The sequence below is a fragment of the Bradyrhizobium sp. Pa8 genome, assembly GCF_052588265.1.
Window position 1 is genome coordinate 9,276,910 of sequence record NZ_CP176767.1, and the last position, 55,646, is coordinate 9,332,555.

The following is a 55,646-nucleotide window of genomic DNA, read 5'->3' on the forward strand; positions in this document are numbered from 1 at the left end:
TGCCGCGGCCGGCACCAGCCTCGCGCGTGTCAGGATTTCTGGCTTGCGCGGCTTCGGAATTGCGGCGCGACGCGACGCGACCGCGCTGTGATTGTGAGGTACGCTGGGCCGACTGGGCGCGCGGACGCGCCTGGCTCGGTGCCTCGACCGTGACAGGCGGCAATGTCGCCGCCGTCGAGCCCGAATTGGTCGTGGAGGTCTGTGCGGCCGACGGCGTCGCGTGCAGCACCACGCCAAGCCCGGCCACGCCAAGACCAGCGATGCCAAGTCCAGCCTTCACCACCCGTTCCCAGCCGAACCTCTGTCCGTCGTCGCGCCTCATCGTCATCCCCGAGTTCCGTCTTCAAAAGCAACACGGGAGTAATCAGATCGAGGGGCGCACCGCCTTTGCGACTGTGCAAATCGCCTTTGATTCCACGTGGAGGCTTTCAAGACTGCGGACGGAGACTTCATCGCGAACGACACAGACACATCGCGAAACATTTCGGCAGGCGCGCAATCCTCTCGCCGCTACTGACAGCGGCTCGGCGAGTAGCCGAAGTGCCTTCGGAACGCCGTCGCGAAATTGGCCGGATGGGCGTAGCCGACACGAAAGGCCGCCTCGGTGACCGACAATCGTTGATGAATCAGAAGGTCACGTGCGGCATCGAGCCGCCGGGCCCGCAAATAGTCGATCGCGCTCTCGCCATACGCCATCTGGAATTTCTGGTTGAAGGACCGGCGGCTCAGCCCCGCATTCCGCGCCAGTTCGTCGATGCTCCAGGGATAAGCGAGATCAGCATCCATTCGCGCCTTGACCGATTGCAACCGCACCCGCTGGAGGTCGGCTGCGGGATCGAGCGCGATCCGGCCGCGCTCGCCGAACAAGGCGTGGACCACGATCTCGGCGGCGTGTGCCGACAGCAGCAATTGCGCCGCGCTTCCGGCCACCGGTGGCGAGAACATTTCTGCTGCGAGGGCCTGCACACGCGGAGACGCCGTGAGAGAGACGATGGCCGTCCCCAACGCGTCGGTCTTGAACAGCGCCCGAACCTCGTCGCCGAGTCCAAGCCCGTCGATGGAGGCTTGGGGAAGCGCCAGGCCGATCGCAGGACATTCGCCGCAGCGAACCGAGCCTCCCACGGCTAGGGCCTCGCGCACGGCAATGGCCGTCATCTGCCTTTCACCGGTTGCGCGCGTCAGAATGCCGCGGCCAGCGCCTTCATCGAGTGCAACGGAGATGAACAAGCCAGGCGCTACGATCGCGGGCCGATCGGGATCGGCGCGAAACTCACCTCTGATGAACACACAGCCCGGGAAATCCAGCCATTGAGGCGCTGTCGAAGCGCCTCGCTGTTCGGGACCGATGATGTCGTCTTCAGGCCGTCCGGCAATTTGATTGTAAAAGTCCTGCATCGAATCCGCTTCGCCGCGACATTGGCGGCTGGCGGCGGCGCGCTCAAGACCTCTGCGCGCAGTTTGGAGAGCTTCGAAACTGACATCCTCGACGAGGTTCTGCGCGCGAGGCGATCTGCACGGACGATGCGGCAACCAGATCTAGCAGCGCGTCAGATGCCCAGATATTTGTGCTGGAGATCCGGCTCCGCCATCAGCGCGTCGGAGGTGCCGCTCCACACCGTCTTGCCGCGCTCGATGATGTAGTGGCGGTCGCAGATGCGGGCGAGGTGGTCGACATTCTTGTCGACGACCAGGATCGACTGGCCCCGGCTCTTCAGCAGCGACAGGCAGCTCCAGATTTCTTCGCGGATCAGCGGGGCGAGGCCTTCGGTCGCTTCATCCAGGATCAGCAGCTTTGGGTTGGTCATCAGCGCGCGGCCGATCGCGAGCATCTGCTGCTCGCCGCCGGAGAGCTGGTTGCCCATGTTGGAGGCACGCTCGGCGAGCCGCGGAAACATCACGTAGATGGCGGCGAGCGTCCACGGATTGCTGCTGCCGAACCGATCGGCCGCGGCCGCGACGAGATTTTCGCGCACCGTGAGGTTCGGGAAGATCTGGCGTCCCTCGGGAACGAGGCCGACGCCGAGTTTTGCAATTCTGTAGGATGGAAGCTGCCGCACTTCTGCGCCGGCGAAGCGGATCGTTCCGGCGCGCGCCGGTGTCAGGCCCATGATGGAGCGGATGGTGGTGGTCTTGCCCATGCCGTTGCGGCCCATCAGCGAGACCATCTCGCCCGGCTTGATCGACAGCGACAGGCCGAACAGCACCTGGGAGAGGCCGTAGCAGGTCTCGATGCCGTCGACGTCGAGCAGCGTGTCAGCCATCACCTTTTCAGACATGGTGCGTCACCACGTGCTGGTCGCCGAGATAGGCGCGCTTGACGTCCTCGTTGGCGCGAATCGCGGCCGGATCGCCCGAGGCGATGACGCGGCCATAGACCAGCACCGAGATGCGGTCGGCCAGCGCGAACACCGCCGGCATATCGTGCTCGACGAGCACGATCGAGACCTCCTTGCGCAGCTCCTGGAGCAGTTTCACCATGCGCTGGGACTCGGTGACGCCGAGGCCCGCCATCGGCTCGTCGAGCAGCAGCAATTTCGGCTTGCTGGCGAGCGCGACCGCAAGCTCGAGCTCGCGCCGCTCGCCATGGCTGAGCCTGGACACCACGACGTCGGCGCGGTGCAACAGGCCAACGCGGTCGAGGGCGGCATGCGCGGCATCGCGCAAGCCCTTTTCCTTGCGCGCATTGGCGAAGAAGCGGAACGAGTGGCCTGCATGCGCCTGCGCCGCCAGCGCGACATTGTCGGCGGCGGTGAAGTCGAGCAGCAGCGAGGTGATCTGGAACGAACGGGCGAGCCCCAGCGCGCAGCGGCGATAGGCCGGCAGATAGGTGATGTCGCGCCCCGCCAGCGAGACGCTGCCGGAATGCGGTTCGAGGTGTCCGGTGAGCTGGCTGATCAGCGTAGTCTTGCCGGCGCCGTTCGGGCCGATGATGGCGTGCAGCTCGCCGGCCGCGACGTCGAGCGAGACGTTGTCCGTCGCAACGATGCCGCCGAAGCGGCGCACCAGTTTCTCGACGCGGAGCAGCGGTTCAGCCACGATTGAGCCTCCCGAGCAGGCCCATGATGCCGCCGCGGCCGAACAGCACGATCAGCAGCAATAGCGGACCCATGATCAGCGCCCAGTATTCGGTGATCTGCGACAGGAATTCTTCCAGCAGCAAAAACACCACCGCGCCCATCACCGGGCCGAACAGCGTGCCCATGCCCCCCAGGATCACCATCACCATGAGGTCGCCGGAGCGGGTCCAGTACATCACGGCCGGGCTGACGAAATCGGTGTTGTTGGCAAGCAGCGCGCCGGCAAGGCCGCACATCGTGCCTGAGATGACGAAGCAGACGAGCTGATAGCGTTTTGCCGGAAAGCCGATCGCCTGCATCCGCTGCTCGTTGGAGCGCAGGCCCTGCAAGACGAGGCCGAAGCGCGAATTGGCGATGCGCCAGATCAGGACGATCACGGCGAACAGGCAGGCGAGGCAGAGATAATAGAACTGCGTACGGTTCGACAGGTTGATCAGGCCGGAGAAGTCGCTGCGCTTGTAGACAGTGAGACCGTCATCGCCGCCGTAACGTGCGAGGCCCGAGGCGACGTAATAGGCCATCTGCGCGAAGGCCAGCGTGATCATGATGAAGTAGACGCCACGCGTACGAAGCGAGAGCGCGCCGATCACCAGCGCATAGATTGCGGAAGCTGCGAGCGCGACCGGGAACTGGATGAAGCCGGAGCCGACGCCTTCCTGCGCGAGCATGCCGACCGCGTAGCCGCCGATGCCGAGATAGGCGGCGTGGCCGAAGCTCATCATGCCGCCAAAACCCATGATGAGGTTGAGGCTCGCGGCCGCCAGCGCCAGGATGACGATGCGGGTGAACAGCGTCAGGATGAAGATGTTGCCGGACAGCTGCGAATAGAGCGGCAGCAGCACGAGCCCCGCCAGCATCAGGGCCGTGACGGCCTTGCTCACAGTGAAAGCCTTCATCGACGGTTGGCCGGAAACAGCCCCTCCGGCCGCACCACCAGCACGATCGCCATCAGCAGATAGATCAGCATGGACGACAGCGCGGGCGCGGCGGTGGAGGCGGCGGCGCCGCTCAGAACCTGCCGCAACAGGTTGGGCAGGAAGGCGCGGCCGAGCGTGTCGATCATGCCGACGAAGATCGCGGCGAGGAACGCGCCGCGGATCGAGCCGATGCCGCCGATCACGATGATGACGAAGGCGAGGATCAGGATGTTCTCGCCCATGCCGATCTGCACGGTGAGGATCGGCGCCTGCATCAGGCCGGCGAGGCCGGCGAGCGCGGCGCCCAGGCCGAACACCAGTGTGTACAGCAGCTTGATGTTGATGCCGAGCGCGCCGATCATCTCGCGGTTGGAGGCACCGGCGCGGATCAGCATGCCGATGCGGGTGCGCATCACGCCGAGATAGAGCAGCAGTGCGACCAGCAGCGCCACCACGATGATGGCGAGACGATAAGCGGGATAGTGGATGCCGGGCAGGATCGGCACCGGCACCGTGAGCCAGGCCGGCAGCGGCAGCGCGAGCCCCGCCGGCCCCCAGATCAGCCGCACGGCTTCATTGAAGAACAGGATCAGGCCGAAGGTCGCGAGCACGTGGTCGAGATGGTCGCGACCGTAGAGATGCCGCAGCGCCGTCATCTCCAGCACGATGCCGAGCACCAAAGTCGCGCCGAGCGCCATCAGCGCACCGAGCAGGAAGCTCCCGGTCCAGGCCGCAAAGGTCGCGGCGAAATAGGCGCCCATCATGTAGAGCGAGCCGTGCGCGAGGTTGACGAGATCCATGATCCCGAACACCAGCGTCAGGCCGGCGGCGAGCAGGAACAGGAGCAGGCCGAACTGCAATCCGTTCAAGAATTGTTCGACGACGAGCAGCATCAAAACTCTTTCAGGCGCACGCGATGTCGCGCCGATGTTCGAACACGGTCGCCATCAGTGAAAGAGCTCCCCCTGCCTCTTCAAGGCGGAAAAATGGGTAATGGCAGTATCGTTCCGAGGCAAGAGCGATTCAACACCAGACATGCACTTTGTTGCATGCCGGTGCATGCGATCGAAATTGGCCTTGCAAGAAGGCTGCCGCGCAGGATGGGTCAACCTGCCGCACCCAAACGATCGCCCTCCCCCAGGCATGCCTGGGAGAGGGCGCGAAGGTCGACGGAAGTAGGAGAAGGCGTCTAGTGCGACGTCATCTGCCGTGGAAGATCATCCGGCTCGGCCAGCACGCTGTTGGCCGTCGAGGCTTCCAGCGCCGCCATCCGGAACAGATAGGCGAGCGTTGCCAATCCGGTGTCTTCCGCCATCTGCGCCAGTTCGAGCGCCATGTCGGACATGTAGCCGAGATTCTCGTCCTTGGTCTGCGCCATGATCTGGCTGTCCCGCATCATGTTCGACATTTCAGGCGCTCTTTCGTTGCGCGGCAGCAAGGCCGCAGAGGTTGGCACGGGCGACGGCGTCCAGACGCGGGCCGTCCTGTTGTACGATCGAATCCATGCCGATGCGATCATGCAGGGCATCGAGGGTCTCGCGGCGAATGTCGATGGTCGCCGCCATGGTCCAGGCGTTCTCCACCAGCGCGGGCAGACCAAGTGGCGTCACGACGAAGCCGGCCTCATGGAAGCGCGGCAGCCACCAAGTCTCCATGATCGCGCTGACCTGCGCGATTCCCTGATTGAGGCAGAACTCCTGCACCGCCGCCATCAGTTGCAGGTTGAGAGCGCCGTCGCGGCGATCGCGCACGACGAAATAGCGCGACCATTCCCAGACCAGCGGATTCGCAGGGCAACCGCGAACCGCAGCCAGATGCGGGAAGATCTCGCTCATCATCGAGGGCTTGGTGGTGGGGTAGAGCCGGTGACCGCCGACGACGCGCCGGCCTTCCAGCGCGAGCAGATAGACGGTGTCCTCGTCGTCATAGGAATCGACCTCGCGGCAATCAGGCCGGCGCAGCGTCTCCCAGTGCCGCTCCTCGACGAAGATGTCGTGGCGTAGTCGGAAGTGCTGTTCGAGTACGTCTTCGTAAAGGTGGCGATTGACCGAAGAAATTGCGTGAATCATGAAAACCCCCATTCAGCCAGAATGAGGGGCAGCCTCCGCGAAAAGAGGCAGGTTCGATATTGGGAAATTTCCCAGTACGTCGCTTAGGGATTGATGATCTTGTTGCGAATCGCCAGTGCAACCGCATGCGTACGGTTGACGGCACCGAGCTTGCGCGCGGCGGTTGCAAGATGCTCTTCGGCGGTACGCTGCGTGATGTGCAGGATCTCGCCGATTTCCCAGGCCGACTTGCCCTGCGAGGCCCAGGCGATCACCTCGCGTTCGCGCGGGGTGAGACGCGTCGAGAGATGCGGCGCCGGATCGAGCAGGCGGCGAATATGGTCGAAGCCATACATTGCCATCAGGTGCAGTGCTGGCTTGCTGCGGGGATTGAGGTCGAGATGGACGCCGCCGAGCGACACCGCCGCCTCGTAGCCGGTGAGCCCGTGGATCGGCACGATGAAGCCGCGCGACATGCGAAAATCGGTGGCACGGTTCATCACCTCGGCCGCGTCCGGCTCGAGCTCGGCATCATAAGGCGCTTCCGCCCATTCGAACGGATTGACCGATTGCCGGCACAGCCGCACCACGGGGTCGACGCGGTCGTAATTGTTCTGGGTGTAGAGATTGAACCATCCTGCCGGCCAGCGCTTGGCCAGCACCATCTGCGCGAACCGCTGATCGGGATTCGGCAACCCCGTCACGATGATGGTCTCGAAGCCGAAGCGACCGAACGCCGCCTCAAGCGCATTCATGGCGTCCGGTACCTTGCGATAGGTCCCCAGGCCTTCGATGAAGTCGAGCGCTTCCCGGCCATAATCTACGGCGTCTACGGCGGACATCGGTGCGTTTCCTGAGCCTCGCCGTCCGTATAGCACGTATTTGGGAGCTGCCTCAATTCGCTGCTTCCGTAGTTTACCGGCCCTCGTCTGCACCGGAGATTTAATCTACTTGTGGAGGAAGTGACGTCAAGTTACACCTATGGTGTCTGAAGCGGGAAAATCACGATGGAAGACGAGGACATCGCCCTCAACAGCGTGCTCGGCCTGGAACTGAACCGCGTGTTTTTCGCCGTCCGCGAAACGGCAAACAAGCAGAAGATCATCGAGTACGCGCGCGAAGTGCTGCAGCGCGAACGCGCGGAGCGGCCTGGCAGCGCGTCGCCCGAGAGCCCGGCGAGCTAGAACGCAGTACAGGTGAGGCGTACGTTCTGGGCGAGCGACGCCCTTCCGTTCGAACGTGCCGATTTTGGCCGAAACATTCTGACCGCGAAGTTAATCAGCAATTGTTGCCGGTGAGCGCGCTGCGCTCTTACCCTCCCCTGGAGGGGGAGGGTCGCTAGGCATTGAGCGAAGCGAAATGCGTAGCGGGGTGGGGTGACAGTCTATCCATTGAAGCAGTGCCCGAGTGGAGAGATCACCCTACCCCCGCTCGCGCTTCGCGCGATCGACCCCCGAGCGAGCTCCGCTCGTCTGGGACCTCCGGGGGAGGGTGAAGCGCCGCCCGCTCCGTCGCACACTTGCCGCTGGATGACATCACGGCTCTCGTGAGATGATCGCCACCACGATCCTCCTTGGGATGCCCACGACATGATGACGCTGCGCCAGGTTGAAGTGATCCGTGCCGTGATGGTGACGGGTACCATCGGCGGCGCGGCGAAGCTGCTCAACGTGTCGGCGCCGGGGATCAGCCGCCTGGTCAAATACACCGAGCGCACGCTCGGCATCCGCTTCTTCCAGCGCCAGAACGGGCGCTATTTCCCGACGCCGGAAGCCGAGAACATCTTTGAGCAGATCAACGGCGTCTACAAGAAGGTCGACGACCTCTCCGAGCTCATCTCCAAGATCGGCCGCGGCGGTTTGTCGGAATTGCGCATCGGCTCGGTTCCGAGCATCTCCCAGGTGATGGTGCCGCGCGCGATCGAGCGCGTCCGGCGCCGCTATCCCGATCTCGGCATCGACATCAACATCCTCAAGCTCGAGGAAGCCATCGACTACCTCCTGCTCGGCCGCGGCGAGTGCGTGGCGATGAGCTATCGGCTCGAGCATTCCGGGCTCGACTTCATGCCGCTCGCCTCGGGTGAGCTCTATTGCATCGTGCCGCCGGGTCACGAGCTTGCCGGCCGCAAGCAGGTCTCGGCGGCCGAGATCACCCGCTATCCGCTGATCGGCATCGATCCCAACGATCCCTACGGCCGGATCATGGCCGGGATCTTTGCGCGCCACCGGCTTGACTACAACATCACGATCCGCGCGCGGTTCGGCACCACGGTGTGTGCGCTGGTGAAGGCAGGGCTCGGCATCGCCATCATCGACCAGTTCACGGTGGCTCATGGCGGTTATCCGGGAATCGAGCTGTTGAAGATCACCGAGCCGACGCGGTTCGAGACCTATATCGCGGTGAAGCGCGGCGCGCCGTTGTCGCTCCATGTCGAGTATTTCATCGAGTCCCTGCGCGCCGAGATGCGCACGGTGGAGCCGTCCCGCAGCGAGGGCAAGGCCGCCCCGGCACGCGGGCGGAAGAAATAACATTATGTTAGGTTTGCCCAATAAATGGGTAATTGTGTTAGGCCCGGGAAAGGCTATCGTCGCAACTGGAAGCCCCCTTGGAATTGTGCGGATTTCCCCGCTAATGGCCAGGACCCAACGCTCCCAACGAGACGATAGCCAACCATGTCCAAGCGCGGATACGCCGCCTGCAAGAAGCTTCTCACCGGCCTGATCGGGGCGCCGATCGCCCATTCCGCCTCCCCCGCCATGCACGAACGGGCCGCCGAGGCGCTCGGCCTGCGCGGTCACTACCAGCTCATCGAGGTCGCCGGCGCCGATGCGGCCGGGCTCCGCATGATGCTCGAGGGCGTGCGGCGGCTCGGCTTTGCCGGCGTTAACGTGACTTACCCTTACAAGGAAGCGGTGGTCCCGCTGCTCGATGAGTTGGCGCCGGGCGCGGCCGCCATGGGCGCGGTCAACACCGTCGTCGCCAAGGACGGCCGGCTGATCGGCCACAACACCGACACGACCGGGTTTGCGCGCGCGGTCGCGCCGCTGCTGGCACCGTCCGGAAATGCAGTCGCCGTGATCGGAACGGGCGGAGTCGGCAAGGCGATCGCCTTTGCGCTGGCGAGCCTGAGGGTCTCCGACCTCCGCATCTTCGACAGCGAGACGGCGCGCGCCGAAAAGCTCGCTTCATTGCTTGCCAGGCACGGCGGTGCCACGGTGGCGAAAAGCGTCGAGGACGCGCTCGATGGCGCAACCGGCCTCGTCAACGGTACGCCGGTCGGCATGCTGCCGAACCGGGGCATGCCGGTGCCGGCGGCCTTGCTGCACGAGAAAATGTGGGTCGCGGACGCCGTCTATTCGCCGCTGATCACGCCGCTGCTGGCAGCGGCACAGGCCAAGGGCGCGCGGATCATGACCGGGCGGGAGCTTGCGATCTATCAGGCCGCCGACGCTTTCGAATTGTTCACGGGCCTTGCCCCATCGACCGAGGTCATGGGAGAGGCATTCGACGAGGTGATGGCGGCACGAAGCGCAGCCTATCACGCCGCATAACCGAAGCGGCCGGACACAAGGCCGCGGACAACATCAACGAAAATGGGAGGAGTGACCATGAAATCGACCCTAGTGGCAGGCGCCTTGCTTGCCTTCGCGACTGCAACCAGCGTCCACGCGCAGGCGATCAAGCTCGCCGACGTCGCCGAACTCTCGGGCGGCGGCGCCACCGTCGGCACCAACTGGAAGAACGGCATCGACCTCGCCATCGAGGAGATCAATGCCAAGGGCGGCGTGCTCGGCCGCAAGCTGGAGGTCACCCACGCCGATTCGCAGTCCAACCCCGGCGTTGCCCGCGCCCAGGTGCAGAAGGCGCTCGACGCCGAGCCCTATGTGCTGCTCGGGCCCGGCTATTCCGGCTCGGTCAAGGTGACGGCGCCGCTCGCGGCCGAAGCCGGCATCGCGCAAATCATGGGCGGCGAAGCCGCCGAGCTGACGCAGGCCGGCAACAAGTTCCTGTTCCGCACCTCGTTCGGCCAGCAATCGTCGATGCCGAAGGTCGCAAAGTACATCCACGACGACATGAAGGCGAAGACGGTCGCGGTGGTCTGGGTCAACAACGACTTCGGCCGCGGCGGTCGCGACGTCGTCGTGAAGGAACTCGACCGGCTTGGCTCCAAGGTGGTCGCCGATCTCTCGACTGAAGCGGGACAAGCCGACTTCGCCGCCGACGTCGGCAAGATCAAGGCCGCCAACCCCGATGCGGTGTTCGTCTACCTGAATGAAGAAGAGAGTGCGCGCATCCTGAAAGAGCTGAAGCGCCAGGGCGTCACCGCGCCGCTGATGGGCGAGACCACGCTGATCGGCCAGAAGGTGATCGAACTCGCCGGCGATGCCGCCAACGGCGCGCGCGGCCATGTCGGCCTCACCACGGACGCACCGGTCGACCTGATCAAGGCGTTCCGCGACAAGTTCGCCAAGAAGTACAATTACGTGCCCGACCATAACGGCCTGAAGGGCTATCTCGCCGTCTACATGGTGAAAGCCACGACCGAGAAGATGGGCAAGGTCGACAGCAAGGCGTTCGCCGACACGCTGCACGGCCTGACCATCAAGGCCGCGGACGAGCCGGGCATCCTGATGGACGTCACCTTCAGCGAGACCGGCGACATCGACCGGCAGAGCTTTCTGGTCGAGGTGGTCGAAGGCAAGCAGGTGGTAAAGCAGGTGCTGCCGAAGGTGAAGTGACGATCTTCACCTCTCCCGCGCCCGTCCCGCCGAAGCTTCAGCGAAGGCGGATGCGGGGGTCTCTCTTCTCCCTCGCCCCGCTCTTCGCGGGGAGAGGGTTGGGGTGAGGGGTGCTTCCGCAATCACAGTGAAAGTTGAGTTCGCGGAGAGAGCCCCTCACCCCAACCCTCTCCCCGTAAGAACGGGGAGAGGGAGAAGAAAGAAGGCGGGGAGAGGGGGAAGACAGGGCGAGGGACACGAGAGGGGAAAATGTCCAATCTGTTCGATCTTCTGGTCGCGGGACTAGCCACCGGCGCGATCTATGCGCTGGTCGCCGTCGGCTTCACGCTGCTGTGGCAGACCTCGCAGACCATCAACTTCGCGCAAGGCGAGTTCGTGATGCTGCCGGCGTTCCTGATGCTGGCGGCGATGCATGCCGGCGCGCCGTTCTGGCTCGCGATCATCCTCGGCATCCTGCTCTCGATGATCCTGCTGGGCCTCGCTTTCAAGATGCTGCTGGTCGATCCGATGATGCGCCATGGCGTGCTGCCGCTGGCGATCGCGACGATGGCGCTCGCGATCGGCATCAAGGAGGCCGTGAAGCAGTTCTTCAGCGCGGAGGCCTCGCCCTTCCCGTCGATCGTGCCGACCGGTGATATCTCCATTCTCGGACATGCCGTATCGCTGCAAAGCATCGGCGTCCTCGTCCTCGCCATTCTTGCCGTCTTCGGCCTGACGAGCCTTCTCAACCGCACGTCGCTCGGTCACCAGATGCAGGCGGCGGCGCAGAATCCGACGGTGGCGCGCATCATCGGTGTCCCGGTCGAGCGCATGATCCTGCTGACGTTCCTGATCAACGCCTTCCTGGTCGCGCTGGCGTCGCTTTTGATCACGCCGATCTATCTGGCGAAATTCTCCTCCGGCGAAGTGCTGGGCCAGGCCGCCTTCATCGCCGCGATCGTCGGCGGCTTCAACCAGGTGCGCGGCGCCATCGCCGGTGGCCTCCTGATCGGCGTGCTCGACAATCTCGCGGCCGCCTATGTCTCGACGCAGTACCGCGCCGCCGTTCCGATGATCTTCCTGATCGCCGTCATCCTGTTCCGGCCGCAGGGCTTGCTCGGCCGCGCCGAGGAGCGCACCGTATGAGCGGCTTCGCCAAACCGTTGAAGATCGCGCTCGGCCTCATCGTCATTGCCGGCTTGATCGTCGTCCCCATGAACTTCAACCGCTACGGCCTGTTCATCCTGAGCCAGTGGGCGGTGATGAGCATCGCCGCCATGGGGCTCAATTTGACGCTCGGCTATGCCGGCCAGGTCTCGCTGGCGCAGGGCGCTTTCGTCGGCATCGGGGCCTATGCGGCGGCGATCATGACCACGCATGGCTGGCCGCTGCCGGCGGCGATCGTGGTCGCGATCGTCTTGAGCTTCGCGGTCGGCTGGGTGCTCGGCTATCCCGCGCTGCGCGTGCAGCACCATTACCTTGCTTTCGTCACGCTCGCCTTCTCCACCCTCGCCTTCCTGGTGTTCCGCAACGAAAGCTGGCTCACCGGCGGCATCTACGGCATCTCCAACATTCCGCGGCCGCACATCTTCGGCATCGCGACCAACAAGCCGCTTCCGTTCTACTATGTCTGCCTTGGCTCGCTTGCGATCGTGTCGCTGGCGGTGTGGTGGCTGATCCGTTCGCCCTGGGGCCGCGCCTTCATGGCATTGCGCGAAAATCCGCTGCGCGCGCAGTCACTCGGCGTCGACACAAGGCGCTATACGCTGATGGCGTTCGCGATCGGCTCGGCGCTCGGCGGCGTCGCCGGCGCGCTCTATGCGCCGCTGACGCAATACATCGATCCTGTGCCGTTCAACCTGTCGCTCTCGCTCGACCTCTTGATGATGGTGATCGTCGGTGGTGCCGGCTTCTATTTCGGACCGTTCCTCGGCGCGATGATCGCGGTGCTGTTGCCGGAATGGCTGCGCTTCACGGAAGGGTATTATCTGATGCTCTACGCGGTCGCTGTGATGCTGCTCTTGATCTGGTCGCCGACCGGCATTCTGGGAATCCTCGACCGCTACCTCGCCGAGCGCCGCACCAAGGCGGCCTCCGCGCTGCGGGCCGTGGCCAAGTCCCGACTGGAGACGGTGCAATGAGCGCGGTCCTGGAAGTCACCGGCATCAAGAAGAATTTCGGCGGCATCAGCGCCGTCGACGGCGTCTCATTCGACGTCCGCGAGGGCGAAATCCTCGGCCTGATCGGCCCGAACGGCTGCGGCAAGTCGACCCTGTTCAACTGCATCCTCGGCCAGCTCACACCATCAGGCGGCGAGGTCAAGCTCGACGGCAAGGTGGTCACGGGCCTGCGTCCCGCCGAGCTCAACAAGCTCGGCGTCAGCCGCACCTTCCAGCTCTTGCAGGTGTTCCCAAAGCTCTCGGTGCGCGAGAATTTGATCCTCGCGGGACAGGAGCACCAGGGCAATATGGCCTCGCGCCTGGTCGGCCGCCCCGATGCCGGGTTGACTGAGACCGCCAACCAGATGATCGGCTTCTTCAAGCTCGACCATCTCGCCGACGAGCCGGCCGGCGGGCTCTCCTATGGCCAGCAAAAACTGCTCGATGCCGCGATGGCCTTCATGGGCGGGCCACGCCTCGTCCTGCTCGACGAGCCCGCCGGCGGCGTCAACCCGTCGATGCTGTCGGACCTGAAGGATCGCCTGGTCGCGATCAACCGCGAGAAGAACGCGACCTTCGTCGTGATCGAGCACAACATGGAATTCGTGATGTCGCTGTGCTCGCGTGTGATGGTGATGGCGGAAGGCAAGGTGCTGGCGATGGGACGGCCGGACGAAGTGCGGAAAAATCCCGCCGTGATCGAAGCCTATCTCGGACATTAGGAAGCCATCATGAGCGACCCGATCCTCTCGGTTCACAATCTCGTCGGCGGCTACGGCAAGATGACGATCCTGAACGGCACCACCTTCGCCGTACCGCAGGCGACCATCACCACCATCATCGGCCCCAACGGGGCCGGCAAGTCGACGGTGTTCAAGGCGATCTTCGGCCTGTTGAAGCTGCGCGAAGGCAAGATCAGCTTTGCGGGCCGTGACGTCACCAATCTGAGCCAGCGCGCGCTGCTCAATGCCGGCATCTGCTACGTGCCGCAGGGCCGCAACATCTTTCCCGAGCTGTCGGTGCGCCACAATATCGAGCTTGGCGGGGTCTCGGCTGGGAAAGGCATCGACCTGCCCGTGCGGATCGAAGCCGCGCTCGACCTGTTTCCCGCGCTGCGCCGCAAGTCGGCGCAGCAGGCCTCCACACTCTCCGGCGGCGAGCAGAAGCAGCTCGAGATCGCGCGCTCGCTGCTGCTCGAGCCAAAGCTCGTGCTGATCGACGAGCCCTCGATCGGCCTGTCGCCGCTGATGGTGCAGCAGACCTTCGACATCCTGAAAGGCTTGCGCGACCGCGGCGTCACTATCCTGATGATCGAGCAGAACGCGCGCTCGGCGCTGGAGATTTCCGACATCGGCATCGTGCTCGAGCTCGGCCAGACCCGCATGGTCGATGGCGCGAAGCGAATTCTGAACGATCCGCGCATCGGCCAGCTCTTTCTCGGCGGCGCCATGGAGGACAACGCAGCATGAACAAGCGTTCGATCGCGACCGTCTCGCTCTCAGGCAGCCTGGACGAGAAGCTCCGCGCCATCGCATCAGCCGGGTTCGACTCGGTCGAGATCTTCGAGAACGATCTGCTGTCGTTCGGCGCAAGTCCGCGCGAGGTGGCGCAGCTGTGCAAGGACCTCAATCTCGAGATTTGCGCATTCCAGCCGTTCCGCGATTTCGAGGGCATGCCGGAGCCGCAGCGGACACGCAACTTTGCTCGCGCCGAGCGCAAGTTCGATCTGATGCAGGAGCTCGGCACCGACCTGCTGCTGATCTGCTCCAACGTCTCGCCCGCCTCGCTCGGCGGCATCGATCGCGCCGCGGACGATTTTCGCGAGCTCGGCGAGCGCGCCGCCAAGCGCGGCTTGCGCGTCGGCTATGAGGCGCTGGCCTGGGGCCGCCATGTCAACGACTACCGCGACGCCTGGGAGATCGTGCGCCGCGCCGATCATTCCGCGATCGGCGTCATCCTCGACAGCTTTCACGCACTCGCGCCCGGCTTTCCGGTTCGCGCAATGGCCTCGATCCCCGGCGACAAGATCTTTCTGGTTCAGCTTGCGGACGCGCCGAAGCTCGAGCTCGACATCCTCTCGTGGAGCCGGCACTTCCGCTCCTTCCCCGGCCAGGGCGACCTCCCGGTCGGTGAATTCATGCAGGCCATCGCGGCGACCGGCTATGCCGGGCCGCTGTCGCTCGAAATCTTCAACGACCAGTTCCGCGCCGGCTCGTCCGCGCAGACCGCGGTCGACGGCCTGCGTTCGCTGATCCTGCTGGAGGACCAGCTTGCATCGGATTGGCCGAAGCTTGTCAGCGAGCCGCTGGCGCCGAAGGCCAAGAGCCACGGCACCGGCTTCATCGAGTTTGCTGTCAACGAAACCAAGGCGGTCGACCTCGCGCGCCTGCTCGCGCAACTCGGCTTCCGCAAGACCGGCAAGCATCGCAGCAAGGCCGTGGAGCGCTGGTCGCAGGGCAAGGTCGAGCTCGTGATCAATTGCGAGACCGACGGCTTTGCGCATTCGCATTACGTCACGCACGGCCCTGGCGTCTGCGCGATTGCGCTCGACGTCGACAATGCCGGTCTTGCCATGCAGCGCGCCGAAGCGCTGAAGACGCGCACCTTCTACCAGCCGGTCGGGCCGGGCGAGCTGGAGATTCCCGCGATCCATGGTGTCGGCGGCAGCCTGCTCTACTTCCTCGATCAGGCCGGCAAGAACTGGGATACCGATTTCGAGCCGGTCGCAAGTGACGCGAACGCCAACGCCCTGCTCGCCGTCGATCACATCGCGCAGTCGATGCCCTACGACGAGATGCTGTCCTGGCTGCTGTTCTACACCGGCATCCTCGACCTGAAGCGGCTGCCGCAAATGGAAATCGCCGACCCGCGTGGCCTCGTACAGAGTCAGGCGGTCATCAACGCCGACCAGAGCCTGCGCTTCGTGCTCAACGGCTCCTCAGCCAACCGCACCCTGCCGGCGCGCTTCATCTCGGAGTTCTTCGGCTCGGGCGTGCAGCACGTCGCGTTCTCCTGCCGCGACATTTTTGCGACGGTCGCCGCGATGCGCAAGCGTGGCGCCGATTTCCTGGATATCCCTGATAACTACTACGACGACATCGAAGCCAAATATGACCTCGCGCCCGACCTGATGGCGCAGCTGCGCGCCAACCACATCCTCTACGACCGCGAAGGCGACGGCGAGTTCTTCCAGGTCTACACCCACATCTTCGACGAGCGCTTCTTCTTCGAGATCGTCGAGCGGCGGGATTATCAGGGCTTTGGCGCGGCCAACGCCGGCATCAGGCTCGCAGCACAGGCCCGCGAGGTACGCCCCGCGAGCATGCCACGGGTGTGAAGCGGGTGCGGCGGCGGTCGCGCCGCCTCTCGCTGCAACGGCTATGTCGCAATCTTTCGGCGAATAGAACGGATCGCGTCTGGAGACGTCAACGCAGCACCCCACTCGCCGCTCGGCAGATTGCCGAGCAGGTTCGAGAGCTCGACCGCGAGCGATCGAAGCTGCGCATTCTCCTCGAGCAATCGCATCACTTCGTTCGACGGCGATTCATCGTCGTTGAATTCTTCCAGAAGCTGTGGCGACAGACGTTCGGGCGCATCGTCGGACATAACGTCGTCCGCAGTTGAATTGATTTTCCGCGTCTTGCTGTGCGGCGGCAAATATTTGTCACTCATCGGCAAGTCCCCCAAAGGACATGCCCCCGGCCTTATCCAGCTAGGTTCGAATGAGTCGTGGGCGGATTTGAGTCTAAAATCAGACCGGCGCGCGACCTTGCGCGGACGCAGGCCGAATGAATGCCGTCATGAATCGGTCGCAGCACATCGGCGCATGCGACACGAGAGAGCTTCCCCTCTCCCCGCGAGCGGGGAGAGGGGAAGAAGGGACCTCACTTCATCGCGCACTTGTCGTGGAAGCGATCCTGGTCGTTCTCCACGATCGTCGCCACCGTCTTCAGCGAGAGCTGGCCTTCGCCGTCCTTGACCACGTCCTGGAGATAGAAACTCTGCACCGGGATGTGGTTCTTGCCGTATTTGAACGGGCCGCGCAGCGACTTGAAGTTGGCCTTCTCCATCTCGGCCTTCATCGCGTCCTTCTTGCTGGTGTCGCCCTTCACCGCGACCACCGCGCTGTTGATGAGCTGGGCCGCGTCATAGGCCTGGGCGCCGTAATAGGTCGGGCGCAGATTGGGGTACTTCTTGCGGTAGTCGGCGACGAAGCGCTTGTTCTGCTCGTTCGGCAGGTCGTTGACCCATTCCTGCGCGCCGGGAACGCCAAGCGCGTTCTCCTTCTGGAGCGGCAGCGAGAGCTCGTCGACCGTGAAGGCGGTGTAGAGCGGCATCGTGCTCTTCAGGCCGGCCTGCGCATATTGATTGAGGAACTGCACGCCGGCCGCACCGGGATAGAACACGAAGATCGACTCGGCGCCCGAGGCGCGCGCCTTGGAGAGCTCGGCGGAGAAGTCGAGCTGGCTCGGCCAGACCGTGTATTCCTCACCCTTGATCTCTCCCTTGAAGGTGCTCTTCAGGCCCGCGAGCATGTCCTTGCCGGCCGCGTAGTTCGGCCCGATCAGGAACACGCTCTTGACGCCCTTCTGGTTCATGTAGAGGCCCATGGCGGCGGGCGTCTGGTCGTTCTGCCAGGAGGTCGAGAACACGTAAGGCGAGCATAATTCGCCCGCGAGCTGCGACGGGCCGGCATTGGCCGAAATCAGGAAGGTCTTCGAATCCACCGCGGTCTTGAGCGAGGCCAAGAGCACGTTCGACCAGATGTAGCCGACGATGAAATCGACCTTGTCGGACTGCACCAGCTTCTCGGTCTTCTGCTTGCCGACATCGGGCTTCTGCCCGTCGTCCTCGTAGATCACCTCGACCGGCTTGCCGTCCATCTTGCGGCCGATGTGGTCCAGCGCGAGCTCGAAGGAGTTGCGCATGTCGTTGCCGATCACGGCGGTCGGGCCGCTGAAGGTCGAAACGAAGCCGATCCTGATGGTGTCGCCGGCGAAAGCCTGATTTGCCAGCACCAGCGCCGCTGCGCCCGCCAGCCAGAATGCCGTCCTCATAACCACTCCCCTCCTTATTATTGATCCCGGAAACGGGGTGATCGCCGCCCGGGGTCTGTTTCTATTGAACGCAAAATCTGTCGCGCCGCCAATGGCTCAGCGCCCGCCCCTGCACCATATTTCGCCCCAATCGGGGATGGCAAGAAATATAATTCTACTCACTTCGGCCAAGACCGGTCCAAGCCTGCGGCGCTTTTTCGCGGCATGTCGATACGCCGGGCCTATTCGACGATTGATGACGGCTATTGGACCGCGGCGCCCAATCAGCACTTAAATGAGGGGAGTAGAGCAGCGAGATTCGAGGGTGTTATCATGGCCGCAAATCCCCACCGCGTCGTCATCGTCGGAGCCGGCTTCGGCGGGCTGGAGGCGACCTACCGGCTTGCGGGCGCGCCGGTCGAGATCACGCTGATCGACCGCCGCAACCATCATCTGTTCCAGCCGCTGCTCTACCAGGTCGCGACCGCCTCGCTCGCGACCAGCGAAATCGCCTGGCCTGTCCGGCACCTGATGCGCGACCGGCGCGAGGTGACGACCCTGTTTGCGACCGTGAGCGGCGTCGATGCCGACCGGCGCTGCGTGCTGATCGACGACGGCAGCGAGGTGCCCTACGACACGCTGGTGCTCGCCACCGGCGCGCGCCATGCTTATTTCGGCCATGACGAGTGGGAGCAGTTCGCCCCCGGCCTGAAGACGCTGGAAGACGCGACCACGCTACGTCGTCACATCCTGGTGGCGTTCGAGCGCGCCGAGCGCGAGACCGATCCGGCCAAACGCGCGGCGCGGCTGACCTTCGTCATCGTCGGCGCCGGCCCCACCGGCGTCGAGCTCGCCGGCACCATCGCCGAGATGGCGCACCACACGCTCCCCGCCGACTTCCGCAACATCGATACCCACAAGGCACGCGTGGTGCTGATCGAGGCCGGACCGCGTGTGCTCGCGGGCTTCCCCGACGATCTCTCGGCCTATGCGCAGGCCTCGCTGGAAAAGATCGGCGTCGAGGTCGTGCTGGGCCAGGCCGTCACCGAGATCAACCGTGAGGGCGTCGTGTTCGGCGGCAAGCTGCTCGAAGCAAAGACGCGGATCTGGGCCGCCGGCGTGCGCGCCTCGCCCGCCGCCGAATGGCTGGGCGCACCAAGCGATCGCGCCGGGCGCGTGGAGGTCGAAGACGACCTGACGATACCTGGTCATCCCGAGATCTTTGCGATCGGCGACACCGTTGTGATCAACGCCTGGGACGGCAAGCCGGTGCCCGGCATCGCGCCGGCCGCCAAGCAGCAGGGCCGGCACGTCGCCGAAACCATCAAGGCGCGCTTGCGTGGCGAGAACAAAGGTGCATTCCGTTACAAGCACTCCGGTAGCCTCGCACAGATCGGCAAGCGCCTCGCCGTGATCGATTTCGGCAAGGTCAAGCTGCGCGGCACCATCGCATGGTGGATCTGGGGCATCGCCCACATCTACTTCCTGATCGGCCTGCGCCACCGCCTCAGCGTCGCCCTGAGCTGGCTCTGGATCTACGCCCGCGACCAGCGCGCGGCGCGGTTGATCACGCAGGGGAGTAGCAAGGTGGCGTAGGGACGCTGCCGCGGCGCGCTTCTCTTACCCTCCCCTGGAGGGGGAGGGTCGGCTCGCATTGAGCGCAGCGAAATGTGAGACGGGGTGGGGTGAAGGTCTCTCCACCTCCACACTGCCCGAGTGGAGAGATCACCCCACCCCGCTCGCGCTACGCGCGATCGACCCTCCCCCTCCAGGGGAGGTGACGGGAGACCGCGCTCGCAGCTACGCTGTTGCCTACTTCACCAGCTCACATCCGCCCTCGGCCAGCGGCCTAAACGCCTGGTCTGCGGGGATCGTCGAGACCAGCCTGTAATAGTCGTATGGATATTTCGACTCCTCCGGCTTCTTCACCTCGAACAGATACATGGGATGCACGACGCGGCCGTCCTGGCGGATCGTGGTGTCGCCGAACAGTTTGTCCTTGCCCTTGAACTTCTTCATCTCGGGCACGGCGTTCTTCGCATTGTCGCTGCCGGTCGCGGCGACCGCGTTCAGATAAGCGAGCGTCGAGGCATAGACGCCGGCCTGGTTGCCGCTCGGCATCTTGCCGTTCATGCCGGGCCGCGCCGCAAATCGCTTGGCGAAGGCGCGGGTGTCGTCGTTCATGTCCCAGTAAAACGCTTCCATGAGCTGGAGGCCCTGGGCGACCTTGATGCCCATGCCATGGACGTCGTTGATGAAGAGCAGGAAGGCGACGAGCTTCTGCCCGCCTTGCTGGATGCCGAACTCGGCAGCCTGCTTCACCGCGTTGATGGTGTCGCCACCGGCATTGGCGAGGCCGATCACCTGCGCTTTCGAGCCCTGCGCCTGCAACAGGAAGGAGGCGAAGTCGGAGGTGCCAAGCGGATGTTTCGAGGAGCCGAGCACCTTGCCGCCGTGCGCCTCGATGTATTTCTGCGCCTCCGCCTCGATGCCCTTGCCGAGCGCATAGTCGACCGTGAGGAAATACCAGTCCTTGCCGCCGCGCGACATCATCGCGGCCGCGGTGGTGTTGCCGGTCGCCCAGGCATCGTTGACCCATTGGATCGTATTGGGCGAGCAGGCCTTGCCGGTGAGATCCGAGCTTGCGGTCGACGATGCCAGGAACGTCATGCGGCTGTCGCGCAGCAGCGTGTTGATGGAGAGGCCGACGGCGGAATTCGGCACGTCGACAATGGCATCGACGCCCTCGACATCGAGCCATTTGCGCGCGATCGCGTTGCCGACATCGGCCTTGTTCTGGTGGTCGGCGTAGACGATCTCGACCTTGATGTTCTTGCCGCCGCCGTTGAAATCCTCCGCGGCCATGCGCGCGGCCTCGACCGAGCCCATGCCGTTGGTGTCCTGGAAGATGCCCGAGATGTCATTGAGCACGCCGACGCGCACGACATTGTCGGAGATCTCGGCGCTTGCCGCGCCGCTCATCAGGCTCGCCGCCAGCGCAAGCGTCCATTTCAGGTGTTTCATCATTCCCTCCCCTTTGTGTGTCGCGCCGGTCGCCGCCGGCACGTTCTGGAATCAGACCTGCCGTTCCGGCAATCTCAGCACCAGCCCGTCGAGCGCGGGCGTGATCATGATCTGGCAGGCCAGCCGGCTGTTCGGCAGCCGCTCGGCGGCGGTGCCGTCGAGCAGCGCGTCTTCGTCATCAGCCACCGCGGGCAAGCGCGCGAGCCAGCCTGCGTCGACATAGACGTGGCAGGTCGCACACATGGCATTGCCACCGCATTCGGCCAGGATGCCGTCGAGACCATGGCGGGTCGCGGCCTGCATGGCGCTTTCGTCGCCTGAAGTTTCGACACGATCGGATTTGCCGTCGGCATGGATGAAAGTGATGGCGGGCATCAAGGCTCCTCGTCAGGCCGGGGTGATGGTGACTGGCAGGCTATCGAGCCCGCGCAGCGTGTTATTGAAGCGGCGTTTCGGCTCGCCTGTGATCTCGATCTTCGCGATACGCCGCGCCAGCGCCGTCAGCATCACTTCGCCTTCGAGGCGCGCGACGAGCTGGCCGACGCACATGTGGATCCCGGAGCCGAAACCGACATGGCCGGACGAGCGGCGCGTGATGTCGTAGCTGTCGGGCTTGTCCCAGCGGCGCGGATCGCGATTGGCGGCGGCAAGGAACATCAGCACCTTCTCACCTTCGCCGATCGTCGCGCCTGACAGCTCGACCTCACGTGTGGTGGTGCGGAAGAAGGTCTGCACCGGACTTTCGAAACGAACCGCTTCCTCGAAGGCGCTACGCGCGAGCGTGAGATCGCCGCGCAGGCGGTGCCATTGCTCGGGGAAGCGCGCGAGGCAATAGACGGCCGCGCCGATGCCGTTGACAGTGGTGTCGAGACCAGCCGACAGCAGCGAGCGCACCAGCAGCGGCGCTTCGGTCGTCGTGATCGCGCCCTCGTCGACCTGGGCATGAATGCAGGCGCCAAAGCCGCCGGGCGCAAGGTTCTCGCGCTGGCACTGCTCTGCAACATAGGCTTGATGGGGCGTCGACCGCGCAATCGCCTCCCGGCGCAGCTCATTGGGTGGCCCGAATGCGTTGAACACGACGCTCGCGTAGGGAATCAGATGCTCGCGCCCCTCGGATTTCAGCCCGAGCGCATCCGGGAAGATCGAGAGCGGATAGGCCTCGGCGAGGTCGGCGATCGCGTCGAAGCTGCGCCTTTCGATCAGCGCGTCCACCCGCTCCTCCGCCGCCGCGGCAAAGCGGTCGCGCACCTGCTTCATCACGGTCGGCGACAGCACCTTTGAGAGCACGGCACGCGTCCGTGTATGCGCGGGCGGATCGGCTTCGAGGATCAGGCTCGGTGGCCGCCACGGCGTCTCCTTCTTGAAATCGGAGAGGCCGACGCCGCGGCTGGAGCAGAACGTCGCGGGATCGTTCAGCACGGCGTGAACCTCGGCATAGCGCGCCACGCCATAGACGTTCCACTTGTCGAGATAGACGACCGGCCCCGCCTCCCGCAGCAGCTCGTGCGTGGGATAGGGGTCGGCGAAAAAATTCATGTCGAAGGGATCGACGTCGAGATGCGGGACGCCCGATACGGCGGAGCCAGGTGCGCTCATTGAAGTCCTCCCTCATTTTGATCTTGTGAAAGGGCCGCGCTTGCCCTTAGGTCTTCGGACACGCCGCGAGACAAAAGACCGATATGCCGCCGTCTTCGACCAGAGCCCGCCAAAGGCCCGCACCCGCCGAAACCGGGCCGACGCTCGATCTCGACCGTTACGTCCCGGCTTTCATCACCTTCATCGCCAACAAGCTCTCGAACAGCGCCACCGCGTTCTACCAGCGCGAGTTTGGCGTCAACGTCACGGAATGGCGGATCATGTCGCTGCTGGCGATCGAGCCCGGTATTCCCGCCTCGCGGATCTGCCACGTCATCGGTTTTGACAAGGGGCCGGTGAGCCGGACGCTTGCCGGCCTCGAGAAGCGCGGGCTGGTATCGATCCGCACCGACCCGAATGACGGGCGCACCCATTCCATCGCGCTCACGGCCAGAGGCCGCACCACCCACGACAAGGTGATCATCGCGGCGTTCGAGCGCGAGCGGCGGCTGTTGTCCTGCCTGAGCAAGGACGAGCGCGAGGTGCTGATCGATCTGCTGCGCCGGCTGCACGAAAATCTCGGCGCGGTGACCGGCAGCAGCACCACCTGACGCGCGCGTGAAGCGCGCGGCATCGCCGCCTTCAGGCATACGCCCGCATTTACCGGCGGCACCCTCTCTGCCGAGCATCGTTTCCTCCAGGATCAGGCGCAGCGGTTCCCCCGCTGTCATCCTTATCTGGAACGGTTCGCACAAATTAGTTGCTTAAGCAACAAAAGAATCATGCAAGATATTGCGGCAGAATGACTGGCGTATTTTGCGGGCTGCTCGACCCATCCCCGTCATTGCGAGCGCAGCGAAGCAATCCAGAGTCTTTCCGCGGAGGGATTCTGGATTGCTTCGCCGCGCTCGCAATGACGATGTGGAGAGAGCGTGGCCTCACTCCGACTTGATCTGCCCGTGGCTACAGACCGATCCACTCACCCGACGCATCATCATTCACCCGCGCCACCGCGTCGGCACGCCGCGTCAGCACGGCGCGCTGGTTGATGTACCCCTTGTCGGTGATCTCGCCGCCGTCCACTGACGGCGGCTCGGCGAGCAGCAGCGCGCGCGTGGCGTGGCCGGAGGAGTTGGCGCCCTGCCCCTTCAGCTTCGCCAGGCCCTGCGCGATCGCGGTCCTGACCTTCTCATCGCCAAGCACATCGTTCACGCCTGCCGTCTCGGGCAAGCCCGCATGGGCGCGGCAAGCAGCCATGTTCGGGAACACCAGAAAGCGCACCTCGTCGCCGCCATGGCCGGTGACGACGATGTCCTGCGCCAGCGGCGCCAGCGCGGCGATTCCGGCGACGCGCAGCGTGCCGACGCTGACCCAGGTGCCGGAGTTGAGCTTGAAGTCTTCCGCAACACGACCATCGAAGAACAGACCCCGCTCCGGCCTGTTCGCATCGGCAAGCTTCACGGCATCGCCAATGAGATAAAAGCCCTCGTCGTCGAACGCCTGCCTGGTCAGCTCCGGCGCCTTCCAGTAACCCGGCGTGACATTGGGGCCGCGCACGCGCACCTCCAGCTTGTCGCCGGACGTGACGAGCTTCAGTTCCGTCCCGGGAATGGGCACGCCGATATTGCCCGAGCGCTCCGCGAGGAAATGACAGTCGGTCGCCAGCGGTGACGTCTCGGTCGAGCCCCAGGCCGACACCATCGGCAGCGGACGACCAACAGTCTCCACCGAAAGCTGTTCGAGCGCGTCCCAGAGGTTCTGCGGCAGCGCAGCGCCGGCATAGAAGGCGAATTTCACTTCGCCGAAGAAGCGGCGGCGCAGCTCCTCGTCGCCGCGCAGCGCTGCAATCAGCATGTCGAAACCGCGCGGCACGTTGAAATAGACCGTCGGCATTACGCTTTTCAGATTGGCGAGTGACGTTGCGAAGAGACCGGGCGCGGGCTTGCCGCCGTCGATATAGAGCGACCCGCCGTTGCGCAGCACGAGATTGAAATTGTGGTTGGCGCCGAAGGTATGGCTCCAGGGCAGCCAGTCGAGGATCACGAGATCGCCGCGGCCCGGTTCGAGAAAGGTCCAGGTCTGCGCCTTGGCCTGCTGGCTCGAGGTCAGCATGCGCTGGGTGTTGATGACGGCTTTCGGCGTGCCGGTCGAGCCAGAGGTGAACAGGAATTTTGCGATCGTATCCGGTGTCACCGCGGCGAAGGCTTTTGCGACGTCGCCCGTTTCGGGCGTCGCCGCGATGTCACGGAAGGCCAGCGCATCGGCATCGCCGGCATTGCCACTGATGATCTGCGCCTTGTGCAGCGGCTTGATCGCCGCGAGTGCAGCAGCGAATGGCTTGGTCGCGGAGACGTAGATCGCGCCGGGCTTCAGCAGCGAGATCATGCTCTTGAGCTTGTCGAAATCTTTCGACATCAGCGAATAGGCCGGCGAGATCGCGGCCGAGGGCACACCGACATGCTGGGCCGCAAGCGCGAGCAGCGCATGGTCGATACTGTTGTCGGAGAGGATGACGACGGGACGCTCGGCGCTGAGCTGTTGCGCCAAAATCCAGCTCGCCGCTGCGCGTGCCCGCCGCAGGGCGCCCGCATAGGTTATGGTGGCCCAGGGCGTGTCGGGGCTGTCACGCTCGGCGAGGAAGATCGTGTCAGGCGTCTGCCGCGCAAAATGCTCCAGCCAGTCGCCGATGCAGCGGGCGCTGTCGCGCAAGGGTTCTGGCGAGCGCAGCACGATGCTGCCGTCGGCGCGATGCTCCGCGACGGTCTTGGGTGTGGCGAACAGGCTCGAAGTGTCACCGCGTGCGGCGGTTGTCATGGTTTCCTCCTCGCCCGGACGCCCGGATCGGCTACAGCCTCGTTCCGGGCCGCTTTGGCCATATTGTTGGGCGCGACAATTGTTGTCGTCAACAACAATATTCCGCGGGGGCCTTCGGGGCGCTAAGGTTGCACGGCAGGAGAGATCACGTGACAGCCAGCGCAGCCCGAACTGAGCCCCGCCCCTCCCCACGCAAACGTGCCGGCAACGGCGCGGCGCGGCCGAACGACGCGGACGAGATCGGCCTCGACGCACTGGTCGGGCACGCCGGTTATGCGGTGCGTCGTTTCCAGATCTGGATCTTTCAGGACTTCATCAAGACGCTCGGCGCGGTCGACATCAAGCCGACGCAGTATTCCGTGCTGACGGTCATCGGCGCCAATCCGGGCCTGTCCCAGATGGCGGTGGCGAAGCGTCTCGGCATCGAGCGCGCCCGGCTGGTGCATCTGCTCGACAGCCTCGAACAGCGCAAGCTGGTGAAGCGGATCAAGTCGAAGGCGGACCGCCGCTCCCACGCGCTGCACCTCACCGCACCGGGGGAGACGGCGCTGGCAAAGTTCAAGCGCCTCGCCGCCGAGCACGAGCGGCATGTCGTGGAGAAGATCGGCAAGGAGAACCGGGAGCGGCTGCTCCAGATCCTGGCCGGCTTCACCTGATCGGGACTGCCCGAAATTTACGCAAATGCCCGTATCAGGGCGCTGGCACGACGGCCCATCAGTCCTCGAAATATCCGACAAGCCACTGATCCCTCGATAATATCCGAGACATTGCGCCTGCCCGGATTGTGTACACAATGGCACATCGCTTGCTTCAATCCGGGTAAGACCTGTTGCCGGAGTTTTTATCGCCATGGGGGCTGAGCAGCCTGAAACGATCGCCGCGATTGTGGCCGCGCATCGCGCGGGCACGGTCACGCCTGCGCAGACCGTCGCGCGAACCTATCAGCGCATCCGCGATCGCAACGATCCCGCAATCTTCATCAGCCTACGCGACGAGAAGGACGCGATCGCGGAAGCCGAGAAGCTTGCCACAAGGGATGCCGCCAGCCTGCCGCTCTACGGCGTGCCGGTTGCGGTGAAGGACAATATCGACGCGCTGGGATTTCCGACCACCGCGGCCTGCCCGGCCTTCTCGTATACGCCGACGCATGATTCGACCGCGGTGGAACGCCTGCGCGCGGCCGGTGCGATCATCGTCGGCAAGACCAATCTCGACCAGTTCGCAACCGGCCTCGTCGGCGTGCGCTCGCCTTATGGCATCCCCAAAAATTCGATCCGCGAGGATCTCATTCCCGGCGGATCGAGCTCGGGCTCGGCGGTCGCGGTCGGTGCCGGACTCGTGCCGCTGTCGCTGGGCACGGACACCGCCGGCAGCGGCCGGGTGCCGGCGATGCTCAACAACATCGTCGGCCTGAAGCCGAGCCTCGGCATGATCTCGACTGCCGGCCTGGTGCCGGCCTGCCGTACGCTCGATTGCATCTCGGTATTCGCGTTGACCGTGGACGATGCCGCGCTGGCGCTCTCCGTGATGGCCGGCCCCGACCAGGCCGACCCGTTCTCGCGTGACCGGCCGCTCGGCGCGATCACGCCGTTCCCCGTGAATTTGCGCCTCGGCGTGCCGCGCAACGGACAGCTGATCTTCTTCGGCGACAAGAAGGCGGAAGCTGCTTACGGCGATGCGCTGAAGCGCTGGACCGCGCTCGGCGCTGAGCTGGTCGAGTTCGACCTCGAGCCGTTCTACGAGACGGCACGGCTGCTCTATGAGGGGCCGTGGGTCGCCGAGCGTTATCTCGTGATCAAGGATCTGCTGGCATCCGCGCCTGACTCGATTCATCCGGTGACGCGCGAGATCACCGTCGCCGGCGCGCGGCTGACCGCTGCGGACACCTTCTCTGCGCTCTACCGCTTGCAGGGCCTGCGCAAGATCGCCGAGCGCACCTTCGCCAATATCGACGCGCTGGTGCTGCCGACTGCGCCGACGGCGTATACGACAGCCCAGGTTCTGGCCAATCCGATCGAGCTGAACAGCCGGCTCGGCACCTACACCAATTTCGTCAATCTGCTCGATCTCTGTGGCCTCGCGGTACCGGCGTCGATGCGCACCGACGGCATTCCGTTCGGCATCACGCTGCTCGCGCCTGCGGGGCGCGATGCGCTGCTTGCGAGCATCGGCCGCGTTTTCCATGCAGATACGAAACTGACCGTTGGAGCGAAGGGCGTTGCGCAGGCACCGATGGCGCCGCTCGCAGCAAACGGCAGCGACGAGATTCCGATCGCAGTGGTCGGCGCGCATCTCTCCGGCATGGCGCTGAACGGCGAATTGCAGGTGCTGAACGGAAGGCTGATCGAGGCAACGAAGACCGCGCCGGACTACAAGCTCTACGCGCTGCGGACCACGCCCCCGAAGCCGGGCATGCTGCGCGTCGAGGCTGGCACGGGCGCGTCGATCGAGCTGGAGATCTGGTCGTTGTCGTCGTCCGCTTTCGGCAAGTTCGTCAATGCGATTCCAGCGCCGATGGCGATCGGCACGGTGCGGCTTGCCGACGGTCGCAGCGTGAAGGGGTTTCTCGTCGAGCCGGAGGTGCTGAGCGAGGCGCGAGAGATCACGGCGTATGGCGGCTGGCGGAAGTTCATGGCGGAAGCAGCGAAGGCGTAGGTCTCGTACGGTGGGTTAGCGAAGCGTAACCCACCTCTTCTGTTTCTGCGGATATAGAAAGTGGTGGGTTACGCCTTCGGCTAACTGTGGAATCTCAACAGGTCGTCCTTCTGGAGGCCGAGGCGGCTGATGGGTGGTTTGGCCTGTAGGCTGCCGTGCGGGCGATGCCAGTTGTAGTGATGAAGCCAGATTGGCAGGTTTTTGGCGCGCTGGTCTGAGGTGTCGTAGGCGCGCGCGTAGGCCCATTCGCGCAGCACTGTCTGGATGAAGCGTTCGGCCTTGCCGTTTGTTTGCGGTCTGTAGGGTCTGGTGAAGATGTGCTGGAGGCCGAGCTTCCCGCACGCTCTGGCGAAGGCCTTGGCGCGGTAGCAGGAGCCGTTGTCGGTCATGATGCCGGTGACCTTCATGCCGAGGCTGCGGTAGTAAGTGACGGCCTCCTTGAGGAAGGCGATGGCGCTCTCCTTTTTCTGATCCCGCCAGATCTGGGAGAAGGCCAAGCGCGATGCATCGTCGATGGCCACGTGGACGAACTCGTGGCCGGCGCCGCGGCTTTCGCCCTTCTGGCGGTCGTGTGTGATGCGGTGGCCTGGTCTTACGAACCTGCCGAGCTTCTTGATGTCGATATGGATGAGCTCGCCGGGGTGCTCGCGTTCGTACCGGCGCACCGGCTCGGCGGGCTCCAGATCCCGCATCCGGCTTAATCCCAAGCGGCGAAGGATACGGCTGACGGTGGCCGGTGACACCTCGACCTCGGCAGCAATCTGCTTGCCGGTGTGGCGCTGCCGGCGCAACGTCGCGACGGCGGCGCACGTGGCCGGCGGGGTTTGGCTCGGCGATGAACGAGGTCGCGACGAGCGGTCGCGCAAACCATCCACGCCTCCTGCGCGGAACCGCTTGACCCATTTGGCCACGGTTTTCGGTGTCGTGTTGAACTGATTTGCCGCATCAGCTTGGCTCAGCCCGCCCTCGACCACGCCTCGCACCATCGCCTCTCGACCTTTGGGCGTCAAAGGCGCATTCTTGTGGACGTTCATCTGGTCTCTCCGTGGAACACTGAAGCTTCGCAACCTCAGCTTCCTCGGTTCAGACCAGATGGACAACCTCCTGAGAGACCAAAGCTAACCCACCCTACGGCTACGCCCTACACCGACACCGCGTAGATCTCGTATTCCCCGCGCACCAGCTCGATATGCGCGCGCATGGCGGCGGCGGCGCCCTGCTTGTCGCCGCGCATGATCGCGACGACGACGCGGTCGTGCTCGGCTTGCGACTTTGCCAATCGACCGAGGTTGCGGAACTGGGCGCGGCGGAACGGCTGCACGCGCACGCGGGTCGCGAGCGTAATCTCGGCGATGTAGCCGTTCTGCGATCCCGCATAGATCGCGTTGTGGAAGCGCTCGTTGACCTCGTGGAAACGATCGGGATTGCCGGCGTAGCTGAGCACGCGCAGCTCTTCATGGATGGCTTCGAGACCGTGACGCTCGGCAGCCGACATGCGCTCGGCGGCAAGGCCCGCGCACAGCGCCTCGAGCTCCGCCATTGCCTCGAACATGCTCTTGAGACGCTCGACCGAGGGCTGCGCCACCACCGCGCCGCGATGGGCGCGCGATTCGACGAGGCCGCTCGCCACCAGCTGGCGCAGCGCCTCGCGGACCGGCGTGCGCGAGACGCTGAAGCGCCGCGCGATGTCGGTTTCATCAAGCGGCGCGCCCGGGGCCAGGGTTCCGCGCACGATCTCGTCGGCGAGTTGAAGCCGCAGTTCCTCGGCGCGCGTGATCTTGTGCACGCTGGGTTGCGCCCGGTCGACGCGCGGCACCACCGGCTCGGCCGGCAGTGTTCCGGGCGGAAGATCGTCAAGCGTCATACGGTCAGGTCTCTTTCGACTCGTCGATGATGCTGACATGGGCGGCGACGACGCGCCAGCCCTCCGGGAAGCGAATCCAGGTCTGCATCTGCCGGCCGACCTTGCCGGGAGCCGTGTCGCGGTAGAACAGGGTGGAGGCGACGGCCGTGTCGCGGCCATAGCTGGTGATCACGGTCTTCGCGGTGCGGCGGTTGAGGCCCACCGGCGACCGTCCGGCGCGGAAGCCGGAGATCGCCTCATAGCCGTAGAGGTTCTCGCCGATGCCGTAGCGCAGCGTGCGGGGATCGTTGCGGAAGAGCTCGCCGAGCACGGCGACATCGTTGGTGACGAGGGCCTGCTCATAGCGCTCGAACGCGGCCTTCACTTCCGCGATCACCTCGGGGAGATCGATCTCCATTCTAAATCCCTCTCAAAGTCCCCTTGGCGACGGCGCGGAGACCACGCCCATCTTCTCCAATGCGTACGCGACGCGCAACGCGATGTCCTCGCGCCAGGGCGCGCAAATGATCTGCACGCCGATCGGCAGCGGCTCGAGCGGCACCGGCACGGCGACCACCGGCAATCCGATGAACGAGATCGGTTGGGTGTGGATGCCGATATTGGCGCGAACCGGCAACTCGACGCCGTCGAGATTGAAGTTTACCTGACCGAGTTTTGGAGCCGTGCACGGCGTCGCAGGCGCGATCAGCACGTCGACGGATCTGAAGATCTCGGCGAGCTGCGCGCGATACCAGCGGCGGAATTTTTGCGCGCGGTCGACCATCGGCGCCGGCACCATCGCGCCGGCGATCAGCCGGTCGCGCACGGCGGGATCGAAATCGTTCGGGCGCTTGCGCAGGCGATCGAGATGCAGCGAGGCACCTTCGGTGGTGGTGATGACATAGGCCGCCGCGCGGGCGCGCGAGGCTTCGGGCACGTCAACGATCTTGGTCGCGCCGAGCGCCTTGGCGACGCGGCTGACAGCTTCGACGGCCTCTGGAAACACGTTCTTCTGAAAGTGCCCGCCGGCAATCGCGATGCGCAGGTCCGACACCGGATTGGCGAGCAGCGGCAGCGTCGGCTCCAGACCGCGCGTGGTGCAGGCGGCATCGTCCGCATCCACCCCCTGCATCGCGTCATAGGCGAGCGCGAGATCGGTCGCCGAGCGCGCGAACGGGCCGAGATGATCGAGGCTCGCGACGAACGGGAACGAGCGCGCGCGCGACAGCCGGCCATAGGTCGGCTTCAAACCGAAGATGCCGCAGAAGGAGGACGGCACGCGGATCGAACCATTGGTGTCCGAGCCGAGCGCGATCGGCACCAACGCGCCGCCGACGGCGCTCCCCGAACCACCGGAAGAGCCGCCGGTCATCCGCGTCGTGTCATGCGGATTGCGCGAGGGACCGTCATGGACGTTCTCGCCGGTGAAGTCGTAGGCGTATTCGCCCATGTTGAGTGTGCCGACGAGCACGGCACCGGCGGCTTCCATCCGCTCGATCAGCGTGGCGTCGCGCTTGGCGGGCGCGAGGTCACGGTTGATCTTCGAGCCCGCGCGCGTCGGAAGCCCCGCAACGTCGAACAGGTTTTTCACCGCGAAGGGAACACCGGCGAGCGGGCCGACCTCCTTGCCGGCAGCAATGTCGGCATCGATCGCACGCGCCTTCGCACGGGCGCGATCGGCAGTGACGTCGGTGAAGGAATTGAGGACACCATCGTGCTGCTTGATGCGCGCGAGGGCTGCTTCGGTGGCATCGAGGGCCGACATCTTGCCGCCGGCCACAGCCTTGGCGATGTCCGCAGCCGTCATCTCTGGCTTGGTGGTCATGGCGGGGTCAGACTGTGAAGATGGGCGCCGGCTCGGTCTCGTCCGGCAGCGCGAATTCGTCGACCAGTCGGCCAAGCCGGAGCGAGACTTCGAGATTGGCGCGGACCGCGGGCCTCCAGGCCTCCTCGACCGGCAGCGCCAGCGCTTTCGATACGGCGTCGATATAGTCGTCCAGCGGCTCGGCCATCACGCTCCCAAACAATCTCTCAGTGAACCGGCAACGGCGGATGCGGGATCGCCGTCAGCAATTCCTTGGTGTAGTCGTCCTGCGGATCGCTGAGGACCTTTTCGGAACAGCCCTCTTCGACGATTCGACCTGTCCGCATGACAATGACACGATCACACAACAAGCGCACTACGTTCAAATCATGCGAGACGAACAGATAACTCATACCTAAGCGCGCTTTCAGGTCCTGAAGCAGATTGAGGACTACGGCCTGGACCGAGACGTCCAGCGCCGCGGTCGGCTCGTCCAGGATGACGAGCTTCGGGTGCAGCGCGATGGCGCGCGCGATGCCGACGCGGGCCTTCTGGCCGCCGGAGAGCTGGTGCGGAAACCGATCCAGCAGATTGTGCGGCAGCCCGACCATGGTGGCGAGCTCCTCGCAGCGCGTTCGAAGCGCATCGCGGCCCCTGATGTCGCCGAGCTGCATGATGGGGTCGGCGATGGCGCGGACGGCGGTGAAACGCGGGTTGAGACTGTCGGTCGGGTCCTGGAACACCATCTGGATGCGGCTGCGCTGCGGCAGCCGGGCAAAGGAGGCAGGCGCGATGGCGCCGATATCCTCGCCGTCGAACCGGATCAGGCCGGAGGTCTGGTCCAAGAGGCGCATCACCATCATCGACGTCGTCGATTTGCCGCAGCCGGATTCGCCGACCAGGCCGACGCTCTCGCCATGGCCGATGGAGAGGCTGATGCCGTCGACGGCGCGGAACACGTCCGGCTCCACAGGAGGCTTGCGGCCAAACAGTTTTCCAAGCGTGGCGGTGGCGCCCTGGCGGGGATATTCCTTGACGAGCTTTTCGATGAGGAGCAGGGGCTTGGGAGTCTCACCTTGCGAAGGCTGATGGATGGCCGGGTCAGGCCCGGCCATGGCGGCTACGGATGAGGACGCGCCCTCCTCCTCCGGCAACAGATCCCGCAAGCTCACGCCAAGCCGCGGCGTCGCGCGCATCAGCTTTTTTGTGTAGGGGTGCTGCGGGTTGGCGAAGATGTCGGCGGCTTTGGCGGTCTCGACCACGCGGCCCTTTTCCATCACGACGACGCGGTCGCAATAGGCAGCCGCAAGGCCGAGGTCGTGCGTGATCAGGATGGTCGACATCGCCTTGCGCTTGGTCAGCTCGACGATCAGGTCCATCACCGCCTTCTGGGTGGTGACGTCGAGACCCGTCGTCGGCTCGTCCGCGATCAGGAGCTGCGGATTGCAGGCGAGCGCGAGCGCGATGACGACGCGCTGGCACATGCCGCCGGACAGCTCGAACGGATAGGCGTGGTAGCGCTCGCGCGGGCGGGCGATCTTGACCTGCTCCAGCGCCTCGATCGCTTTTTCTCCGTGATCGGCGACCTGGGCCTGCTGTACGTGGGTGCGCAGCACATCCTCGATCTGGTCGCCGACCTTCCGGATCGGATTCAGCGCCGCGCGCGGGTTCTGGAAGATCATCGAGACTTCGCGGCCGCGCAGATCGCGCATCTGGTCTTCGCTGGCCGCCTTCACGTCGATGCCGGAGAACATCACCGAGCCCTCGGCGATCCGCCCCGCCCGGTCGAGGATGCGCATCACCGCATAGGACGTCACCGACTTGCCGGAGCCGGACTCGCCGACGATGGCGAGCGTCTCGCCCTTGGCAACGGAGATGTTGACGTGCTGCACGGCTTTGACGATGCCGCGGCGGGTGGTGAATTCGACGGTGAGGTCCTGGACGTCGAGGAGGGGCTGGGCGGTCATGGACGGCTCCCGCCACTCAAAAAGTGCGAAAACAACCCCATGCACAGTAGAATGGGGTTGAAATCGTTGGGGAATTTCGGCGGGAAATTTGAGCGTGAGGCGGGCATGGGCCTCTCGCTCCCTCCCCCCTTGCGGGGGAGGGGCAGGGAGAGGGGTAGCCCCGGGAGAGGTCTGAGTTTGTGGCTACCCCTCTCCCTGCCCTCGAGAGCGAGCTTTGCTCGCCTCGGACCCCGCAAGGGGGGAGGGAATGAGAGAGCAGTGTCCGCCTCACATGTGAGCCTCGCGTGGCTCGCTGCGTGCTTGGAAACCATCATCACGTCCTCCGCTGCGGGTCGACGATATCGCGGAGGCCGTCGCCGAGGAGGTTGAAGCAGAACACGGCGATCATCAGCGCAAGGCCCGGGAACAGCGCGATCCACCATTCGCCCGACACCATGAAGCCCGCGCCCTCGGCTACCATGATGCCCCATTCGGCGGTGGGCGGGCGAACACCGAGGCCGATGAAGGACAGGCCCGCGGCATTGAGGATGGCGTAGCCCATGGTCAGCGACATCTGCACGATCATGATCGGCATGATGTTCGGGAGAATATGCACGAGCAGGATACGGAATTCGCCGTTGCCGGACAGGCGCGCGGCCTGCACGAAGCCGGCGTTACGGCGGACGTTCGCCTCGGCGCGCGCGACACGGGCGTAGAGCGGGAAGTTCACGATTGCCGTGGCCAGGATGATGTTCTGCACGGTGTTGCCGAGGGCGGCGACGATGCCCATCGCCAGCACGAACAGCGGAAACGCCATGATGGTGTCGGCGATGCGGCCGACGATGCGGTCGGTCCAGCCGCCGAAATAGCCGGCCGCGATGCCGGCAAGACCGCCCATCAGGAATACCAGCACGACGGAGGCGACGGCGATGAACGTATCGAGCCGCGTCGCCACGATGACGCGGCTAAAAATGTCGCGGCCGAGCTGGTCGGTGCCGAACCAGTGCGCCATCGACGGCGGCTTCAGCGCCGCAGCCGTATCGGAAGCGAGCGGATCATACGGCACCACGTAGGGGCCGAAGATCGCGGCTATCAGGATCACGATCAGCAGCGCGAAGGCGAAGCCGGTGACCTTGTTCTCGCCGAGAACGTAGCGGGTCTGTTCGAGGATCGCGACCAGCCCTGATGTCCGCGCGGGACCGACGGGCTCAACTGCAGGCGCAACGGAGCTCATGATTTAGCCCTCCAACCTGACACGCGGATCGATCACGCCGTAGAGAATGTCGATCACGAGATTGAGCAGCACGTACATGACCGCCATGGTCAGCACAAAACCTTGCACCGGCGCGAAGTCGGACGAGATCAGCGCTTCCACCGCATAGGAGCCGATGCCGGGCCAGGCGAACACTTTTTCCACCAGCACGTTCGCCCCTAGCAGGAACGAGAACACCATGCTGAGCGTGGTGATCACGGGCAGCATCGCATTGCGAAACGCGTAGGTGATGATGACGGTCGACGGCGACAGGCCGCTGGCGCGGGCCGTACGCACGAACTCCGACGACAACACCGCGAGCATCGAGGCGCGCGTCATGCGCGCGATCGGCGCCAGCGAGAAGATCGCGAGCGTCGTCGCCGGCAAAATGAGCTGGCTCAGCGCGGAACGGAACGCCTCGAAGTCGCGCGCGATCAGCGTGTCGACCAGGTAGAAGCCGGTCACCGTCGGCGGCGCGCTGTAGAACACATCGAGACGGCCGAGCGGCGCGGGCGACCAGCCGAGCCGGAAATAGAAGACATAGACCAGCACAAGGCCGGTGAAGAACACGGGCAGCGAGACGCCGGCCGTCGTCGTCACCCGGCATAAATGGTCGACCCATGATCCCGGCCGCGTCGCCGCCAGCACGCCGAGCGGAATGGCGATCACGACCGAAACGATGAGGCCGATCAGCGTCAGTTCAGCCGAGGCCGGTAGGCGGTTGCGGATTTCGGCCGCGACGGGCTGTCCCGTGGTGAGCGAGTTGCCGAAATCGCCGTGGGCGAGGTCGTTGGTGTAGCGGAAGAACTGCTCGATCAGCGGCTTGTCGAGGCCGAGCTTCTTGCGGATCTGCTCGACGGCTTCCTTGGTTGCCGCGGGCCCTGCGAAGTACGCGGCGGGATCACCGGGCAACGCGCGCGTCAGCAGGAAGGTGACGATGACGACCCCGATCAGGGAGGGAATCGCGAACATCAGGCGCTTGCCGATCATGGTCAGCATGGGAGCGCTCTCCTTCTGCTTTGCGATTGGGGGCGAACTTGCGCGGCTTGCGCCGCTGCGTTCCCTCCCCCCTTGCGGGGGAGGGCTAGGGAGAGGGGTGGCTCCGGGAGAGGCCTGAGTTTGTGGCTCCCCCTCTCCCCGACCTCGAGAGCAAGCTTCGCTCGCCTCGGACCCCGCAAGGGGGGAGGGAGCGAGAGAGCAGTGGCCGCCTCACTCAAATCAACGTTGCCAACAAATGCCGATGCGTCGTTGACGATCAGCATGACGGCTCACCCCTTCGCCAGCGCGCGGTAATCCAGGCGGCGGTGGAACCAGTATTGGTAGCCACTGATGTTCTTCTGCATCGCGACGTTGACGAAGGGCTGGTACAGCGGGATGCGCGGGATGTCGGTGAAAGCGAGATCGACGAAGCCCTTCACGTCGGCATCGTAGGTCGCGGTGTCGCCGGTGGCGGCCGCGGTGCGTGCGCCGTCGATCAGCTTGTCCATCTCCGCCGACTTGTAGCTCATGGTGTTGAAGACGGAATTGTTGCCGTGATAGCACCAGTAGAAGAAGTACTCGGGGTAATCGAGCCAGCCCGAGAACACGTTGGTGAAGAGCGGCATCTCCTTCTTGTTCAACTCGGTGCGCCAGTTGGCGCCGGGCACCTTGTTGATGGTGGTCTTGATGCCGATCTGCGCCAGGCTCTCCTGCACCAGCACGCAGAGCGGCTCGTTGACGCCGGCAAAGTTCAGGTCGAACGAGATCGTGGTCTCGAAGCCGTTGGCGTAACCGGCCTCGCTGAGCAGCGCCTTCGCCTTGTCCATGTCGGTGTTGTATTTGTGCGGCTGCGGCCACGCGACTTCGGTCGGCTTGTCCTTCGGCGCGCCGAACATCGGATTCGCGAGGCCAAACATCACGGCGTCCATGATCTTCTGATAGGGCAGCGCGTAGGCGACCGCCTGGCGGACCTTGGGATTATCGAACGGCGGCTTGGTGACGTTCATGCCGATATACTGGATGCCGTTGGAGAACGGCAGCGACACGACGTTGAGCTTCCCGTTCGCCTTCATCTCCTGAAAGTCCTTGTTGGGCAGCTCGTAGGAGATGTCGGCGTCGCCGCGCTCCAGCAGCGCGCGGCGGTTGCCGGCCTGCGGCACCATGCGCCAGATCACGCGCTTGATCTTCGGCAGCGGACCGCAGACCCAATCCTCGTTGCGCTCCATGATGACTTCGGTGCCCGCGGTCCACTTCGTCACCTTGTAGGCGCCGGAGCCCGCGGTCTGCTGCTTGGTGAACTCCAGACCCCAGGGGTCCTTCTCACTGGCGTTCTTCTTCACCAGCTCGGAATTGACGATGCAGGGCACGATGACCGCGAGATCGGGGATCGTGAGCTTGTCCTTCTTCAGGAAATCGACGCGCACGGTGTAGTCGTCGATCACGACGAACTGCTCCGGCTTTGTAAGAGAGCCCGCACTCATCTGGAAGGTCGGGAAGCCGCCGACGCTGACGGCGCGGTCGAGCGACCACTTCACGTCCTTGGCGGTGACAGGCGTGCCGTCGTGGAATTTGGCGTTCTTGCGCAGCTTGAAGGTGACCGACATGTCGTCGATCTTCATCTCCTCGGCGAGCTCGCCCTTGAACTTGTCGCGGTCGTAATAGGGCACGCCGCCGGGGCCGGTCTTCATCTCGTGGCTGATCAGGCGGTCGTAGCAATTCCAGGATACTTCGTAGCCGGGCACGTTGGTGCCGACGCCGTGGATGTCGAGATTGTTCGGGCCACCTTCCGAGACGATCAGCAGCGTCTCCGAGCGCGCATCGGCATAGGCCGTGGAGATGACCTGTGGCATCGCCGGAAGCGCCGCGCCTGCGGCCAATCCGGACACGGACTTGAGGAAATCGCGGCGCTTCATGGAAAATGCTCCAACGCAAAAGTTTCTGGTTGGAACAGGGATTCGCAAGGTTCGTGCCAGCGCTTAATAGGATCTTAATTTCCACATAAGCCATTGATTCAAAATAATCTTTTTGTATTTCGGTGATTGATCGCGCTTTAGGCAAGCCGGTCAATTGCATACAAAGATGCGATTTTGCTCTAAAAATAAGCTGAAAGATTGAGCGCTTCCGGATTGAGCAGGACGTTGCAGATGGCCCGGACCGTTCAGCCCGGCCATATCAGATCCTGGAGTTCGACGAGATCGTTCGCCCGGTCCTGCCAACCCTCGATACAGACGTGGCTGTTGAGGTCGCTGGCGCGGTGCAGCAGCATCAGCGCCATCAGCCGCCGCTTCAGTGCGAAATCCAACTTCGCATAGCCAAAGCCCTCGAGCAGGCTGCGCACCCTCCCCGGCCGTCCCGCCGCCATGAAGGCGCTGGGGCCGAGCAAATCGTAATCGCGCCATCCCACGAGCACGTCGCCGAAGTCGAACAGGCCGGCCAGCGACCAGTTGCCGTCGTCGCAAGCGAGCAGGAAGTTCTGGGGGATATATTCGCCCACCAGGATCACCGGCGGCGCATCCATCGGGATCAGTTTTGCAGCGTCGCGCAGGAGATCGTCGAGGCCCTCGAGGAATTTCGGCGCAAGGCCAAGGCGCGTGTGCCGTGCCCTGCAACCCTGCATCTGGGCGCGTATGAACGCATCCCAGCGCGGCTCGATCTCCGCCAGCGATCCAAGCGGCGCGCGCTGCACGGCGGCGATGGTCTCGCCGATCTGGCGCAGCAGGCGCTCTTTCTGGTCTTCCGCCAGCTGCGGCCAGACCTCCGAGCCGAGTGTGCCGGCAAGGCGCGTGATGACGAGGTAGGGCCAGCCGTCGCGCTCACCCTCCGCGACGATCTCCGGGATCGGCAGATGAAGGCGGCCGGCAAGCTGCGCCAGCGATCCGCGTTCGGAGACGAATTGTGCGCGCAAGTGCGGCGGGAAGATTTTCAGGATCAGCTTCTCGCCGAGGCCGACGACGAGATTGGTGCCGGTGGCAAACACATGCGGCGCGCTGATATCGAGACCGTGGCTGCGGGCGATGTCTATCGCAATTCCCAGCCATCGCGGAGGATCGGAGCGAAAGGCGCGAAAGCTGTCTGCATCGGCGAGGTGGGGTAGTTTCATCGACATCGCAACCTTATGCATTTCAAAAGCAGTTCCCCTCGCGGCCCATCCTTCGAGACGCCCGCTTTGGCGGGCTCCTCAGGATGAGGGCGGAGTGCGTGGCAGCGATTTTGGCAGGCACCGATGCCGCTTAGCCTCATCCTGAGGAGACCGCGAGAAGCGGTCGTCTCGAAGGACGAGGCGCGCGCTCAGGCATACGCTACCGGTCCGGGCTGGCGCGCTCGAACTGGCGCAGCAGCTTGTTGCCGCGCTCGACCGCGGCATCGAGCGCGGCCTGCGCGCCCTTCTGGCCGGTAAAGGCCTGCTCCAACTCGTCCTCGATTGCGCCGCGGATCAGCACGAAGGAGCCGAGCCGGATGCCCTTCGAGTTCTCCGTCGGCGGATGCAGCGTGATCTCCTCGAACGAGATCGCGGAGCCCGGATTGCGCTCGTAAAAACCCTGCGCGCGCGTCAGCTCGAAGGCGGCGCGGGTGATCGGCAGATAGCCGGTGTTCTGGTGCCAGGCGGCCTGCACGCCGGGCTGCGACAGATAAGCGAAGAACCGGGCCACGCCCTTGTATTCCGCGCGCGGGCGGTCGCGAAGCACCCACAGCGTGGCACCGCCGATGATCGAGTTCTGCGGCGCGTTCTTCACATCGGGCCAGTACGGCATCATCCCGTAGCCGATATCGAACTTCGAATTCGCTCTGATGTCGGCCCGCGTCGCCGAGGAGCCGATGAAGATGCCGCATTCGCCCTTCTGGAAGCGCGGCTCGGCCGACTGCCCGCGGCCGCCGTAATCGAACACCTTGTCCTTCTGCCACTCGGCGAGCTGGGCGATGTGTTGCACGACGACCGGGTTGTTGATGGTCAGCTCGGCATCCAGCCCCGCAAAGCCATTGGTCCGCGTCGCGAGCGGCAGATTGTGGAAGGCGGAGAAATTCTCGATGTGGATCCAGGACGGCCAGGAGGTGGTGAAGCCGCAGGCCGCACCGCGCTCGCGCAGGCGTTTTGCGGCAAGCCCAAGCTCGGGCCATGTCCTCGGCGGCGTCTCCGGATCGAGGCCCGCGTCGCGGAACATGGTCTTGTTGTAATAGAGGATCGGCGTCGAGGAATTGAACGGGAAGGACAACAGATTGCCGGCCGCATCGGTGTAATAGCCGGAGACTGCGGGAAGGTAATCGCCCAGCGAGAACGGCTCGTTCATGTCCCGCATCATGCTGAACACGGGATAGATCGCGCCCTTGGCCGCGGTCATGGTCGCGGTGGCGACCTCGTTGACCTGGACGATCGCGGGCTGGCTGCGCGAGCGGAAGGCGAAGATCGCAGCCGTCACGGTCTCGGTGTAGTTGCCCTTGTAAGTTGGGACGATGCGATAATCCGGCTGCGAGGCGTTGAAATCGGCGGCGAGCTTCTCGAGCTGCCGGCCGAGTTCGCCGGACATGGCGTGCCATAGCGCGATGTCGGTGGCAGCGCGCGCCTGAAGAGGCATTACGAGGACGATGAAAGCGGCGACGATCCGCAAAAGACGCGATGTTGAAATCACGATGGCTCTTCCCGTGTCGCGCGGCAAAAGGCGACCATACCTGCTTAAGGCGCTGCATTTCCCGTTTCAACCGGGAATGAGGTCGGCTGCGCCGCACAATCGCCCCGCCGGGTGCGGCGGGATGGCCTTCCCTCAACCATCTGCTAGATTGCGTTGAACCTTTTGGCTCCGCCATAGACTCCACCACTGAGGGGTTGAGTGTGCCAGTGCTGAACCGTGCCGAACTCTCGCGGACCGGGGTGATCTTTGTCGTGCTTTTGCTCGCGGTCTGCGCGACGAGCGCTGCTGCGCGCGAATTCCGCGTCGCCGACACCCAGACCGAGGATTACCCGACCGTCCAGGCGCTGCGCTACATGGGCGCGCTGATTGCCGAGCGCACGGGCGGCCGGCACGAGATCAAGGTGTTCCACTCCCGCCAGCTCGGCGAAGAGAAGGAGACCATCGAGCAGACCAGGGTCGGCGCGATCGACCTCAACCGGACCAATGTGGCGCTGATCGGCAACTTCGTCCCGGCGATGAACGTGCTCGCCATGCCGTTCCTGTTCCGGTCCATCGAGCACATGCAGAGGGTGCTGGACGGGCCGATCGGCAGCGAGATCCTCGGCAGTTTCGAGCCCTACGGCTTCGTCGGGCTCGCCTTCTACGATTCCGGCGCGCGGTCGATCTACAACGGCGTCCGTCCGATACGGAGCGTCGCCGACCTCAGGGGATTGCGGATCCGGGTGCAGCAGTCGGAGTTGATGAGCGAGATGATCCGCTCGCTCGGCGCCGAACCGGTCGAGATGCCCTACGGGCAGGTGCTCACCGGGCTTGCCAACCATCTGATCGACGGCGCCGAAAACAACTGGCCATCCTTCGTGACGACAGACCATTACAAACATGCCGGCCACCTCGCGCTTACCGAGCACACGATGAGCCCGGAAGTGCTGGTGATCTCGCTGAAGGCCTGGAAAAGCCTGTCGGCGGACGACCAGCAGATATTCCGCGAGGCCGCGGCTCGCTCCAGCCTGTTCATGCGCGAGAAGTGGCGCGACCTCGAGGAGCAGTCGCAGCACAAGGCTGAAGCCGCCGGCATCACCGTCGCCAGGGATATCGACCGCAAGCCGTTCGAGGACGCGATGGCTGCGATCTATGCCAAGGCGGGGCGCGATCCCGCCGCGGCCGCGCTGATCGAACGCATTCGCAAGGTGGAGTGAGCCGCTTGGCTGCACCTGGACACAGCGAGCACGCAGACAGGCCGCCCGGCCCGCTCGGGCGGCTGCGCGCACGCCTGGTCGGCATGCTCCGCGCGGTGCCGATCCGCTGGCGCATCCTGTCGATCGCGGCGCTGAACTCGGCCGTGGTCGTGGTGCTGGTGGGGCTGATCTGGAACGGCACGCAGGTGCTGGGCTCGGCCTGGGGCGACGTCCGCCAGGTGCGCGAGTCCGACCGTATCCTGGCGCTGCTCGAAAGCGAGACCGGGCGCCTGCACAATCTGATCCACCGCTACATCAACCAGCCGAGCCCGGACCTGTTCGCCGAGATCCTGCTGCTGCGCGAGGCGGTGCTGGGCACGCTGACCGACCGTGCCGCCAAGGACCCGATGCTGTCGGGCTCGGTCGAGGAGCTGGAGCGCACCACCGACCGCTTCCTCAACGGCTTCGGCGAGCTGCGCAGCGTGCAGGCGACCATCGCCAAGACCTATGAGGAGCAGGTGCAGGGCCCGGCCAGGGACATGGCCGGACTCTACTCCATCATCGAAGGCGCCACCGGCCATCGCGACGCCCTGATCTGGCCCTCGCTCGGCAAGTCCCGCGAGGCCTTCACCGCGATGCTGGTCGCCGCCAACTCCTACTATCTGTCGCTCTCGCCCGGTGCCGCCGACGACGCGCGCCGCAACACCGAGACGATCGAGAAGACCATTCCGGTCATGATCGATCTCGCCGACAACGACCTGCAGCGCATGGCGCTGCAACGGCTCGGGACCCGCACCATGGCGCTGCGCGAGGGTTTCGCAAAACTCTCCGAGCAGCTGACGAGCCGCACCGAATTGCTGCGCAACACCATCGACGCCAGCCAGGCCGAGGCGATCGGCGCTATCGACGACCTCTCCACCAAGATGCGCCAGCGCGAGCAGAAGGCGCAGGAGACGTTTGATCGTACCCTGGCCGATATCTCGCGGCGGGTGCTGTCGATCGCGGTAATCTTCCTCGGCATCATCCTCACCGCGGGCGTGCTGATCGCGCTGTCGATCCGCCTGCCGCTGCAGCAGATCATGACCGCGATGCGCGCGATCGCGCTCGGCGACCTCGACCGCGAGGTGCAGGGCACCAAGGCACGCGACGAGGTCGGCGCCATGGCGCGCGCGGTCGAGGTGTTCCGCGAGAACGCGATCGCGAAGCGCGAGACCGAGGACGAGCTGCGCGCGGCCAAGGAGAAGGCCGAGAGCGCGCTGCTCGAGCTCAACACCGCGCAGCAGAATTTGATCGACGCCGAACGGCTGGCGGCGCTCGGCGGACTCGTCGCCGGCGTCGCGCACGAGGTCAACAACCCGATCGGCATCAGCCTGACCGTCGCTTCCAGCTTCGCCCGGCGCACCGAGATCTTCGAAGCCCAGCTCAAGGGCGACGGCGGCCTGCGCCGCTCGCAGCTGGAGGAGTTCGTGCAATCCTCGCGCGACGCCTCGCAGCAGCTCGTCGCCAACCTCACCCGCGCCGGCGAGCTGATCCAGTCGTTCAAGCAGGTCGCGGTCGACCGCTCGCATGCCGAGCGGCGGCAGTTCTCACTCAGCGAAGCCACCGACCAGATCATCGCCAGCCTGCGTCCAGTCCTGAAGCGCTCGCCGATCACGCTCCAGGTCGACGTGCCCGAGGGGCTCCTGCTCGACGGCTATCCCGGCTCCTACGGCCAGATCCTGACCAACCTCTTCCTCAACGCCGCCAACCACGCCTTTGCCGACGGCCGCGCCGGCACGATCACGATCTCGGCGCGGCCGCGCGGGTCCGACGACATCGAGATCATCTTCGCCGATGACGGGGCCGGCATGACCCCGGACGTGCAGCGCCAGGCCTTTGACCCATTCTTTACCACCCGGCGCAATGAAGGTGGTACGGGACTCGGGCTTCATATCGTCTATAACCTTGTCACCCAGCAGCTCGGCGGACGCATGATGCTGGAATCCAAGCTGGGACAAGGCACTACTTTTCGGATTATCATGCCGCGGATCGCCAAGGGCGGCACGCAAAGCACAGAGACTGACGGGACTTCTCAATGGCCGAACAGGACGATGTCCTCCACCTGATCGACGATACCGGTGCCGCACCGGAGGACCAGAACGCAAGGAAGTGGAAGATCGCCGTCATCGACGACGATCCCGCCGTGCATGACGGCACCCGCTTCGCGCTGTCCGACTACAGCCTCAACGGCCAGGGGCTGGAGATCCTCTCCGCCCATTCCGCGGCGGAAGGTCGCAAGCTGATGGCCGCGCATGGCGATATCGCCGCCGTGCTGCTCGACGTCATCATGGAGACCGATGTCGCCGGCCTCGAGCTGGTCGAGTTCATCCGCAACGAGCTCAAGAACGAGACCGTGCGCATCATCCTGCGCACGGGACAGCCCGGCCAGGCGCCGGAGCGGCGCGTGATCGTCCAGTACGACATCAACGACTACAAGGCCAAGACCGAGCTCACCGCCGACAAGCTGTTCACCTCGCTGACCGCGGCGCTGCGCTCCTATCAGCAGCTCGAGCGCATGGTGCAGACGCGGCGCGGGCTCGAGATCATCATCGACGCCGCCTCGACGCTGTACGACTTCAAGTCGATGCAGCGGCTCGCCGAGGGCGTGCTGACCCAGCTCGCCTCGCTGCTCAATGTCGATTGCGCCGGCATACTGGTCCTGCGCGACAATGGCGGCGTGGACCCCGAACTCTCCGTGCTCGCCGGCAGCGGCTGCTACAGCCGCTTCATCGGCACGACCTCGTCGAAGGCGCTCGACCCCGATCTGCGCACGATGGTGGAAGCCGCGTTCCAGGGCCGCAAGAACGAATTCGCCGACCACCGCAGCGTGATCTATCTGCGGACCGGCTCCGGCCGCGAGGTGGTGGTGCTGCTGCAGGCCGAGCGCGAGCTGTCCGAGACCGACCGCTCGCTGGTCGAGATCTTCTCCAGCCGGCTCTCGATCGCCTTCGACAACGTGATCCTCTATCAGCAGCTCCAGGACGCCAACACGCAGCTCGAGGACCGCGTCGCCCAGCGCACCCGCGCGCTGATGCAGGCCAACCGCCGCCTCTCTGCGCAATGGCTGCGGCTGCAGCGCGCCAACGGCTTCAAGAACGAGATTCTGGGCACCGTCGCCCACGACCTCAAGAACCCGCTCGGCGTCATCCTCGGCCGCACCGAGATGCTGAAGGAGCTGATCGCGACCGGCGCCTCGTCCGACGGCGTGGTCGCCCAGGTCGATCACATCCGCGATGCGACGAAGCGCCTGACCACGATGGTCGATCATCTGATCTCGGACGCGATGGCCGATGCCTTCGACATCACCATCCGCCGCGAGCCGGTCGACGTCGCGGCACTGGTGAAAGAGGTCGCCGACGCCAACCAGCCGCTTGCGGTCAACAAGCAGCAGGCCATCCACGTCACGGCGCCGCCCAACATCGTCACCATGTGCGACACCGACCGCATCCGCGAGGCGATCGACAATCTGATCAGCAACGCCATCAAGTACAGCCCGATCGGCGGCAAGATCACCGTCGCCGTCACCCATGAAGCCAGTGATACCGTCGTCCGCGTCAGCGACGAGGGCGCCGGCCTGTCGCCGGAGGATCTCGGCCGCCTGTTCGGCCGGTTCCAGCGGCTTTCGGCCAAACCGACCGCGGGCGAGAGCTCGACGGGGCTTGGGCTTTCCATCGTCAAGCGTATTATCGACATGCATGGCGGCGAGGTGACGGCCGAGAGCGACGGTCCCGGCAAGGGATCGACCTTCACCATCACCCTGCCCGCGACCGAGTTGCCGTGATTCGAGTACCGAGATCTGAGTGACATGACCCAAAGCCAGCACATCATGATCGTCGACGACGAGGCCCCGGCCAGGGAGATGGTCGGCGATTACCTCAAGATGCACGGCTTCACCGTGACGCTGTGCGACGGCGGCAAGAGCTTGCGCACCGCGATCGACGGCAGCATGCCCGACCTCGTCGTGCTCGACCTCAACATGCCCGAGGAAGACGGCCTCTCGATCATCCGCGACCTCAAGAGCCGCATCAACGTGCCCGTGATCATGCTGACGGCGACCGCGAGCCCGATCGACCGCGTCGTCGGTCTCGAGCTCGGCGCCGACGATTACGTGGCAAAGCCCTGCGAGCTGCGCGAGCTGATGGCGCGCATCCGCTCGGTGTTGCGGCGGAGCACGCCGGTGAAGGCGGCCGAGACCGCGCCCGCCAAATCGGACAAGGATCAATTGGTGCGCTTCGGCACCAAATGGCTCGACCTCGAAGCGCAGGCCTTGCGCGACGACGAAGGCAACGAGCATCCGCTCACCGCGTCCGAATTCGGGCTACTGAAAGTGTTCGCGGCCAATCCGAAGCGCGTGCTGTCGCGCGAGCGCCTGCTCGAACTGGCCAATGCGCGCGACGCCGAAGCCTTCGACCGCGCCGTGGATCTGCGCATCATGCGCATCCGCCGCAAGATCGAGCCCGACCCGACCAAGCCAGCCGTGATCCGCACCATCCGCGGCGGCGGCTATCTGTTCTCGCCCGCGGGCGAGAAGGCGTAGGGCGCGCGGCACCTACCGCTGTCGTCCCGGGTTCGCTTCACGCCCCGGAATGACGGCATGGGTACCGCGACCGAACGCAAAGCCCGGAATTTCGTTCCCGGCTGCCCCGGGCGCTCCCCAATCCCTACCCCCGTATTTTCCGTACATTGAAATTCCACGACTTTTCGCCCCGAATGTTTCGTCGCGGCCTGTCCGACGAAACAATTTGGCGGCGCACGAAACCATTTTCCGCTTTTGGTGCAGACGTCCCGAAACGTTCGCTGATTAACACTTTGGTCCAAGGAAACGCCGCTCGGTTGCGGCGCTACGGGGAGCAAGTCAATGCCGAACGTCATCGCCATCAACGCCCAAGCCAGCCAGAGCATCGTTGCCGCTCAGGCGACCTCGGACGACATGCTTCTGGAAAGCATTGCCGACGGCAACCGGACGTCGATGCACATCCTCTATTGCCGGCACAATGTGCGGGTTTATCGCTTCATCCTGCGCATCGTGCGTGACGCGACCACCGCGGAAGACCTCGTCAGCCAGGTGTTCCTCGACGTGTGGCGCACCGCAGGCCAATTCCAGGGCCGCTCGCAGGTCTCGACCTGGCTGCTCTCGATCGCGCGCTTCAAGGCGCTGACCGCGATGCGCCAGCGCCGCTTCGAGGACATCGACCAGGACGACGTGCGCCAGATTCCTGACGATGCCGAGACGCCCGAGACCTCGCTCGACCGCAACGACACCAGCGCCATCCTGCGCGCCTGCGTGCAAAAACTGTCGCCCGCGCATCGCGAGATCATCAACCTCGTCTACTACCATGAGAAGTCGGTGGAGGAGGTCGGTCAGATCATCGGCATCCCGCAGAGCACGGTGAAGACCCGGATGTTCTATGCCCGCAAGCAACTGGCCGATTTGCTTAAGGGCGCCGGCGTCGACCGTTTCGCCGCCTAAGGCCAAAGATTTCAATGGGATAGGACCGAAGTTTCGGCCCTGTCCCCGGACACGGAAGTGTTACCGCCGACGAAATAATTGAAACAAAGCACAACATCACGCGGAAAAACTTCCCCCCTATAAATCTCACATACGGTTTCGTTAAACCTCCCAAGACTTCCAGCGACCCGGACGGGATGCCCCCCTCCGGGTCGTTTTATGTTTGGGGCCGATAGAGCCGCGGCAGGCTCGGTGCACCTCTCTCGCTTGAGTGAGGCGGCCCCTGCTCCCTCATTCCCTCCCCCCTTGCGGGGGAGGGGCAGGGAGAGGGGTAGCCACGAACTCAGACCTCTCCCGGGGCTACCCCTCTCCCCCACCCTCCCCCGCAGGGGCGGAGCGCGCTGCCGCCTTGGCCGGCACAGTTGCTTCCCAAAACAATCGCCCCTCACGAAGGCGTGACGCCACGTAACAACGCGCACGTCCATCCCGAACTGCCCTCGTGACCTCCTTCACGAGTGCCCGATGCTCGAACTTGTCTTCGCCGTCCTTGCCGGCATCCTGACCATCGCCGCGCCCTGCACGCTGCCGATGCTGCCGATCCTGCTCGGCGCCTCGATCGGGCGGGCGGGGCACTTGCGGCCCGCGATGATCGCGCTCGGCTTCGTCGTCTCGTTCTCGGCGACCGCGCTGCTGTTGGGTGCGATCACGCGGCTGTTCGATTTCGATCCGAACGTGCTCCGCGAGGCCGCGTCGATCCTGCTGCTGGGCTTCGGCCTGTTGATGCTGTGGCCGGCGCCGTTCGAATGGCTGTCGATCCGGCTCAACGGCTGGCTCGATCTCGGCAATTCCGGCGCCGTGCAGCACGAGGGCGCGCTCGGCGGCCTCGTGCTCGGCACCACGCTCGGCCTGGTCTGGACGCCCTGCGCCGGTCCTGTGCTCGGCTCGATCCTGACGCTGGTCGCGACGTCAAAGAACGCCAGCTGGGCCGGCGTGCTGTTGGTTGCCTATGCCATCGGCGCAGCGATCCCGATGCTCGCGATCGCCTATGGTGGACAGGCCGCGACCACGCGGGTACGCAGCCTCGCGCGGATCTCGCGGCGGCTGCAGCAGGGCTTTGGTGTCGTCGTGATCGCCTTCGCGGTCGCCGCCTATTTCCAATACGACACGCTGATCGTGGCGTGGCTCACCGGATTCTATCCCACCGGCCAGATCGGCCTGTGATCATCCCTCATCTTCATCGGAGGACGCTTCCATGACTTTCAAACTGCTCGCCGTCTCCGCCGCACTGATCGGCATGGCCGTGACAGGCGCCGTCATTCCCGGCATCTGCGACGAGGCCGCGCGCGCCACCCCTGTCGTCACCGCTGCCGCAAGCCAACAGACCGCCCCTGATTTCACCGGCATCAACACCTGGTTCAACTCGAACCCGCTCAGCATCGCCGACCTCCGCGGCAAGGTCGTGCTGGTCGACTTCTGGACCTATGGCTGCGTCAACTGCGTCAACACGCTGCCGCACGTCACCGACCTCTACGCCAAGTACAAGGACAAGGGCCTCGTCGTGGTCGGCGTGCACACGCCGGAATTCCCGTTCGAGCGCTCCGCCGCCAACGTGCAGGCCGCGTTGAAGCGCCACGGCATCACCTATCCGGTGGCGCAGGATAACGACTCGAAGACCTGGAACACCTACCAGAACCAGTATTGGCCGGCGCAATACATCATCGACCAGAGCGGCAAGATCGTGTTCCAGCATGAGGGCGAGGGCCGTTACGACGAGATCGACCGCACCGTGGCAAAGCTGCTGAACGCCAACAGCTGAGGCCGGATCGCCGCGGCCGCCGTTGTTGCTTGACTCCATGGACCCGTCCGTGGAGTTTCGCGACCGACGGAATCAGCGCCCGCAATGGACGACGCGACCACCAGCACCGACATTCGCCTTCGCGAAGGCGCCTCGATCGCGCAGCGGCTGGTCATGTCCGGCTTTGCGGCCGCCGTCGCGCTGTGCTTCACGCCGGGCCTGTTCACGCACGACACGTTGGAAGTGATCGTCTCGGTGGCCGCGCTCCTCGTGGGAGCAGCGTTCGTCGTCGGCATCATGCTGGCACCGGCGGTGGTGTGGATCATCACGCCGAACGAGATCCTGATCGGGCAACAGCGACCCTTTGGAAAGCTCCGGACCAGGATCGTCGCGAAAGACGACATCAGGGGATTACAGGTTCCCGGCAGCAAGCGGGCGAAGGCCCGTTTCCAGCTGGCCTTCACGCTGGCCTCGGGGGAACGCCTGACGTCGCCGCCGATCTCGGACGTCACGCATGTACGCGACACCGTGGCGCGGATCGTCACGCAATTCGACGTTCCCAATGTCGAGCCACCTCTCAATCCGCTCGATGCCAGCAATCCCGAGATGCATCTCGGCGAGCCGCTTGAGGCGTTTTCCACGCGGGACATCAGGATCGTCGCGCTGATCGCCGTCGCCTTGTCCGCCGTTCCCTACGCCTACAAGCTCTGGCGTGGATGGCCGCCCAGCCATGTCGATATCCTGCTGCTGCCGCTCGGCGCGATCGCCGCTTTCGCGGTTTACCGATACGCCAACCTCGTGACCGGCGCGTTCTGGATCATCCGCGAAAGCGATATCCGCGTCGAACGCCTGTGGGGCGACGGCACGCCGCGCGCCGACCATATCGAGGGCCACGACGTGAAGACGATTACCGTCGACCGCCGCGGCCGGTCCGAGGACGAGCACTGCATCATCACGATCCGGTTGCGCTCGGGGCGACGCTTTCGCAGCCCCCGCATCGGGTCGCGGCTCGAGGCCCGCGCAGTGGCGACCGAAATCGTCCGGCGGCTCGGGATCGCGCCGGAGAACAACAAGATTTAGAGCGCGCTACGTCCACATCGTCATGGCCGGGCTTGTCCCGGCCATGACGGATGCAGACTTGACAGCCTGCCACCCGGAGGACGTCGCCGACACTGCTTTTCGCGCCATCCCCTGTTTGTGGCATTGCCCGGCCTCGTCAAAAAACCAAAGCATTCTCGTGACATACCAGCCGGGCGCGCCATGAACTTGCCACGAAGCTGCCCCTGAGTTCAGATGGTCCGAATGATTTACGCTGTGGCAGCGGGGAGAGCTTGAAATGACGGATTATCGTCGCCTGACCGGGGCGTTCATCGCGGCGCTGGGCCTGGTCCTGACCACCTCATACGCCTCCGCCCAGCAGCCCGACCGCGGCGACGAGCCGGGGCTGGTCGCCGACGACGCCTACCAGCTCGAGCCGGAATGGCAGAAGCAGGTGGTGTACTTCCGCACCACCGAGACGCCGGGCACCATCATCATCTCGACCGCTGAGCGCCACCTCTACCTGGTGCAGCCGGGCGGGCGCGCGATCCGTTACGGCATCGGCGTCGGCCGCGACGGCTTCCAGTGGCAGGGGCTAGTGAACATCACCAACAAGAAGGAGTGGCCGGACTGGACGCCGCCGCCGGAGATGATCCAGCGACAGCCCTATCTGCCGCGCTTCATGGCCGGCGGCCCCGGCAATCCGCTCGGCGCCCGCGCCATGTATCTCGGCACCACCGTCTACCGCATCCACGGCACCAACCGCCCTGATACGATCGGCACCAAGGTGTCCTCAGGCTGCTTCCGTCTCGTCAATCACGACGTCGCCGATCTCTATGATCGCGTCCCCGTCGGCACCAAGGTGGTCATCCGGCAAAAGCCCGAGCTCTAAGTTTATCGTTTGAGCATGATCTTCCGGATCATGCTCTGCGCCCTCCTCCCAATTCCTTTTCCCGATTTTTTCGAGAGAGCAACATGATGCGCACTTTTCGAGGCGGCCTGCTGATCGGGCTCGCGGTTGCCGTGCTGGTCGGCGTCCTGGCGGTGATCTACGAGTTCTACGATACCCGCACGCTCAAGCGCACCGTGCGCCGCGGCGAGGTGCTGTGCGGCGTCAACAAGGGCCTGCCGGGCTTCTCGATCCCCGACGACAAGGGCAACTGGACCGGCTTCGACGTCGATTTCTGCCGCGCGGTGGCCTCCGCGATCTTCAACGATCCGAACAAGGCGAAGTTCGTTCCGCTCGACGCCGGCGAACGCTTCAAGGAATTGCAGAGCCGGAAAGTCGACATCCTCTCGCGCAACTCGACCTGGAGCATGGCGCGCGAGCTCGACTACGACCTCTATTTCCCGGCGGTCGCCTATTACGACGGCGCAGGCTTCATGCTGCCGCGTTCGCGCAACAAGGAGACGTCGCTGGACCTGACCGGCAGCAAGGTCTGCGTGCAGTCCGGGACCACGACGGCGCTCAACGTCGCCGATTATTTCCGCGCCAACAACATGAAGTATGAAGAGGTGAAGTTCGACAAGCTCGACGACGTCGTGAAAGCCTACGACACCGGCAAGTGCGACACCCTCTCCGCCGACGTCTCCCAGCTCTACGCGCTCAGGCTGAACCTCTCCAAGCCCGGCGACAACATGATCCTGCCCGACATGATCTCCAAGGAGCCGCTCGCGCCCGTGGTGCGCCAGCGCGACGACGACTGGATGATGATCGTGAAGTGGACGCTCTACGCGATGATCAACGCCGAGGAGCTTGGCGTGACCTCGGAGAACATCGACGAGGCCCTGAAGTCGAAGAAGCCCGAGGTGATGCGGCTGGTCGGCACCGAAGGCAATTACGGCGAGCAGCTCGGCCTCACCAGGGACTGGGTCGTCCGCATCATCCGCAACGTCGGCAATTACGGCGAGATGTACGAGCGCAACATCGGCGAGAAGTCCAAGCTGAAGATCCCGCGCGGCATGAACCAGCTGTGGAATGCGGGTGGCGTGCAGTACGCGCCGCCGGTGCGGTAACAGGTCTCTCCGCCGTCATTGCGAGCGAAGCGAAGCAATCCAGAATCTCTCCGCGGGAATAGCCTGGATTGCTTCGTCGCAAGAGCTCCTCGCAATGACGAGTTCGGGACAAGCTTTCTCCACACTCTCAACTGTCATCGCCCGGCTTGACCGGGCGATCCAGTATTCCGAGACGTCAATCGCATGCGGACAGGCCGCGGCGTACCGGGTCGCCCGGTCAAGCCGGGCGGCGACACCGCGTGTGAGGCGCCCCCTCGTCGCGCCTCTCCTCAACTCGCCTCAATACCCCCGCGCCCTCGCCAGTTGCTCGGTGTGGTAACCCGCATCGCCGAACAGCTCCTCGCACACCCTGGCGCGCTTCATGAAGAAGCCGATGTCGAACTGGTCGGTCATGCCCATGCCGCCATGCATCTGCACGCCCTCCTGCACCGCGCGCGTGGCGGTGGTGCCGGCGCGGGCCTTGGCCACGGCCACGCTTGATGCGGCCTTGGCGACGTCGGCATCCAGTGCCTGGAGCGCCTTCATCGTGGCGGCGCGGGTGATCTCGATGTCGACATAGAGCTCGGCGGCGCGGTGCTGCAGCGCCTGGAATTCGCCGATCAGCTTACCGAACTGCTTTCTGTTCTTGAGGTACTCGACGGTGCGGTTGAAGACTTCTTCGCTCAGGCCCACCATTTCGGCGGCGACCGCGCCGCGGCCGATGTCGAGCACGCCGTCAAGCAGCGCTGCACCCTGATCGACCTCGCCGAGCACGCTATCGGCGTTGACCTCGACATTGGCAAGCTCGATCCGCGCCGCGTTGTGCGCATCGACCATGATGGTGCGCTCGATCGCAACGCCCTTGGCCCTGGGATTGACCAGGAACAGTGTCAGCCCCTCACGCTCGCCGGCGGCGCCAGCAGTACGCGCCGCGACGATGAAGAGGTCCGCGACGTGGCCGTCGACGACCAGCGCCTTGGCGCCGGAGAGCTTGAAGCCGTTGCCGGCGCGCACCGCCTGGAGGCTGGTCTGGAGCGGGCGATGCTTTGCGCCTTCATCGATCGCGAGCGTCGCGAGCAGCGAGCCGTTGGAGATTTTCGGCAGATGTTCCGACTTCTGCGCGGCATTGCCGCCGCGGTTCAGCGCGGAGGCTGCGACCACGCTGGTGGCGAGAAACGGCGACGGCATCAAGGTGCGGCCGATCTCCTCCATCACGATGCCGGCCTCCATGAAGCCGAGACCGCTGCCGCCGAACTCTTCCGGCACCAGCAGGCCGGCAAAGCCCATCTCGGCGAAGGAATGCCAGAGCTCCTTGGAGAAGCCGGTGGGATCCTTGGCGTCGCGCAAGGATCGCAGGTGCGACACCGGCGCCTTGTCGCTGATCAGCCCGCGCGCTGAGTCGCGGAGCATCGATTGTTCTTCGGTGAGGACGAGGGCCATGGTGGTGTTTCCGATTCGAAATCTATTTTTTGTTCGTCATTCCGGGATGGCCCACTAAACTCGGGCTTGCCCGAGTTTAGTATTTTGGTTGCCCAAGTCGGCAGCAGCCGACTTGGGTGGGCCAGGCCCGGAATCCATAACCACGATCGGGACTATGGATTCCGGGCTAGCGCTATGCGCGCCCCGGAATGACGGGTGGTGAGAGCGTGCCTCACGCCCCCGGCAAATCCAGGATGCGCTTCGCGACGATGCCGAGCATCACCTCCGTCGTGCCGCCCTCGATCGAGTTGGCCTTGGTGCGCAGCCAGGCGCGCGGGCGGGCGCCCTGCCTGGAGCGCTCGCTCTCCCATTCCAGCGCGTTGACGCCGCCGGCCGACATCAGGATCTCGTGGCGGCGCTTGTTGAGCTCGGTGCCGTAATATTTCATCGCGGACGAGAACGCCGGATGCGCCTGGCCGGCCTTGGCGAGATCGACCGCGCGTTCGGCGCAAGCGGCGAGCGCGGCCTCATCGACGTCGAAGCTCGCGATCCGGCCGCGCAGCATGGAATCGTCGAGCTTGCCTTGTGCATCGGTGCCGACGGAATCCGCCGCGATCTGGCCGAGCGGCCGGCCGACGCCGCGCTCGCCCATGCCCGATATCATCGCGCGCTCATGCTGGAGCAGATATTTTGCGACGTCCCAACCGCGGTTGACGGTGCCGACCACGTGCGACTTCGGCACGCGGACACCGTCGAAGAAGGTTTCGCAGAACGGCGAATAGCCGGAGATCAGAAGGATCGGCTTGGTCGTCACGCCCTTCGAGGCCATGTCGAACAGGATGAAGCTGATGCCGTCGTGCTTCTTCGCCGCGGGATCGGTGCGGACCAGGCAGAAGATCCAGTCGGCGTAGTTGGCGTAGGAGGTCCAGATCTTCGAGCCCGTGATGACGAAATCGTCGCCGTCGCTCTCGGCGCGGGTCTGGAGCGAGGCGAGATCAGAGCCGGCGTTCGGCTCGGAATAGCCCTGGCACCAGCGGATCAGGCCCGCCGCGATTTTCGGCAGATGCTCCTGCTTCTGCGCCTCGTTGCCGTATTTGAGCAGCGCCGGCCCCAGCATCCAGATGCCGAAGCTCGACAGCGGCGGACGCGCGCCCATCCTGGCCATCTCGGCGCGCAGCACCTTGTGCTCGGCAACGCTGAGGCCACCGCCGCCATACTCCTTCGGCCAGTCCGGCACGGTCCAGCCCTTGTCGCGCATGCGCTCGAACCAGATGCGCTGCGGCTCGGAGGCGAATTTCGCATTGCGCCCGCCCCAGAACACGTCGCCGTCCGAGGTCACGGGCTTGCGCATCTCCGGCGGGCAGTTGGCTTCCAGCCAGGCGCGCGTCTCGCTGCGGAATTTCTCAAGATCTGTGGCTTCAGATTCGCTCATGGTCGTTTCCATCAATCAAAAAGACTTGTTGGGCGCGACTCTGAGCCATCGCACCGTGGAATTCAACCACTTCCGTGGCGCTGCATTCGGCTATAGTCGGAGCGATGGCGAGGCTTGAAAACAAAGAGGAAACAACAATGCGCCTGAAACTTCTTTCGCCTGGCGAAATGAACGAGAGCCAGCGGCAGACCTATGACGAGTCGATCGCCGGCAAACGCGGCAAGCCGCCGGCGCCGATGATGGCCTGGCTCAACAGCCCCGACATGGCCCGTCACGCCACGCGGCTCGGCGAAGTCCTGCGCTACGACACGATATTCCCCGCCAAGCTTTCGGAGATCGCGATCCTGGTGACGGCGCGGCACTGGACTGCGCATTACGAATGGTATGCGCATAAGCGCCTGGCGCTTGCCGGCGGCATGGACGCCAAAATCATCGACGCGATCCGCGACCGTCGCACGCCTGTCTTCGACGATCCCAAGGGCAAGATGATCTACGACGTCGCGAAGTCGCTGCATGAAGGCCATGGCGTCGAGAAGGGCCTCTACGATGCGGCCGTCGCGTTGCTCGGCGAGCGCGGCGTCGTCGAGGTGATCGGGCTGTGCGGCTATTACACAATGGTGTCGATGACGCTGAACACGTTCGAGTTCGAGCTGCCGGAGGGCGAGGTGCCGGAGCTCTCATAGTTTCGTATCCGGAAACGATGGGTTTCAGGACAGGCAGGTGGCACTGTCCCGAAGCCGGCCTTATCTGGAGTTGGTCAACGGAGCAGCACCATGTCGCAAAGCCAAGCCGTCGCCGCCGGCACAAGGATCGGCCACGTTCACCTCAAGGTC

Annotated in this window: 53 protein-coding genes (2 of these 53 only partly in view); 25 read left to right on the forward strand and 28 right to left on the reverse strand. The window is 64.6% G+C overall.

All coding sequences use genetic code 11. The features are described 5' to 3' along the window. From ACKWRH_RS44070 to ACKWRH_RS44110, 9 genes are all read right to left on the reverse strand, one after another. Positions 1–322, reverse strand: partial view of a TonB-dependent siderophore receptor gene (locus ACKWRH_RS44070; RefSeq protein WP_445218641.1) — the 5' end (the start) only. Its footprint begins 1,985 nt before the window's first position; only the first 322 of its 2,307 coding nucleotides appear in the window; its start codon is at positions 320–322; its stop codon lies beyond the left edge, outside the window. A gap of 188 nt (positions 323–510) precedes the next feature. Then, complete coding sequence (locus tag ACKWRH_RS44075; protein ID WP_445218642.1) at positions 511–1,155, reverse strand: helix-turn-helix transcriptional regulator; 645 nt, start codon at positions 1,153–1,155, stop codon at positions 511–513. Between the two features lie 392 nt (positions 1,156–1,547). Further along, the gene (locus ACKWRH_RS44080; protein ID WP_445218643.1) at positions 1,548–2,276 is read right to left on the reverse strand and encodes an ABC transporter ATP-binding protein; all 729 of its coding nucleotides are present in this window, start codon (positions 2,274–2,276) and stop codon (positions 1,548–1,550) included. After that, on the reverse strand, positions 2,269–3,036 hold the full coding sequence (locus tag ACKWRH_RS44085; RefSeq protein WP_028155176.1) for an ABC transporter ATP-binding protein: 768 nt from the start codon (positions 3,034–3,036) through the stop codon (positions 2,269–2,271). Before ACKWRH_RS44085 ends, ACKWRH_RS44080 begins: the two co-directional genes overlap by 8 nt. After that, positions 3,029–3,973 carry a branched-chain amino acid ABC transporter permease gene (locus ACKWRH_RS44090; RefSeq protein ID WP_445218644.1) on the reverse strand — a complete coding sequence of 315 codons (945 nt, stop codon included), beginning with the start codon at positions 3,971–3,973 and terminating at the stop codon, positions 3,029–3,031. The genes ACKWRH_RS44085 and ACKWRH_RS44090 overlap by 8 nt, the downstream gene beginning before the upstream one ends. Beyond that, entirely contained in the window at positions 3,970–4,887 is a 918-nt protein-coding gene (locus ACKWRH_RS44095; protein ID WP_028148057.1) for a branched-chain amino acid ABC transporter permease, read from the reverse strand. The genes ACKWRH_RS44090 and ACKWRH_RS44095 overlap by 4 nt, the downstream gene beginning before the upstream one ends. Before the next feature lie 296 nt (positions 4,888–5,183). Then, a complete protein-coding gene (locus ACKWRH_RS44100; RefSeq protein WP_008540920.1) occupies positions 5,184–5,402 on the reverse strand; it encodes a hypothetical protein in 219 nt (72 codons plus the stop codon). Position 5,403: 1 nt separating this feature from the next. Beyond that, entirely contained in the window at positions 5,404–6,063 is a 660-nt protein-coding gene (locus ACKWRH_RS44105) for an acyl-homoserine-lactone synthase (RefSeq protein WP_445218645.1), read from the reverse strand. A gap of 83 nt (positions 6,064–6,146) precedes the next feature. Then, positions 6,147–6,884, reverse strand: coding sequence for a helix-turn-helix transcriptional regulator (locus ACKWRH_RS44110; RefSeq protein ID WP_014491262.1), 738 nt, complete (start codon positions 6,882–6,884; stop codon positions 6,147–6,149). Between the two features lie 165 nt (positions 6,885–7,049). Here ACKWRH_RS44110 and ACKWRH_RS44115 point away from each other — a divergent pair, with 165 nt between their 5' ends. The 9 genes from ACKWRH_RS44115 to ACKWRH_RS44155 all read left to right on the forward strand — a co-directional run bounded on the left by ACKWRH_RS44115 (position 7,050) and on the right by ACKWRH_RS44155 (position 16,256). Beyond that, positions 7,050–7,226 (forward strand): hypothetical protein, encoded by a 177-nt coding sequence (locus ACKWRH_RS44115; RefSeq protein ID WP_014491261.1) that lies wholly within the window; start codon positions 7,050–7,052, stop codon positions 7,224–7,226. Positions 7,227–7,631: 405 nt separating this feature from the next. Continuing rightward, a complete protein-coding gene (locus tag ACKWRH_RS44120) occupies positions 7,632–8,570 on the forward strand; it encodes a LysR family transcriptional regulator (protein ID WP_028169964.1) in 939 nt (312 codons plus the stop codon). 144 nt (positions 8,571–8,714) lie between these two features. Continuing rightward, positions 8,715–9,593 (forward strand): shikimate dehydrogenase, encoded by an 879-nt coding sequence (locus ACKWRH_RS44125; RefSeq protein WP_445218646.1) that lies wholly within the window; start codon positions 8,715–8,717, stop codon positions 9,591–9,593. A gap of 57 nt (positions 9,594–9,650) precedes the next feature. Further along, positions 9,651–10,781, forward strand: coding sequence for an ABC transporter substrate-binding protein (locus tag ACKWRH_RS44130; RefSeq protein ID WP_063979908.1), 1,131 nt, complete (start codon positions 9,651–9,653; stop codon positions 10,779–10,781). 249 nt (positions 10,782–11,030) lie between these two features. Then, on the forward strand, positions 11,031–11,906 hold the full coding sequence (locus ACKWRH_RS44135; RefSeq protein ID WP_028148063.1) for a branched-chain amino acid ABC transporter permease: 876 nt from the start codon (positions 11,031–11,033) through the stop codon (positions 11,904–11,906). Continuing rightward, positions 11,903–12,901, forward strand: a complete 999-nt coding sequence (locus tag ACKWRH_RS44140) for a branched-chain amino acid ABC transporter permease (RefSeq protein WP_445218647.1) — start codon at positions 11,903–11,905, stop codon at positions 12,899–12,901. The genes ACKWRH_RS44135 and ACKWRH_RS44140 overlap by 4 nt, the downstream gene beginning before the upstream one ends. Further along, the gene (locus ACKWRH_RS44145) at positions 12,898–13,641 is read left to right on the forward strand and encodes an ABC transporter ATP-binding protein (protein ID WP_445218648.1); all 744 of its coding nucleotides are present in this window, start codon (positions 12,898–12,900) and stop codon (positions 13,639–13,641) included. The genes ACKWRH_RS44140 and ACKWRH_RS44145 overlap by 4 nt, the downstream gene beginning before the upstream one ends. 9 nt (positions 13,642–13,650) lie before the next feature. Then, positions 13,651–14,388: an ABC transporter ATP-binding protein gene (locus ACKWRH_RS44150; RefSeq protein ID WP_028155182.1), complete on the forward strand. Its 738-nt coding sequence runs from the start codon at positions 13,651–13,653 to the stop codon at positions 14,386–14,388. Continuing rightward, positions 14,385–16,256 (forward strand): bifunctional sugar phosphate isomerase/epimerase/4-hydroxyphenylpyruvate dioxygenase family protein, encoded by a 1,872-nt coding sequence (locus ACKWRH_RS44155; protein ID WP_445218649.1) that lies wholly within the window; start codon positions 14,385–14,387, stop codon positions 16,254–16,256. The genes ACKWRH_RS44150 and ACKWRH_RS44155 overlap by 4 nt, the downstream gene beginning before the upstream one ends. A gap of 41 nt (positions 16,257–16,297) precedes the next feature. Here ACKWRH_RS44155 and ACKWRH_RS44160 read toward each other — a convergent pair whose 3' ends face one another. Together ACKWRH_RS44160 and ACKWRH_RS44165 are read right to left on the reverse strand one after the other, a co-directional pair. After that, entirely contained in the window at positions 16,298–16,591 is a 294-nt protein-coding gene (locus ACKWRH_RS44160; RefSeq protein ID WP_445218650.1) for a hypothetical protein, read from the reverse strand. A 212-nt stretch (positions 16,592–16,803) separates the two neighbouring features. Then, the gene (locus ACKWRH_RS44165) at positions 16,804–17,976 is read right to left on the reverse strand and encodes an ABC transporter substrate-binding protein (protein ID WP_445218651.1); all 1,173 of its coding nucleotides are present in this window, start codon (positions 17,974–17,976) and stop codon (positions 16,804–16,806) included. Positions 17,977–18,288: 312 nt separating this feature from the next. Between ACKWRH_RS44165 and ACKWRH_RS44170 the strand changes: the two genes are divergently transcribed. Continuing rightward, positions 18,289–19,551 (forward strand): NAD(P)/FAD-dependent oxidoreductase, encoded by a 1,263-nt coding sequence (locus ACKWRH_RS44170; RefSeq protein WP_445218652.1) that lies wholly within the window; start codon positions 18,289–18,291, stop codon positions 19,549–19,551. A gap of 216 nt (positions 19,552–19,767) precedes the next feature. Here ACKWRH_RS44170 and ACKWRH_RS44175 read toward each other — a convergent pair whose 3' ends face one another. Genes ACKWRH_RS44175 through ACKWRH_RS44185 form a run of 3 tightly spaced genes read right to left on the reverse strand, consistent with a single transcriptional unit; the run spans position 19,768 to position 22,575 of the window. Beyond that, positions 19,768–20,979 (reverse strand): ABC transporter substrate-binding protein, encoded by a 1,212-nt coding sequence (locus ACKWRH_RS44175; RefSeq protein WP_445218653.1) that lies wholly within the window; start codon positions 20,977–20,979, stop codon positions 19,768–19,770. Between the two features lie 51 nt (positions 20,980–21,030). Then, complete coding sequence (locus ACKWRH_RS44180) at positions 21,031–21,354, reverse strand: 2Fe-2S iron-sulfur cluster-binding protein (protein ID WP_445218654.1); 324 nt, start codon at positions 21,352–21,354, stop codon at positions 21,031–21,033. A 12-nt stretch (positions 21,355–21,366) separates the two neighbouring features. Continuing rightward, complete coding sequence (locus tag ACKWRH_RS44185) at positions 21,367–22,575, reverse strand: cytochrome P450 (protein WP_445218655.1); 1,209 nt, start codon at positions 22,573–22,575, stop codon at positions 21,367–21,369. Positions 22,576–22,658: 83 nt separating this feature from the next. Between ACKWRH_RS44185 and ACKWRH_RS44190 the strand changes: the two genes are divergently transcribed. Then, entirely contained in the window at positions 22,659–23,165 is a 507-nt protein-coding gene (locus ACKWRH_RS44190; RefSeq protein WP_445218656.1) for a MarR family winged helix-turn-helix transcriptional regulator, read from the forward strand. A gap of 352 nt (positions 23,166–23,517) precedes the next feature. On the opposite strand, the gene ACKWRH_RS44195 is transcribed toward ACKWRH_RS44190, so the two are convergent. Next, entirely contained in the window at positions 23,518–25,368 is a 1,851-nt protein-coding gene (locus tag ACKWRH_RS44195; protein ID WP_445218657.1) for a feruloyl-CoA synthase, read from the reverse strand. 149 nt (positions 25,369–25,517) lie between these two features. Between ACKWRH_RS44195 and ACKWRH_RS44200 the strand changes: the two genes are divergently transcribed. Both ACKWRH_RS44200 and atzF read left to right on the forward strand, forming a co-directional pair. Beyond that, positions 25,518–26,024, forward strand: coding sequence for a MarR family winged helix-turn-helix transcriptional regulator (locus tag ACKWRH_RS44200; RefSeq protein ID WP_166348049.1), 507 nt, complete (start codon positions 25,518–25,520; stop codon positions 26,022–26,024). Between the two features lie 193 nt (positions 26,025–26,217). Next, on the forward strand, positions 26,218–28,023 hold the full coding sequence (atzF, locus tag ACKWRH_RS44205) for an allophanate hydrolase (RefSeq protein ID WP_445218658.1): 1,806 nt from the start codon (positions 26,218–26,220) through the stop codon (positions 28,021–28,023). Positions 28,024–28,103: 80 nt separating this feature from the next. Here atzF and ACKWRH_RS44210 read toward each other — a convergent pair whose 3' ends face one another. The 11 genes from ACKWRH_RS44210 to ugpB form a co-directional block, all read right to left on the reverse strand. Then, a complete protein-coding gene (locus ACKWRH_RS44210) occupies positions 28,104–29,057 on the reverse strand; it encodes an IS481 family transposase (protein WP_445218659.1) in 954 nt (317 codons plus the stop codon). A gap of 107 nt (positions 29,058–29,164) precedes the next feature. Further along, the gene (locus tag ACKWRH_RS44215) at positions 29,165–29,887 is read right to left on the reverse strand and encodes a GntR family transcriptional regulator (protein ID WP_014491242.1); all 723 of its coding nucleotides are present in this window, start codon (positions 29,885–29,887) and stop codon (positions 29,165–29,167) included. A 4-nt stretch (positions 29,888–29,891) separates the two neighbouring features. Further along, a complete protein-coding gene (hpxZ, locus tag ACKWRH_RS44220) occupies positions 29,892–30,284 on the reverse strand; it encodes an oxalurate catabolism protein HpxZ (protein WP_166070373.1) in 393 nt (130 codons plus the stop codon). A 12-nt stretch (positions 30,285–30,296) separates the two neighbouring features. Continuing rightward, positions 30,297–31,691: an AtzE family amidohydrolase gene (locus tag ACKWRH_RS44225; protein ID WP_445218660.1), complete on the reverse strand. Its 1,395-nt coding sequence runs from the start codon at positions 31,689–31,691 to the stop codon at positions 30,297–30,299. A 7-nt stretch (positions 31,692–31,698) separates the two neighbouring features. Then, positions 31,699–31,878 (reverse strand): DUF4089 domain-containing protein, encoded by a 180-nt coding sequence (locus ACKWRH_RS44230; RefSeq protein WP_028148078.1) that lies wholly within the window; start codon positions 31,876–31,878, stop codon positions 31,699–31,701. Between the two features lie 19 nt (positions 31,879–31,897). Further along, positions 31,898–33,637: a dipeptide ABC transporter ATP-binding protein gene (locus tag ACKWRH_RS44235; RefSeq protein WP_445218661.1), complete on the reverse strand. Its 1,740-nt coding sequence runs from the start codon at positions 33,635–33,637 to the stop codon at positions 31,898–31,900. Positions 33,638–33,950: 313 nt separating this feature from the next. Next, positions 33,951–34,850, reverse strand: a complete 900-nt coding sequence (locus tag ACKWRH_RS44240) for an ABC transporter permease (RefSeq protein ID WP_014491237.1) — start codon at positions 34,848–34,850, stop codon at positions 33,951–33,953. A gap of 3 nt (positions 34,851–34,853) precedes the next feature. Continuing rightward, the gene (locus tag ACKWRH_RS44245; protein ID WP_445218662.1) at positions 34,854–35,867 is read right to left on the reverse strand and encodes an ABC transporter permease; all 1,014 of its coding nucleotides are present in this window, start codon (positions 35,865–35,867) and stop codon (positions 34,854–34,856) included. Positions 35,868–36,136: 269 nt separating this feature from the next. Further along, the gene (locus ACKWRH_RS44250; RefSeq protein WP_445218663.1) at positions 36,137–37,759 is read right to left on the reverse strand and encodes an ABC transporter substrate-binding protein; all 1,623 of its coding nucleotides are present in this window, start codon (positions 37,757–37,759) and stop codon (positions 36,137–36,139) included. Between the two features lie 245 nt (positions 37,760–38,004). Next, positions 38,005–38,952 (reverse strand): aminoglycoside phosphotransferase family protein, encoded by a 948-nt coding sequence (locus ACKWRH_RS44255; RefSeq protein ID WP_445218664.1) that lies wholly within the window; start codon positions 38,950–38,952, stop codon positions 38,005–38,007. Between the two features lie 193 nt (positions 38,953–39,145). Then, on the reverse strand, positions 39,146–40,417 hold the full coding sequence (ugpB, locus tag ACKWRH_RS44260) for a sn-glycerol-3-phosphate ABC transporter substrate-binding protein UgpB (protein WP_445222588.1): 1,272 nt from the start codon (positions 40,415–40,417) through the stop codon (positions 39,146–39,148). 254 nt (positions 40,418–40,671) lie between these two features. Here ugpB and ACKWRH_RS44265 point away from each other — a divergent pair, with 254 nt between their 5' ends. The 10 genes from ACKWRH_RS44265 to ACKWRH_RS44310 all read left to right on the forward strand — a co-directional run bounded on the left by ACKWRH_RS44265 (position 40,672) and on the right by ACKWRH_RS44310 (position 51,983). Further along, positions 40,672–41,667: a TRAP transporter substrate-binding protein gene (locus tag ACKWRH_RS44265; protein ID WP_445218665.1), complete on the forward strand. Its 996-nt coding sequence runs from the start codon at positions 40,672–40,674 to the stop codon at positions 41,665–41,667. A gap of 5 nt (positions 41,668–41,672) precedes the next feature. Then, on the forward strand, positions 41,673–43,751 hold the full coding sequence (locus ACKWRH_RS44270) for an ATP-binding protein (protein WP_445218666.1): 2,079 nt from the start codon (positions 41,673–41,675) through the stop codon (positions 43,749–43,751). Then, positions 43,721–45,466 carry an ATP-binding response regulator gene (locus ACKWRH_RS44275; RefSeq protein ID WP_445218667.1) on the forward strand — a complete coding sequence of 582 codons (1,746 nt, stop codon included), beginning with the start codon at positions 43,721–43,723 and terminating at the stop codon, positions 45,464–45,466. Before ACKWRH_RS44270 ends, ACKWRH_RS44275 begins: the two co-directional genes overlap by 31 nt. A gap of 24 nt (positions 45,467–45,490) precedes the next feature. Next, a complete protein-coding gene (locus ACKWRH_RS44280; RefSeq protein ID WP_028151984.1) occupies positions 45,491–46,222 on the forward strand; it encodes a response regulator in 732 nt (243 codons plus the stop codon). Between the two features lie 321 nt (positions 46,223–46,543). Further along, a complete protein-coding gene (locus tag ACKWRH_RS44285) occupies positions 46,544–47,155 on the forward strand; it encodes a sigma-70 family RNA polymerase sigma factor (protein ID WP_445218668.1) in 612 nt (203 codons plus the stop codon). A 501-nt stretch (positions 47,156–47,656) separates the two neighbouring features. Beyond that, positions 47,657–48,355, forward strand: coding sequence for a cytochrome c biogenesis CcdA family protein (locus ACKWRH_RS44290; RefSeq protein WP_445218669.1), 699 nt, complete (start codon positions 47,657–47,659; stop codon positions 48,353–48,355). Positions 48,356–48,386: 31 nt separating this feature from the next. After that, entirely contained in the window at positions 48,387–48,950 is a 564-nt protein-coding gene (locus tag ACKWRH_RS44295) for a redoxin domain-containing protein (protein ID WP_445218670.1), read from the forward strand. Between the two features lie 84 nt (positions 48,951–49,034). Beyond that, complete coding sequence (locus ACKWRH_RS44300) at positions 49,035–50,009, forward strand: hypothetical protein (protein ID WP_445218671.1); 975 nt, start codon at positions 49,035–49,037, stop codon at positions 50,007–50,009. Positions 50,010–50,265: 256 nt separating this feature from the next. Beyond that, positions 50,266–50,859 carry a L,D-transpeptidase gene (locus ACKWRH_RS44305; protein WP_028151979.1) on the forward strand — a complete coding sequence of 198 codons (594 nt, stop codon included), beginning with the start codon at positions 50,266–50,268 and terminating at the stop codon, positions 50,857–50,859. Positions 50,860–50,945: 86 nt separating this feature from the next. Then, positions 50,946–51,983 carry an amino acid ABC transporter substrate-binding protein gene (locus ACKWRH_RS44310; protein WP_445222589.1) on the forward strand — a complete coding sequence of 346 codons (1,038 nt, stop codon included), beginning with the start codon at positions 50,946–50,948 and terminating at the stop codon, positions 51,981–51,983. Positions 51,984–52,262: 279 nt separating this feature from the next. Here ACKWRH_RS44310 and ACKWRH_RS44315 read toward each other — a convergent pair whose 3' ends face one another. Both ACKWRH_RS44315 and ACKWRH_RS44320 read right to left on the reverse strand, forming a co-directional pair. After that, the gene (locus ACKWRH_RS44315; RefSeq protein ID WP_445218672.1) at positions 52,263–53,402 is read right to left on the reverse strand and encodes an acyl-CoA dehydrogenase family protein; all 1,140 of its coding nucleotides are present in this window, start codon (positions 53,400–53,402) and stop codon (positions 52,263–52,265) included. Positions 53,403–53,613: 211 nt separating this feature from the next. Further along, entirely contained in the window at positions 53,614–54,813 is a 1,200-nt protein-coding gene (locus tag ACKWRH_RS44320; RefSeq protein WP_445218673.1) for an acyl-CoA dehydrogenase family protein, read from the reverse strand. A 137-nt stretch (positions 54,814–54,950) separates the two neighbouring features. Between ACKWRH_RS44320 and ACKWRH_RS44325 the strand changes: the two genes are divergently transcribed. Continuing rightward, positions 54,951–55,496 (forward strand): carboxymuconolactone decarboxylase family protein, encoded by a 546-nt coding sequence (locus ACKWRH_RS44325; RefSeq protein ID WP_445218674.1) that lies wholly within the window; start codon positions 54,951–54,953, stop codon positions 55,494–55,496. A 90-nt stretch (positions 55,497–55,586) separates the two neighbouring features. Continuing rightward, a protein-coding gene (locus ACKWRH_RS44330; protein WP_445218675.1) for a VOC family protein crosses the window boundary here: on the forward strand, positions 55,587–55,646 show its 5' end (the start). The gene runs 435 nt beyond the window's last position; only the first 60 of its 495 coding nucleotides appear in the window; its start codon is at positions 55,587–55,589; the stop codon falls past the right edge of the window.

What these genes read in the sequence shown, in the direction of transcription:
- ACKWRH_RS44120 (WP_028169964.1), top strand. Translation starts at nt 7,632, where the DNA reads ATGATGACGCTGCGCCAGGTTGAAGTGATCCGTGCCGTGATGGTGACG.
- ugpB (WP_445222588.1), bottom strand. Translation starts at nt 40,417, where the DNA reads ATGCCTCTTCAGGCGCGCGCTGCCACCGACATCGCGCTATGGCACGCC.
- ACKWRH_RS44155 (WP_445218649.1), top strand. Translation starts at nt 14,385, where the DNA reads ATGAACAAGCGTTCGATCGCGACCGTCTCGCTCTCAGGCAGCCTGGAC.
- ACKWRH_RS44140 (WP_445218647.1), top strand. Translation starts at nt 11,903, where the DNA reads ATGAGCGGCTTCGCCAAACCGTTGAAGATCGCGCTCGGCCTCATCGTC.
- ACKWRH_RS44170 (WP_445218652.1), top strand. Translation starts at nt 18,289, where the DNA reads ATGGCCGCAAATCCCCACCGCGTCGTCATCGTCGGAGCCGGCTTCGGC.
- ACKWRH_RS44165 (WP_445218651.1), bottom strand. Translation starts at nt 17,976, where the DNA reads ATGAGGACGGCATTCTGGCTGGCGGGCGCAGCGGCGCTGGTGCTGGCA.
- ACKWRH_RS44240 (WP_014491237.1), bottom strand. Translation starts at nt 34,850, where the DNA reads ATGAGCTCCGTTGCGCCTGCAGTTGAGCCCGTCGGTCCCGCGCGGACA.
- ACKWRH_RS44225 (WP_445218660.1), bottom strand. Translation starts at nt 31,691, where the DNA reads ATGACCACCAAGCCAGAGATGACGGCTGCGGACATCGCCAAGGCTGTG.
- ACKWRH_RS44105 (WP_445218645.1), bottom strand. Translation starts at nt 6,063, where the DNA reads ATGATTCACGCAATTTCTTCGGTCAATCGCCACCTTTACGAAGACGTA.
- ACKWRH_RS44150 (WP_028155182.1), top strand. Translation starts at nt 13,651, where the DNA reads ATGAGCGACCCGATCCTCTCGGTTCACAATCTCGTCGGCGGCTACGGC.
- ACKWRH_RS44290 (WP_445218669.1), top strand. Translation starts at nt 47,657, where the DNA reads ATGCTCGAACTTGTCTTCGCCGTCCTTGCCGGCATCCTGACCATCGCC.
- ACKWRH_RS44110 (WP_014491262.1), bottom strand. Translation starts at nt 6,884, where the DNA reads ATGTCCGCCGTAGACGCCGTAGATTATGGCCGGGAAGCGCTCGACTTC.
- ACKWRH_RS44180 (WP_445218654.1), bottom strand. Translation starts at nt 21,354, where the DNA reads ATGCCCGCCATCACTTTCATCCATGCCGACGGCAAATCCGATCGTGTC.
- ACKWRH_RS44135 (WP_028148063.1), top strand. Translation starts at nt 11,031, where the DNA reads ATGTCCAATCTGTTCGATCTTCTGGTCGCGGGACTAGCCACCGGCGCG.
- ACKWRH_RS44195 (WP_445218657.1), bottom strand. Translation starts at nt 25,368, where the DNA reads ATGACAACCGCCGCACGCGGTGACACTTCGAGCCTGTTCGCCACACCC.
- ACKWRH_RS44125 (WP_445218646.1), top strand. Translation starts at nt 8,715, where the DNA reads ATGTCCAAGCGCGGATACGCCGCCTGCAAGAAGCTTCTCACCGGCCTG.
- ACKWRH_RS44130 (WP_063979908.1), top strand. Translation starts at nt 9,651, where the DNA reads ATGAAATCGACCCTAGTGGCAGGCGCCTTGCTTGCCTTCGCGACTGCA.
- ACKWRH_RS44230 (WP_028148078.1), bottom strand. Translation starts at nt 31,878, where the DNA reads ATGGCCGAGCCGCTGGACGACTATATCGACGCCGTATCGAAAGCGCTG.
- ACKWRH_RS44295 (WP_445218670.1), top strand. Translation starts at nt 48,387, where the DNA reads ATGACTTTCAAACTGCTCGCCGTCTCCGCCGCACTGATCGGCATGGCC.
- ACKWRH_RS44215 (WP_014491242.1), bottom strand. Translation starts at nt 29,887, where the DNA reads ATGACGCTTGACGATCTTCCGCCCGGAACACTGCCGGCCGAGCCGGTG.
- ACKWRH_RS44090 (WP_445218644.1), bottom strand. Translation starts at nt 3,973, where the DNA reads ATGAAGGCTTTCACTGTGAGCAAGGCCGTCACGGCCCTGATGCTGGCG.
- ACKWRH_RS44235 (WP_445218661.1), bottom strand. Translation starts at nt 33,637, where the DNA reads ATGACCGCCCAGCCCCTCCTCGACGTCCAGGACCTCACCGTCGAATTC.
- ACKWRH_RS44115 (WP_014491261.1), top strand. Translation starts at nt 7,050, where the DNA reads ATGGAAGACGAGGACATCGCCCTCAACAGCGTGCTCGGCCTGGAACTG.
- ACKWRH_RS44080 (WP_445218643.1), bottom strand. Translation starts at nt 2,276, where the DNA reads ATGTCTGAAAAGGTGATGGCTGACACGCTGCTCGACGTCGACGGCATC.
- ACKWRH_RS44315 (WP_445218672.1), bottom strand. Translation starts at nt 53,402, where the DNA reads ATGGCCCTCGTCCTCACCGAAGAACAATCGATGCTCCGCGACTCAGCG.
- ACKWRH_RS44305 (WP_028151979.1), top strand. Translation starts at nt 50,266, where the DNA reads ATGACGGATTATCGTCGCCTGACCGGGGCGTTCATCGCGGCGCTGGGC.
- ACKWRH_RS44300 (WP_445218671.1), top strand. Translation starts at nt 49,035, where the DNA reads ATGGACGACGCGACCACCAGCACCGACATTCGCCTTCGCGAAGGCGCC.
- atzF (WP_445218658.1), top strand. Translation starts at nt 26,218, where the DNA reads ATGGGGGCTGAGCAGCCTGAAACGATCGCCGCGATTGTGGCCGCGCAT.
- ACKWRH_RS44145 (WP_445218648.1), top strand. Translation starts at nt 12,898, where the DNA reads ATGAGCGCGGTCCTGGAAGTCACCGGCATCAAGAAGAATTTCGGCGGC.
- ACKWRH_RS44210 (WP_445218659.1), bottom strand. Translation starts at nt 29,057, where the DNA reads ATGAACGTCCACAAGAATGCGCCTTTGACGCCCAAAGGTCGAGAGGCG.
- ACKWRH_RS44255 (WP_445218664.1), bottom strand. Translation starts at nt 38,952, where the DNA reads ATGTCGATGAAACTACCCCACCTCGCCGATGCAGACAGCTTTCGCGCC.
- ACKWRH_RS44095 (WP_028148057.1), bottom strand. Translation starts at nt 4,887, where the DNA reads ATGCTGCTCGTCGTCGAACAATTCTTGAACGGATTGCAGTTCGGCCTG.
- ACKWRH_RS44320 (WP_445218673.1), bottom strand. Translation starts at nt 54,813, where the DNA reads ATGAGCGAATCTGAAGCCACAGATCTTGAGAAATTCCGCAGCGAGACG.
- hpxZ (WP_166070373.1), bottom strand. Translation starts at nt 30,284, where the DNA reads ATGGAGATCGATCTCCCCGAGGTGATCGCGGAAGTGAAGGCCGCGTTC.
- ACKWRH_RS44250 (WP_445218663.1), bottom strand. Translation starts at nt 37,759, where the DNA reads ATGAAGCGCCGCGATTTCCTCAAGTCCGTGTCCGGATTGGCCGCAGGC.
- ACKWRH_RS44075 (WP_445218642.1), bottom strand. Translation starts at nt 1,155, where the DNA reads ATGACGGCCATTGCCGTGCGCGAGGCCCTAGCCGTGGGAGGCTCGGTT.
- ACKWRH_RS44285 (WP_445218668.1), top strand. Translation starts at nt 46,544, where the DNA reads ATGCCGAACGTCATCGCCATCAACGCCCAAGCCAGCCAGAGCATCGTT.
- ACKWRH_RS44245 (WP_445218662.1), bottom strand. Translation starts at nt 35,867, where the DNA reads ATGCTGACCATGATCGGCAAGCGCCTGATGTTCGCGATTCCCTCCCTG.
- ACKWRH_RS44280 (WP_028151984.1), top strand. Translation starts at nt 45,491, where the DNA reads ATGACCCAAAGCCAGCACATCATGATCGTCGACGACGAGGCCCCGGCC.
- ACKWRH_RS44190 (WP_445218656.1), top strand. Translation starts at nt 22,659, where the DNA reads ATGCCGCCGTCTTCGACCAGAGCCCGCCAAAGGCCCGCACCCGCCGAA.
- ACKWRH_RS44185 (WP_445218655.1), bottom strand. Translation starts at nt 22,575, where the DNA reads ATGAGCGCACCTGGCTCCGCCGTATCGGGCGTCCCGCATCTCGACGTC.
- ACKWRH_RS44310 (WP_445222589.1), top strand. Translation starts at nt 50,946, where the DNA reads ATGCGCACTTTTCGAGGCGGCCTGCTGATCGGGCTCGCGGTTGCCGTG.
- ACKWRH_RS44275 (WP_445218667.1), top strand. Translation starts at nt 43,721, where the DNA reads ATGGCCGAACAGGACGATGTCCTCCACCTGATCGACGATACCGGTGCC.
- ACKWRH_RS44100 (WP_008540920.1), bottom strand. Translation starts at nt 5,402, where the DNA reads ATGTCGAACATGATGCGGGACAGCCAGATCATGGCGCAGACCAAGGAC.
- ACKWRH_RS44160 (WP_445218650.1), bottom strand. Translation starts at nt 16,591, where the DNA reads ATGAGTGACAAATATTTGCCGCCGCACAGCAAGACGCGGAAAATCAAT.
- ACKWRH_RS44325 (WP_445218674.1), top strand. Translation starts at nt 54,951, where the DNA reads ATGCGCCTGAAACTTCTTTCGCCTGGCGAAATGAACGAGAGCCAGCGG.
- ACKWRH_RS44175 (WP_445218653.1), bottom strand. Translation starts at nt 20,979, where the DNA reads ATGAAACACCTGAAATGGACGCTTGCGCTGGCGGCGAGCCTGATGAGC.